Below are 57,671 nucleotides of genomic sequence, written 5' to 3'. Positions count from 1 at the left end.
GAAGTTCCCCATTAAGCCATATTGATGCAAATGCTCCGGCTTTGCTTCGGCGTTGGCCCCAACATCTAACATATTGAAGCCTAAATCTGAATTAATGGCTGGTAGGGTAGGCATTAAACCTGGACGATCAATCCCTTTAATCCGACCAATCACGAATAATCCGGCTGCTAAGAGCGCACCAGTATTCCCTAGTGAAAAGAGTGCGTCTGCTTCCCCATCTTTAACTGCCTGCGCCGCCAGAACCATTGAAGCTTGCTTTTTACGCCGAATCGCACGCACTGGTTCATCTTCGCTGGTGATTTTTTCGGTGGTATGCACAATCGTTAACCGCGTCATATCATCAATCAACGGTTTAATTTGTGCTTCATCACCATACAACGTAAATTCAACATCTGTTAATTCTGAGCGGGCTTGTAACACCCCTTCAATTACTGATTGGGGTGCAAAATCGCCGCCCATTGCGTCTACTGCAATTTTCATCATCATTCCTCTTTCCGTTTTCAATCTAACGTTAGGTAATTTTGCTTTTGTTGTTGTAAGTATGTTTTGAGTGGCGTATGGTCCGGTGCTGCCAACTCAGGATCAAGCGTGAAGATTTTTTGCACTTCTTGTTGGGCGACTTGTAAACTCGTAAAGTCGGCTACTGGATCGCCAACTTTAAAGACGGGCAATCCAGATTGACGATCACCAAAGACTTCCCCTGGTCCGCGCAATTCTAAATCCTTCTGCGCAACGACGAATCCATCAGTGGTTTCAGTCATAATCGTCATCCGGTCAACACCTTGTTGGTTCTTCGGATCAGCCACCAGAATACAGTATGCCTTTTTCTTACCTCGGCCAACCCGGCCCCGTAATTGATGTAATTGCGCCAACCCGAACCGATCCGCATCAAAAATGAGCATCACCGTCGCGTTTGGCACATCGACACCAACTTCAACGACGGTTGTTGAAACCAGTAATTGAATTTTGTTCTCAGAAAAAGCGTTCATAATCTGATTTTTTTCATCATCTTTTAACTGGCCATGCAACAATGCAACATGGTAATCAGGTTCAAATTGTTCCACCAACGTTGCGTAAATCTCCTCGGCATTCTTTAAATCCATCTGTTCAGATTCGGCAATCAACGGTGTAATCGCAAAGACTTGCGAATCGTTTGCAAGTTGTTTACGGACAAAGCTGAGGGCTTGTTCGACTTGATTACTACGCACCCAACTGGTTTCAATTGGAATCCGTCCTTTTGGCAATTCATCAATCGTTGAAACGTCCATCTCGCCATATGCGGTAATCGCCAGCGTCCGCGGAATCGGGGTCGCCGTCATTGCAAGAATATCAGGCTGTAACCCCTTTTCACGCAAAATTCGCCGTTGGTTGACCCCGAAACGATGTTGTTCATCAATTACAGCAAAGCCTAACTTATGATAGACCACTGCATCTTGAATCAAGGCATGGGTGCCAATAGTAATATTGATGCGCCCGGATTCAATGTCTGCCAACAACGTCCGCCGTTCTTTAGCCGTCGTCGAACCGGTCAATAAGCCAACAGTCACGTTCATTGGTGCCAATAAGCGTTGCAAGCTTTGATAGTGTTGTTCCGCCAGAATTTCCGTTGGCACCATCAATGCGGCTTGATAACCCGCAGTCACTGCCGCGAACAGCGCAATCGCCGCCACAATCGTTTTCCCAGAACCAACATCCCCTTGGAGAAGGCGATTCATATGCGCTGGTGATTTTAAATCAAGACAAATTTCATTCACCACTCGCTTTTGTGCATCGGTTAAATCAAACGGTAAGGTTTGAATAAAATCTTTAAGTGCTTCATTTTGGTACTGCAAAGCTAAACCGTTTGCCACATGCCGATCAGTCTGTTTAATGGCTTGTAATTGAATCTGATATAGGAAGAACTCATGAAAAATAGCGCTTCGGCGTGCTTGCTTTGCTTCAGGATACGTTTTAGGGAAATGCATGCCAGCAATTAAGTCGCGTTCGTTCATTAACTTATAGCGCGTGCGAATATCCTCTGGGATCAATTCGGGAATAACGTCTTGATACAAATCAAAGGCTTCTTGAATCATCTTGACCAGTGTCCCTTGACGCACACTTTTATTAACGGAATAGATGGCCGCAAACGATGGATTCTCAGCCGATTGAACCGCTAGGACCTTCATCCCCGTCAATGTATGACGTTTAGCATCCCACTTGCCATAAATAGCGACATCGACCCCGGCTTCAAACTTGTCCTTAAGATAGGGTTGATTAAAAAAAGTAACCATCACAACGTCATGTTCAATCAAGAGCCGTACATTCAGCCGGGTCTTCCCTGGTCCCCAACGACTGATGACCGGATCAGCGACGACCGTTCCTTTTAACGTCACCTTTTCCTGATCTGCCGCTTCGGATAAATCCTTGACCTTCAAATCTTCGTAACGAAACGGAAAATAATACAATAAATCACTAATGGTCCTTATGCCAAGCTGATCGAGGGCTGTCAGACGTTTCGGGCCGACGCCAGCTAACACAGCAACAGAATCCGTTAAACTTAACATTGACAGCCTCCTGTAACGTGCTTTCAAAAGCATCCTGTTGCGTTTAGCACCATTAGCCAAACAAGTAGCTACGCTAGTCATTCGGCTAATTAAACTAATCCTCACAGGATAAGCACTTTTGATACACTTCTTTTTCTTAACGTGCTTTTTAACCATATTCCAAGGTTAAACGTACTTCTACTAAAAAACGGGAACCAGGTATATTCAACCTCATTCCCGTTTTATTTGATTAACTATTCAACTGAAATCAAGTATGGGTAAACTGGTTGATTCCCTTCGTGTACTTCAACTTCTAATTCTGGGTCTTGGGCCATAATTGCATCACTGATTTGTTCAGCTTCTGTTGCATCGCCGTCTTCCCCGATAATAATTGTGACGATTTCACTGTCTTCATCAAGCATTGTTTGGACCATTTCAATGGCTGCTGTTAAACGTTCAGCCGTTGAGACCTTAATCTTACCATCGATAATCCCCATGTAATCGTCTTTCTTAATTTCAAGTCCATCTAAAGTCGTGTCCCGGATTGATTGCGTTACTTGACCACTAATCACGGTATCTAACGCCTCTGTCATGGCTTCTTGATTAGCAGCCAATTCAGCAGATGGGTCAAATGATAAGAGAGCGGTCATCCCTTGAGCAATCGTCCGACTTTGCACGATTGCAACTGGAATATCAGCCACTTCGGCAGCTTGTTCAGCGGCTAAGAAGATGTTCTTATTATTTGGTAATAAGATCACTTGTTTAGCATTGGCTGCTTTAATCGCATCTAAAATATCTTGCGTACTTGGATTCATGGTTTGACCACCACTTAAGATATAAGTAGCCCCTAAACTCTTGAAGAGTTCAGCAATCCCATCACCGGCCGCAATCGCGATAATCCCATTTTCAACAGGTTCTGCTTGCACAGGGGCAGCAGCTTGTTGGTCGTTTTCAACAATCGTATCATGTTGTAAACGCATGTTATCGACTTTAATCTTCACTAATGAACCAAAGTGTTGGCCGTAAGCCATGACTGTCCCTGGATGTTCTGTATGCACATGGACCTTCACCACTTCTTCATCGGCTACCACTAAGAGAGAGTCACCAACACCGTTTAAATGATTGCGGAATTCATCATAATCAAATTCGCGATCGACAGTTGTCCCATCACCAAGGGCGACCATGATTTCAGTACAATAACCATTTTCAATATCTTCTGTACCCATTTGAGCGGTTTGATGATGATTGGCATTGACCATTTCATCCATTTCCGCTTCATCAGGTGTGTAAAGATCTTTTGCAGGTGCTTGGCCTGTTAAACCTTCTAAGAAACCTTCATAGATGAAGACCAATCCTTGACCACCAGAATCGACAACGCCGACTTCTTTTAAGACAGGGAGTAATTCAGGGGTCTTCAACAAGGCCTTCTTAGAACCCTCAACAACAGCTTCGATAACTGCACCGATATCATCAGTTTGACCGGCAACCTTGGCACCAGCTTTGGCGCCTTCTCTGGCAACCGTCAAAATCGTGCCTTCAACGGGTTTCATTACTGCTTTATAAGCCGTTTGAACACCATTTGTGAATGCGTCAGCCAAATCTTGTGCATCCAATGTTTCTTTTTCAGCCATGCTCTTAGAAAAACCACGGAAAATTTGTGAACTGATAACCCCGGAGTTACCCCGAGCGCCCATCAAAAGCCCCTTGGCTAAACTCTTAGATAATTCACCGACAGATTGCGCGTTGTTTTCATTAACTGCTTTGGCCCCACTTTGAAACGTTAAACTCATATTGGTCCCAGTATCCCCATCAGGCACTGGAAAGACGTTTAATGAATTGACAAATTCTGCATTTTTAGTAAGCCGATGTGCAGCAACCCGCATCATTGCTTGGAATTCTGCTGCTGTGATTTCAGTAACTTTCACGAATGTTCCTCCTTGAACAAAAACAAATAGAACTGGACCTAGTGGCCAGCTCCGCTAATTAGTTTTAGTCTTCTAATACCCGTACACCTTGAACATAAATATTCACTGAGTTCGCACTGACACCCAACATTGTTTCAAGATTGTACTTCACTTTACTCTGGACGTTACGGCAAACTTCAGAGATCTTAATGCCGTAACCAACAATAATATAGACATCAATCGCAACGCCATTGTCTTCTTGACGGACTACGACACCCCGATTATAATTCTCACGATTCAAAATATCGTTTAAATTGTCACGGATTTGATTCTTACTTGCCATCCCAACAATTCCGTAGATATCTGTTGCAGCGCCACCAACGACGGTTGCAATCACGTTATTGGTAATATCAATGTCGCCATATTGTGTTTTAATTTTAACAGCCATTAAAATAGCCTCCTTGTGCCATACTTATTGTTATTTTAGCATAGCGGAGAAGAGTTGCAAAGCAACTGGTGATGAATTCTTCCCAAAATACGGCTTATTTTTGGACTTTAATGAGTTTAAACGACTTATTTTGGACTGTCAAGTAAATTTCCTTGAAAGAGCTCTTGCATTCCCCAAACTATTATGGTAAATTATTTAAGTGAATTGTATAAGCCGGTGTGCATGCATGCAACTATTAAGACTAACTGAATCATATTATGTTTCTCGTTAATTCTACCGGCTTTACTTAAAGGAGGAATAAGACCATGGCAAAAGACGTTATTACCGGCCGTAAAACATCATTTGGCAACAAGCGTTCACACGCTTTGAACGCATCTCGTCGTTCTTGGAAGCCAAATTTACAAAAAGTACGTATCTTAGTTGATGGCAAACCTAAACGTGTTTGGGTTTCAGCCCGTGCTTTGAAATCAGGCAAAGTAACTCGTGTATAATTTCAATTGATAGACCGCCAGTTGGCGGTCTATTTTTTTTGGCAAAGAGTACGAGATAAGTCGGCTAATCCTCAGGCGATGACTGATCGAACACGTTTATGGCAACCAAAAAGACGGCTCGGATAAAATAATTTTATCTGAGCCGTCTTTTTAATCCTTACTTTGAATCACCGCAACCACCCCAGTTTCAAAACTGAATTGGCCGGTCTCACCGATGAACTCATTACTAGCCCATGAAATCGGGACTTGCGTTTGGTAATCCACCAAGCGATATTTTTCATCAATTAAATTTAAACCAGTTGTGGGAACTAATGGCACAAAGGCCAGATACCGTTTATCGGCTTCTTTTTGTAATTGATACGTCCCTGGTGCATAGAACCGAATCGTATTTTGCCGATCGCGCATCTCTAACCGGTCTAAAAACGGCTTAAAACGTGTTTCTAAGGGCATAAAGAGATTAGCAAGAAAATGGTCCAACCGACCGCCTGTTGCGCCATAAAGCACAACTTGATCCGCATTAAATTCAGTTAGCGCAATTGATAATGCCAACTGAGTGTCGGTATCATCTTTTTCTGCTTGCACAGAGCGAATATCCTTTACTGCTGATTGAACGGTGGTCCGCTCAGCCGCCGTCAATGAATCAAAATCGCCGACTGACACGACAGGTGTTACGCCTTTTTGCAATAAGCGCCACGTACCACGGTCTGCTGCCACCCATTGACCATCAATCATTTCTGGCTGCGCCAATTCGGGGGCCCACTCACTGACTGGTCCTCCCACCAACACATTAATCCGCGTCATGAGCAGCCTGCTTTAAAGTTGCAATCCGGGTTGCTAAATCACCGGCAAACGTATATGAACCGGCAACGAAAACATCTGCGCCTGCTTTGGCACACGCACCGATGGTTTGGTCGTTAACCCCACCATCGACTTCAATCGTATAATCTGCATCAGCATGTTGATCGCGATAAGTCGCTAATTCAGTGACCTTATCCAACATCGCTGGAATAAACTTCTGCCCACCAAAACCGGGATTAACCGTCATTACTAAGACTTGATCAACCAATGATAAGACTGGTTCAATCGCACTAACTGGTGTCCCTGGATTGATCACCACGCCTGCTTTAACACCAGCATCTTTAATCATCTGAAGACCACGGTAGAGATGTTGCGTTGCTTCGGCATGAATCATGATTAAGTCTGAACCAGCTGCTGCAAATTGTTCGATGTAGCGTTCTGGTTGTTCCACCATTAAATGGACATCTAAGCCTAACGTTGTCAATGGCCGCAAGCCAGTTACTACTTGGGGGCCAAACGACATGTTGGGGACAAACATCCCATCCATGATATCCACATGTAATAGATCAGCGCCCGCCTTTTCAAGGTTTTGGACGTCTCTTTGTAAGTTCATAAAGTCTGCGCTTAAAATTGAAGGTGCGATTTGTTTCATCATCAAAACTCCGATCACATTTTTATTTTGACTTCTTGTAAACTGGCCGAATATCCTTTAATTCTGCTCTAAACTGTAAATAATTCGTATAACGACTTTGCATAATTTCGCCACTGTCGACAGCTTCTTTCACGGCACATTTCGGTTCCATCACGTGTTGACACGTTCTAAACTTGCATCCTTGCCCGATTTCTCTGAACTCTGGGAATCGGTCAACCAAGGTTTCAATCGTGACGTTTAATAAACCAAGTGATGAAAAGCCAGGCGTATCACCAACTAACCCATCATTCAACGGAATCAGTTCAATATGCCGGGTTGTATGTTTCCCACGATTTAAACTCTGCGAAATTTCGGCAGTTGCAATATTCAAGCTCGGGTCAATGTGGTTTAACAACGTTGACTTACCGGCCCCCGTTTGTCCTGTAAAGACGGTTGTTTTATGCGGGAACGTGTCTTCAATTGCCGTAATTATCTCCGGTGTAAAGGCGGTCCGCGGTGCAAAAATTTGATAGCCGATCTTCGCATAATACGCCAAGTAATCACTAATTTCTTGGTATTGTTGATCACTAATCATATCGGTCTTGGTTAAATAAACTAACCCTTGCATGTGCAGCGATTCAATATAAATCAAGAAACGATCCAACAAATTCAAGGAGAATGCTGGTTCCACCGCCGAAACAATTACGACAGCATTATCAATATTAGCGACTGGTGGTCGAATCATCTCATTTTTACGGTCTAAAATCTCAAGAATATAGCCACTTTCTGTTTCACTTTCACTCTCGAATTCGACAAAATCACCGACAAGTGGCGTAATTTTCCGTTTACGGAAATTACCACGCGCACGCGTTCGATAAATTTTGCCTTCACTTTGTACATCATAAAACCCACTGAGGGCGCGAATAATCTGTCCTGTCTGCAATAGGTCACCTCCCAATTAGTTTGTCACATGGTCATCAGATAGAATCTCTTGACCATTTCTTAAAATCCGGAAACGGCCGGCTTGGTCCGCTTTAATCGTAAATGGCAATTCAACGGTTGTATCCGCGGTAATCGTCATTTCTTTATAAACACTCATTATTGAATGCGTGCTATCTTCTAAATAAATCGTAATCTTATTCGTCGTAGCCGTTGAAGTACTACTTGAACTAGAGCTCGTACTACTACTGTCACCCGATTCGCTCGAGCTGCTTGTACTACTTTGTGAAGTTGCTAAGGAATTATCAAACGGAATCGTAATCGACTTCGTAAAACTCTTGGTAGCGGGCGCTTTTTTACCTTTAGAAAGTACCACGTTAATATTGGCGCCTTCTTGAATAGATGCACCACTACCAGGTGATTGGCTAATGACTAACCCTTCATCAATCGTATTGGAGTAATCCTCTGAAAAAGTAACCGTCAAACCAACGTCATCAACATAGTCTTGAACAGCCTGTTTCGTGTAATTACTCAAATTGCGTAAAGTAATGCTTGGCTTGCCGCTGCTGACAGTCAAGGTAATCGTCGTCTTACTTGGGACAACTTTTTCACCTGCGGCAATGCTTTGGTCTAAAATCAGTCCCGAAGCAACACTGCGTGAACTCTGATATTTGCGCACAACCGTCAATCCCTTTTGTTTCAATAACGTGCTGACATCTGTGAACGGTTTGTCCGTATAATCTTCGATCTCATACTTTTTACGACCCGTACTGATTGTTAGATCAACCGTACTGCCCGATTTAACATGCATTCCTTTACCAGGTGTCGATAAAATCACATGCCCTTTGCTGTACTTATTGCTAGTAGTTTTTTGAATCTTACCAACTTTTAATTTATCTGCGGTTAATGCTGCAGTCGCGTTTTCTTGCGTCATGTCTGTCACATCTGGAACAGTCACTTCACTGCCTTGCATTGCGTACGCAGCGAAGACACCAAGCATCACTAACAAGACTACGCCAAGCCCCACAAACCACCATTTCCGCTTCGACTTCTTATGCGGCTGTTTCTTTTTCTGATCGTCTTTTACTTCAGTCTCATCTTTGGGTTTGGCTTCTGGCACATCGTTTTGGCGCGTAATCCCTTCTGGGTCGAGAGCCGGAATCACCTTTGTTTCACCCATATCACCTTGTGAGGGCACGAATTTCGGTTCATGCGCCCGACTAGCTGATAATGAGGTACTCAAATCAGTGGTCATTTGCCCAACATCACTGTAGCGTTCGTCCGGATCTTTGGCAGTTGCTTTTAACACAACGTTTTCCAAAGCTTGTGGAATCCGCGGATCATAATCTCGAACGGGTGGTACAGCATCTTGAAAATGTTTAATCGCGATGGAAACAGCCGATTCACCTTCAAATGGCACCATACCCGTTAACATTTCATACAGAATAATCCCGAGTGAATAGATGTCTGAACGTTTCGTTGCCATTGAACCCCGTGCTTGCTCTGGTGATAAATAATGCACTGATCCGAGTAATGTATTGGTCTGGGTCATCGCGGTTTCACTGAGCGCAATCGCAATCCCAAAATCGCTAATCTTAACGTTACCTGCTTCATCGACCAAGATATTCTGTGGTTTCAAATCACGATGAATAATATCGTGCGCGTGGGCATTTTCGACCGCTGATAAAATCTGCGTCATAATATCGACGACGCGTTGATAAGGAATCGGGAAGTGTTCAACGATATACTTCTTTAAATCTGTTCCCTTCACATATTCCATCACGATGTATTGCATGCTGTTTTCTTCACCAACATCATAGATACTGACGATATTGGGGTGGTTCAATTCAGTTGTGGCAAGTGCTTCGCGTTTAAAGCGACGTACCGTGTTCGGATCGTTCCGTAAATCAAGTCGCAGCACCTTGACCGCCACTTGGCGATCCAAAATCAGATCTTGGGCCAGATAAACGTTGGCCATGCCACCTTCTCCAATTGGACGGATAATCTGATAGCGGCCATTGACCGCGTAGCCTGTCTCCATCATCGCGCACCCTCCTCACCAGTTTGATGTAAGATTAACGCCGTAATATTATCTAAGCCACCGGCATCATTTGCTTGTTGAATTAATGCCGCACATTTTTCTTCCAGCGATGTCGGTGTCATCAGCGTGGTCTTAATTTGTTCATCATCGACCATATTGGTTAGCCCATCTGTACATAATAATAGATAATCATCTGGTTCAAATTCGTAAATTGTTACATCGGCATCGACATCTTGCGAAACGCCTAATGTGCGCGTAATGATGTTTTTTTGTGGATGATGCTTTGCCGCTTCTTCGGTTAACTCCCCTTGTTTCACCAATTCATTTACCAAGGAATGGTCCTCTGTTAATTGGCGGAGTTCGTTATTCCGGAAGCGATACACTCGGCTGTCGCCAATATTGGCAACTAAGTAATTGGCACCTGAAATCAACACTGCGACGAGCGTGGTGCCCATCCCAAACAAATCATCATACTGATTAGCCTTCGCTAAAATATGTTTGTTTTCTTTTTGTAATTCGAAAATTAACCATTTAACCATGGATTCAATGTCGGTATCATCAGTTCGTTCGAACTCGTACCCAATATGGGAAACCGCCATTTCTGAAGCAACATCGCCGCCTAAATGACCGCCCATCCCATCAGCAACAATCGCAAACTGCGCACCGCTTTTATTGGTATAAAAGCCGACATAGTCCTGATTATTTTGGCGTTGTTGGCCGACATCGGTTTGAAAAGCAACTTTCATAAGAATTCACCTCAATTAATAATTTAAGCCCGTCGTGTTAAACAAGCGATGAAAAAGCCGTCTGTTTGATAATCATCGGGATAGATTTGGACAAACGGTGTCGCTTGATTGGCTGGCAATGGTTTGTCGAGTGCTACTGGTACGATTTCAAATTCTGGATGATTGGCCACAAAAGCCGCAACAACTTGTTGATTTTCTTCTGGGACAATCGTACAGGTACTGTAAGTCAATTGACCACCCACTTTTAAGGTTGGTGCAACGGCTTCTAAAATCGCCAATTGAATCTTTTGAAGGTTCAATAAGTCTGCTGCTTGGCGACCATACTTGATTTCCGGTTTACGTCGCATTAAGCCTAAGCCAGAACATGGTGCATCGACTAAAATCTTATCAAATGTTTCAGGTTCAAATTGTTCACCGACTTTGCGTGCATCGAGCGCCCGCGCATCAATGACGTCTGCAACATGCAAACGCTTAGCGTTTTGCTCAATCAAGCGGACTTTATGTTCATGAATGTCTAAGGCAGTAATTTGCCCCCCTTGACTGGCATCCAAATAAGTCGCCATATGTGTCGTTTTCCCACCTGGGGCTGCACAAGCATCCAAGATCCGATCACTTGGTTGTAGTTGCAAACTTGGTGCCACTAACATCGAGCTTTCATCTTGAATTATATACGCGCCTTGTTCGAACAATTCACCGCTGGCTAAGTGACCGCCGTGGGCAACTAATCCAGCGGCTACAATTACACTCGGTTCAATCGTTAACCCGTCAGCCTGTAAGTCTGCCAAAACGGCATCAACTGAATTAACACGGGTATTGACTCGAATGGACGCATTCGCTGGTTGGTTAATCGTTGCCAATAAGTGTTCCAATTTTGATTGCCCTAATTCTTGGTGGAACTTCGCCACTAACCACTGCGGCATACTGTAAGTCACACTTAGGCGTTCGATTGGATCGGCAATTGCTGCTAAATCAGGCAATCCAGTCCGTTGTTGGTTCCGTAGAATTGCGGTGACCAACTTAGCCGTGCCAGCATGGCCCATTTGTTTGGCAATCTCAGTTGCTTCATAAAAAATCGCATGTTCAGGAACACGATCCAAATAAACCTGTTGAAAAACTGCCGTCCGTAAGACTTGGCGGACCCAAGTTGCCAGTTTAGCTGGTTTTTGAATAAAGGGGGCTAGGTAATAATCGAGTGTCATTTCATGTTGAATCACACCATACACGAGCTGCGTTAAAAAACCAGCATCTTGGGGATTCAAGTGGTTTTGTTTAATCACTTGGTCGAGGGCCAAGTTTGAATAACTGTTTTGTTTGGCAACCGCCGTTAAAATTTCAACAGCTAAATAGCGTGGTGTCTTTTTAGGCATCTTGCACCACCACTTGTTGTCCGACTGCGAGTTGTTTGCCAACCCCGTTTAAGAAAGATTGGACCGGCATTTTAGCCTTACCAGCTGGTTGAATCTCGGTAATCTTCAAAACACTGCCATTGCCGGCTGCTAATTCGAAATCCTTTTTGTTGATAGCGACAATCACACCGGCTGGTTGATCCGTCGTTGTTTCAGCAACAGTTGCTTGCCATAATTTTGTCCGTTGACCATTAATTGGCAACCAAGCGCCTGGTTGTGGCCGTAACGCACGAATCTGGTTGACCAGTTGCGTTGCTGGTTGCTCGATATCTAATTGTTCTTGTTCCTTAGTAATATTGTAAGCAAACGTTACTTGTGCTTCATCTTGTGGTGTCCGGGGCGCGGTTTGATCGATAATGCTTGGTAATGTCTTCAATAATAGATCTCGACCGACGTAACTTAACTTATCAAATAAAGTCCCGGTGTCGTCTGAAGCTTCAATTGGAATGCTGGCTTGTTCAATCATATCACCGGCATCCATTTTTTTAGCCATATGCATGATGGTAATCCCAATTTCTGAATCGCCGTTTAACACAGCATATTGAATGGGTGCACCACCACGATATTTTGGCAAGAGTGAACCATGCACATTGATGGCTGCAATCTTAGCGGCTTCTAATAACTTCGTTGGCAAGAATTGACCATATGCTGCCGTCACAATTAAATCTGGTTGCAAGGCCATCACGTCCGCTAATTCTTGACTACCACTGAGTTTTTCAGGTTGAAAAACAGTCAGGTTTAAGCGAACAGCCGCTTCTTTAACGGGTGTTTGTTGTAGGACTTGCTTGCGGCCAACTTTCCGGTCTGGTTGGGTCACAACGGCTAGGACTTGATAATCGTGTGCCACAAGGGCTTCTAAAATCGGTACTGAAAATTGGGGAGTCCCCATAAATACGATGGATGTCATTAATCAATCACGCTCACTTTAAGTAAATTGTAGGGGTTCATTGTCCAACCCAATCTTGAAACCATGACGGGTATCAATTTGGGTCGTTTCGAGAATCTCGGCGAGTTTCGCCTGAAGTTGTGGTTCCTGTTTATATTTAATCACAATTTGATAGAAATAACGATTATTAATCCGCGCAATCGACTTCGGCGTCGGACCCAGCACAATCGCTTGGTCGGATAAGACGGGCCGTAATTGACGGGCAATCTGGAAACTCTTCTTGGCTGCCAACGCTTCTTCAGGATGGCTAATCGTTAACTGTACCGTAAAATAATACGGCGGATAGCCGCCCCGATGGCGGACTGCCATCTCATATTGATAGAAGCCTTCATAATCATGTTGCTTGGCAAATTGGATGGCGTAATTTTCCGGATTAAAAGATTGAACGATAACCGCACCGATTTTATCGGCACGACCAGCACGGCCACTGACTTGCGTCAATAATTGAAACGTGCGCTCACTTGCCCGAAAATCAGGTAACCCAAGAGCGGTATCGGCGTTAATCACGCCGACAAGCGTTACATCGGGAAAATCAAGCCCTTTGGCAATCATCTGCGTGCCTAATAAAATATCGGCATCGTGGTCGCCAAAGCGTTTGAGTAATTTAGCGTGCGCACCTTTTTTGCGGGTTGTATCAACGTCCATGCGTAGAATACGAGCATTTGGAATCAGCTCTTGGAGTTCTGCTTCGACTTTTTGTGTTCCCGTTCCAAAATAGCGAATCTGGCGACTCTGACAATTTGGACAAGTCCGCGGAATTGCTTCTTCATGACCACAGTAATGGCACTTCATCGAGTGCGTATCCATATGCAACGTGAGTGAGATATCACAGTTGGGACACTGCAAGACAAAGCCACAATCGCGACACATGATAAAGGATGAAAAACCGCGCCGGTTCAACAAGAGGACACTTTGTTCGCCTTTTTGCAACCGATCCTTCAACGCATCTAATAGTGCAGGTGAAAAGTTGCTGCTGGCTTGTTGCTTCATCGCCTCGCGCATATCAACCAACTCAACTGCCGGTAATGGCTGTTGATTAATCCGTTGCGTCAGGCGCAAGAGTTGGTAGACGCCTTTTTGGGCGCGGGCACGCGATTCAAGCGACGGTGTTGCACTCCCGAGAATCACTGGGCAATGATGGTACTGACTCCGCCAGATGGCAACATCGCGGGCATGATAGCGCGGACTTTCATCTTGTTTATAGGAAGCTTCATGTTCTTCATCCATGATAATCACACCGATATTCTCCAATGGTGCAAAAACGGCTGACCGCGCCCCAACGACAACGCTGGCTTCTTTGCGTTCAATTCGCCGCCATTCATCATACTTTTCACCTTCGGATAAGCCACTATGTAAAACGGCAACTTGATCACCAAAGCGACCCTTCACGCGTTTGACCATCTGCGGGGTCAAAGCAATTTCAGGGACTAACATTAATGCAGTTTTCCCCTGTTGCAAGACCGCATCAATCGTTTGCAAGTAAACTTCGGTCTTACCGCTGCCCGTAATCCCTTCGACTAGAAAAACCCGATCAGATTGGGCCTTAGTAGCCGCCACAACGGCTTCTACCGCATCAGCCTGTTCATCAGTCAACGCCATTTTTTGCGTCGTCGTGACGGTTTTAGGATAAGGATTTCGATAAGCTTCAACTTTAACTTGGCGTAACCAACCTTTGTCGGCGCCTGTCTTGATATTCTCCCGGGTAAAAGTCGTCTTGGTCAAAACATCCTTTAATAAGGGATTGGGTTGATCAATTAAACTTTGTAAATAACTAATGAGTTGACTCTGCTTTTGCGCTGACTTACGTAAGCCGGTCCGCGCTTCTTCTAACTGTTCAAACGATAATGCCGGTTCAATCGCCGTTAATTGCTTCACGCGGGCGCGATCATCGACATGGTAGACCACTTCGATTTTCCCTTGGCGTTGTAACTGCATCAATTGTTTTAACTTTTCGGGATCTAGCGACTGGTCAAACGTTAATTCGTCGTTACCATTGAACAGGCTTGCTTGTAAGGCTGGATCAATTTCATCAACTAGTTGCGCGGTCTTAGAGTACTTAGCACGCATCACACTTGGGAGCATCGTTTGTAAGCACGTAATCTGAAAGGCATAGGTCCGCTCTGCCAACCAACTTGATAATTGAAGTAATTCTGAATTCACAGCCGGTTGTAAATCAATGACCGCCGTAATCGGCTTTAATTGCCCCTCAAAATTGGCTTGATCTTGAATGGACAAGATAAAGCCTTGAATTAATCGATCACCTTTGCCAAAAGGAACCGCCACACGCATCCCAGGTTGAATACTGTCTAATAAAGTATCCGGTACTTGGTAATCGTATGGCCGATTAGTTTGCATCGTCGGCACATCGACAATCACTTTTGCGATTTGTGGCATCTGAATCCTCCTTTTTAGTTAAGCTAACAACTCAGCAACTCGTTCTAGAATTTGAGTCGCAATCACACTTTTATCCGCCAACGCTAATGTTTCCGGTACTGCATTCGGTTGTAAAAGCGTAACCGCATTTTGATCAACACCAAAGCCCCGATCATGCTGACTGACATCGTTCGCCACGAGTAAATCAACATTTTTAGCTGCTAGTTTGGTTTGGGCATGTTGTAGTAAATCATCTGTTTCTGCCGCAAAACCGACCAAGAATTGATGCGTCTTCTGTTGCCCAAGCGTCGCCAAAATATCTGGGGTGCGGTCTAAAGTTAACTGCATCTCAGTTGTGTTCGGTTGTTTTTTGATTTTGTGCGTGACATATTGGGCCGGTTTAAAATCGGCAACCGCCGCAGCCATCACCACAACATCGGCCCCTTCAAAGACACTGCTAACTGTGCCTTGTAATTGCGCCGCCGTTTCAACGTAAATTATTTTGTGCAAACCAGCCGGCACTGGCAATTCTGGACGCGTACTGATGAGGATCACATTCGCCCCCATCGCCACGGCTGCTTGGGCCACTGCATACCCCATTTTACCAGAAGATCGGTTGCCAATGTAGCGTACCGGATCAATTGGTTCTTGTGTCCCACCGGCAGTCACCACCACGTTCTGCCCACTTAACCGTTGCGGTCCGAATTGTTGCGCAACTTCTGCCATAATCGCGGTTTCTTCAGGGAACCGCCCGACACCAGCATAGCCTTCCGCTAAAAAGCCGGTATCCGGTTCCATGACAGTATAGCCATCTGCTTTAAGTTGGGTTAAATTCCGTTGGGTAGCTGGATTAAACCACATATGTTCATTCATCGCCGGCACAATTAATTTGGGCGCGGTAGTGGCTAACAAGGCGGTCGAGACAAAGTCGTCAGCAATCCCATTAGCGAGTTTCCCGATTAGATTAGCAGTCGCCGGAGCAATCACCGCCAGATTAGTCCAATCCGCTAAGTGAATATGGGCAACCCGATCCGGTTGGTCTTGATTAAACAAATCAGTTAACACGGGTTTACGCGTTAATGTGGCAAACGTCAGTGGCGTGACAAATTCGGTTGCCGCCTGAGTCATTGCCACTTGGACCTCAGCACCTGCTTTAATCAATCCACGCACCAAATTAGCCACTTTGTAGACGGCAATGCCACCTGTCACATAAACTGCAATTCGTTTATTCGTTAAATCCACTTTCAAAACCCCCTAAAACTAAAAAAACTGCACTTTAATTTAAACATCCATCGATGAATAAACTAAACATGCAGGTTCTTTAATTATTCTTATTCGCTGTCTTTTTGAGCGAGCTTATCCATTTTTTCAGCATCTTTTTCAAGCATCAATGAATCAGGATCAATAATGACATTGCCAGCAGCAATTTCTTCCATTGCCATCCCAACCGTTTTAGGTGATTTGTATTCAGATAACATCTTAATATCACCGGCTTCGATTTCATGGGCCCGCTTGCTAGCTAAAACAGCCAATGAGTAACGTGAGTTCACGTTTTCTAGTAACTTATCAATTGAAGGATATACAATCATATTATTATTCCCCTATCATTTTCTTGTATTGGTCGATCACACGTGGCACTCGTAAGTGTTCACTTTCGATAATCTTTTCGATTCGTTGAACCGCATTTGGAATTTCGTCGTTGACGACAGCATAATCGTAATTTTCCATCATCTTGATTTCGTCGGCTGCTTTTTGCATCCGCTTATCAATCGTTGCTTGATCGTCTGTGCCGCGTTTTTGAATTCGATTCCGCAATTCTAATAAATCGGGTGGTGTCAAGAAGATGAAGACGCCATCGGGACACTTCTCGCGCACTTGCATTGCGCCTTGGACTTCGATTTCTAATAAAACATCGCGCCCTGAGTCTAGTGTCTGATTCACATACTTCATCGGTGTGCCATAATAATTATCCACGTACTGTGCATACTCTAGCATACCATCATTTGCAATTTCTTGCTCGAATTCTTCTTTGCTCACAAAATAATAGTCAACACCATCTTGTTCGCCTGGTCTTGGCTTTCTCGTCGTCATCGAAACTGAATAGTGAAAATCACGAAATTCATCTTCTAGCATTGCTTGACGGACAGTTCCTTTACCGACCCCTGATGGGCCTGATAAAACGATCAACATTCCTCGATTGGACATCTACGTAATTCCCTCTTCTTTTATAAAATAGTTAAAGTCTATTCTGCACTATTTGGCGGGAAATTTCAAGTCTACTTTGTTTCCATCTCATTTAAAATTAACCTTAAGGACGCAATTTCGTCGTTTGACAGCGTCACACCCTTACCCATTTTGGCATGATCCGGTGCCCAATCTCGCAAATCAAATTTTGGTGCACGTTGATTCCAAGAGATTAAATTCAATTCTTTACGCCAACCAGCTGGATTTTCACTCAACACACCGATTTCTGCCATAATTTCATATTCAATTTTGCCCATCAAATCACCCTTTCTATCAGTTCATCCTATTATACACGAAAAAAATCAAAAAATGCCGCTTGCAATTCTGAACGTTTGTTCGTATAATGAAAACACAAACAAGTGTTCGGAGGATGAAATCATGGAATTTAAACAAGCAACGGTTAGCGGACTCAGTCAACAATTGGTTAAACAATATCACCGCTTTTTTGAACTTACACCAGAAGCGACTGCTTTTGTTGAACAACCCCAAATGCAACCTGCTCAGATTCAATTATTTATGACCCAAGCGTTTGAACGCCACTACCATGTTGCGGTGCAATTCAATGTTAACGATCATCTCGAACAAGTGACCGGGCGCTTGGTTAAACAACTCAGTGCGAACAAGTATCTGCTAAAAGAGAGTCGTTCGAACCTCTACAAGATTGTCCTTTGCAATCAAATTCGTTACATTCAAAAGAAAAATTAAGCAAAAAAATAAGGGTGCAGCCAAAAAAATATTTTGGCTGCACCCTTATTTTAATGTCGGCGACTTTGCTTAGCCGTTTCCGCTAATGCCACCAATTCTTCGGCATGTTCTAAAGTTAACTCTGTTACTTCAGTCCCCGCTAACATCCGTGCCAGTTCAGCAATCCGTTGTTTACCGGTTACTTTTTGAACGGACGTTTCTGTTCGATTTTGTTTCACTTGTTTTTGAATTTGATATTGATGATCACTCATTGCTGCGACTTGCGGCAAATGCGTAATGCAGAGCACTTGCGAATGTTGGCCAATTTCACTAATCTTATTGGCAATCGCTTGGGCCACACGCCCACTCACTCCGGTATCAACTTCATCAAAGATGATGCTAGTAACGCCTTGTGATTCGGAGAAAATCGTTTTAAGGGCTAACATCAAGCGCGATAATTCCCCACCAGAAGCAATTTTAGCGAGCGGCCGTAGTTTTTCACCAGGGTTGGGTTGAATGTAAAATTCAACTTTGTCCATCCCGGAAGCCATGAACTGTTCCTGTTCATTTGGCAAGAATTCAACTTTAAAGACCGTCTTTTCCATGTATAACGCTTTTAACTGTTGATGAACCGCTTTTTCAAGTTGCTTAGCTGCTTTTTGGCGTAATTGCGTCAACGTTTGTCCGTTTGTCCTAAGTTGTTGTTCAAGTTGCGTGAATTGCTGCTCCAACTCACTTGCGTTCGCTTCAGTTGCTTGCATCGCTGCTAGTTCAGCCCCGATTTTTTCACCATAAGCGAGAATTTCGGCAATTGAATCACCATACTTATGTTCCAAATTATTAATAGTTTCTAGCCGTTGTTCGATTTCATCTAACCGTGCTTCATCCCATTCTAAGTTTGAAACTTCCCGACTAATATCAATGCTACTATCTTGCAACGTGTAATAACCAGTCTGCAGACTGTCCGCAATACGCTTGAATTCTGGATCGAGTTCAGCAATTTCTTGCATCTGATTCATTGCAACTGCGATTTGGTCTAACGCATTCCCGTCTTCTCCTGCTAAAATCGTGTGACTGGCTTGCAATGCTTGGTTAATTTTTTGAAAGTTCATTAGTTTGGCTCGTTCTTCGACTAACTTGCTTTCTTCATCAGCCTGTAATTGGGCTGCATCAATTTCGTTAGTTTGAAATTTCAGCATATCCAAGCGTTGCGCCCATTCTTGTTCATTTTGCTGTTTTTGCTTCAAGGCACGCTGTGTTTTACGATAGGCAGCATAAGTTTCGGCATAGGCTGCCTTCGCGGTTGTTAACTTTTGATGCGCAAATTCATCCAACAACCCCAAGTGGCGATCTGGATACATTAATTCTTGGTGTTCATTTTGACCGTGAATATCAACTAAGGTTTCTCCAATATGCTTCAAAGTGGTTGTATTGACCAAATGACCGTTGACCCGACAAACATTGTGTCCATTAACGGCTAAATCGCGCTGTAACAAGACGGTTTGTTCGTCGTGTTCAATGCCAAACTGGTCTAATACTGCGGCGGTTGTGCCATTAGGCGTCATCGTAAATAAGCCTTCAAGGGTCGCTTTTTTAGCACCAGTCCGGATAAAGTCTTGTGAACCCCGGCCGCCAGCGAGTAACCCGACTGCATCGATAATAATTGACTTACCGGCTCCGGTTTCCCCCGAGAGCACCGTCATCCCTTCTTCAAAACTAATTGCTAACTGATCGATAATTGCAAAATCGTGAATGACCAACTCTTGTAACATCTGATCATCCCCCTTTCGTTTCTCTTGATGCTAAAAAAACTTGCCAAATTACTTTAGCAAGTCTTCAATAAACTTCGTAGACTGTTTAGCATTTTCTTCTGATTTACAAATCACCAACACGGTGTCGTCGCCGCCAATTGTACCAAATACACCACTGAGCTGCATTTGATCCAAAAGATTAGCAATTGCCGTCCCGTTACCCGGTAAGGCTTTAATCACGACAAAATAGTCTTGTTGGTTATGCGTAATATAGGCGTCGCGTAAAATCCGGCGCAACTTTTCTTTAACGTCTAATTTCTTTTCAGGCGGTAGGCTATAGTGATAGCCCTCGTCCGCATTTGGCACTTTAATGAGCTGCATTTCTTTAATATCCCGCGAAATCGTGGCTTGCGTAACATCGATGTCTTCCGCTTGTAACAGCTTCACAAAATCCTCTTGTCGTTCAATCTCATGGGTCTGGATTAAATTTTTTAACAGTCGTTGCCGATCTACCTTGCGCATTAAAACACCCTCTTCATGTGAGAAATTATTCTATTCCTCAATGATAGCGCATTTATACATAAAATACAAAGTTTTATACACTATTTTCCCGTTGGTCGTTTCAAAGCAGCATAGGCATTCTCTAAAACCGTATCAATATTCATGTTTGGGGCCATCGTTCCAGTCTCAGCCGTCGTATTCCGTAGATGAATCAAGAATTCAATATTGCCTTCACCACCTTTAATTGGTGAAAAATCTAACCCTAGCACGTCGTAGCCCGTCGCTAAACTAAAATCAACGATGTCTTTAACCACCATCTTATGCACTTTCGGATCACGCACAATCCCGTGTTTACCGACATTTTCAGGGCCGGCTTCGAATTGCGGCTTAATTAAAGCAACCGCTTCGCAGTCCGGTTTCAAGATGGGTTTCAACGGCACCAAAATCTTATGTAACGAAATAAACGAAACATCCGTCATGGCAAAATCTGGTTGACCATTGGTGAAATCTTCTGGTTGACTGTAACGAAAATTAACCCGTTCCATCACTACGACGCGTGGATCTTCGCGCAATTTCCATGCTAGTTGGTTATAGCCCACATCTAGTGCGTAACAGAGTTTGGCCCCATTTCTAAGCGCCACATCAGTAAAGCCCCCTGTTGAAGAACCGATATCAAGTGAGATTTTATCCTGTAAATCGATGTTGAAAACCTCGACCGCTTTCGCCAATTTTAAAGCCCCTCGGCCAACATACGGAATCTTACGCCCTTTGACACTTAAGACAGTTTCAGCGTCGATTTTTTCGCCCGGTTTGTCGATTCGTTCATCATTTTTACCGTACACTTCACCAGCCATCACAGACCGTTTTGCTTGTTCTCTGGAATCAAATAATCCCTGTTGGACTAATAATACGTCTACCCGTTCTTTTTTCATCTGTTCTCCTATTCATTAAAATAGTTTAAAAAACTATTTAATAGTGCTTTATCTAACCCGGATAAATCCGTTAAAGCAGTTTGCGCGGCCTGATAAGTCTCATCCAACGCGTCTTTTGCACCGGCTAAGCCCAATAAGCCTGGGAAAGTATTCTTATGTTCGTCAGCATCCTTATGGACCGCCTTGCCCATCGCTTCTGTAGTGCTTGTCACGTCTAAAATATCATCTTGGATCTGAAATGCCAACCCATAATTTTGCGCAAAAAGCTGTAAACTAGCCATTTGTTCATCGGATAAATCAGCCAAAATCGCACCTAAGCCGACCGCGCATTCAATCAAACGGCCCGTTTTGAGCTGATGGACTTGTTTCAATTGAACTAACGATAAAGTTTTAGTTTGTCCTTCGATATCTTCAATCTGACCAGCAACCATGCCACTTGGACCGGCTGCTTGCGCCAATAATCGAACAGCGCGGCTCTGCTGATCAGTCGTCAAATCGGTCGTCGTTAACCATTCAAATGCAAGTGTCAATAACCCGTCGCCGGCTAGAATAGCTTGCGCCTCGCCAAAAACCTTATGGTTCGTAGGTTGACCGCGCCGTAAGTCATCATTATCCATCGCCGGTAAATCATCATGAATCAATGAGTAGCTATGAATTAATTCCAATGCCCCCGCTACGCGATACGCCATTTGATTAATCGGTCGCCCCGCACTTGCAAGCACCGCAAATACCAAAAGTGGCCGGAGACGTTTCCCGCCAGCCATCACTGAATAGGTCATCGCTTTTTGCAAGGTTGGTTCTTCAATCTGAGCAAGTTGCTCAGTCAAATAGGTTTCAAATGCGGGCACTTGTTGGCGCGCAAACGTTTTGAAATCAACCATTATTCTTGTGCCTCAGCATCCAATGGGACTTCTTCGCCATTATCTGCCATCACTTTGGCCATCGTTTTTTCAGCCTTACTTAAGGTTTCTTCTAATGTTTGACTTAATTTAACACCCTTTTGAAAAGCAGTCATCGCTTTTTCAAGTGGCACATCGCCCGTTTCCAGTTCATTCACAATTGCTTCCAATTGTGCTAAGTTCTCTTCAAATGTTAATTTCTTTTCTGCCATCTTATTCGTCTCCTTTATGAGTGGCCGTGACACGCGCGTTCACGAGGCCATCTTGGACATGTAACTCGATTGATTGGTCGACCGTAAAATCGGTCATTTTTTTCATTACATTTTGGTTATCATCCGTTACATAAGCAAATCCGCGTCCCAAAATTTTCAACGGGCTTACGAGATCCAAGGCCGCCACCGCTTGTCCAGCCTGTTGCCGCCGATTTTGGACAAGGCTCTCGATTGCTCGTTTCAAACGATGATCGGTATCAGTCAACATTCTTTGTGCTTGTTGAATCGCACCACTTGGTGATTGCGACTGCAGGCGTTGCTGCAAGAGTTGTACATTCTGTTGACTAGTCTGTAAGCGTTGTTGTTGCGCCAACAATAAACGACGGTGCAACTGATCGACATTTTGTAAATAGCCGTCATACAAGCGTTGCGGCTGTTTTAAGACGTAACTGTTCTGTAAGTGGACCAATTGCTTTTTGTTTAATGCCAATGTTTTCGAAAATGCCTGATATAACCGCAAACGTTGTTGTTTCAACTTCAACACTTCGTCCGTCAAAACCGGTGTTGCTAATTCAGCTGCTGCTGTTGGTGTCGCTGCCCGGACATCCGCCACTAAATCAGCAATAGTCGTGTCCGTTTCATGACCAACTGATGAAATCACCGGAATCTGACTGGCAACAATCGCGCGCGCAACGCGTTCTTCATTAAACGGCCATAAATCTTCAATCGAACCACCACCACGACCAATGATAATTGTATCGAAATCCCCTTGTTGATTAACTTGATTCAGTCGATCGACTAAAATATCAGCCGCACCGTCACCTTGAACCACCGCTGGGAATAAGACGAGTTGGGCAATTGGATACCGACGTTGCGTCGTTGTTATAATATCGCGAATAACAGCCCCAGAAGGACTCGTAATCACCGCAATCCGTTTTGGAAAGCGCGGCAATAGTTGCTTTGGTGCATCAAACAAGCCTTCAGCCGATAATTTAGCTTTTAGCTGTTCATAGGCTTGATACAATGCACCAAGACCATCTGGCTCCATCCGTTCCACATAGATCTGATAGTTTCCAGTTGCTTCGTACAAGGAAATCCGGCCCACAACAAGCACTTTCATCCCCTCTTCAGGAGTGAACTTAATCTTTTCAAAAGCGGACTTGAACATAATGGCACTGATCTTAGCTTTATTATCTTTTAAACTAAAATATTGATGCGCATTCGGTCGTAAGCGGAAGTTTGAAATTTCGCCGGTTAAATAAACCCGATCCAAATACGGATCGCGTTCAAATTTAGCCTTTAAATACTGCGTTAATGCGGTGACTGTTAAATAGTCTGTTGGTTTAACCACGTTTAGCACGTTCCTTTGCAATCTCAATCGTTTGATCCATGAGCATCGTAATCGTCATTGGCCCCACGCCACGCGGAACTGGCGTCATCGCACTAACATGTGATTTAAGGGCTTCAAAATCGACATCACCGGTGACTGTTCCATCTTCAAGCCGATTAATGCCGACATCGACAACAACCGCCCCTTCTTTGACATCCTCAATGCCGAAGAAGTGTGGTTTACCGATGGCCGCCACTAAGATGTCGGCTGTTTTCGTTAGGGCTTTTAAGTCTGCCGTTCTGCTGTGCGCAATCGTGACCGTGGCATTGGCATTGAGCATTAAAGCTGCCAATGGCCGACCAACGATGTTACTCCGGCCAACAATCACGACATTTTTGCCAGCCACGTCAATATCGTGAGCTGCCAATAAGCGCATAATCCCATTTGGCGTACAGGCCACTAAGCCCGGTTGATTAAGCCATAATCGCCCAATATTGACTGGGCTAAAACCATCAACGTCTTTTTGTGGGTCAATCGCCCGGATAATATGGTCTTCATTAATTTGTTTTGGTAATGGTAATTGGACTAAAATGCCATCAACGGTTTCATCCGTATTTAGTTGGCGAACAACCGCTAATAAATCAGCTTCCGTTGTTTCAGCAGACAGGCGTTTTAACTCAGATGCCATGCCAATTTTAGTCGCTCTTTTTTGCTTGCTTTGCGTATAAATCGCACTTGCTGGATCATCACCCACCATGACGACCACTAATTTCGGGGTTACCCCTTGTTGTTTGAGTGTTGCCACCGCCATTTGTTGTGCTTGTGTTAATTCATTTGCAAGTGCTCGACCATCTAGTAATTCCAAAGTTAACAACCCCTATTTATCGATATTTGATGTTTCTATTTTAGCATAGTTAATCGGTTAATTCCGGGTTATCAGCTGATAATGACCGTTTAAATTCAAAAAAACACGCTAAAAAAATACTTTTTAACGTGTTTTAAGTGATTTCGTTCGTATTTTACTAATTAAGCTTCAACGAATTTAGATAAAACGCCGTTGATAAAACCTTTTGCTTGATCATCTGTAAATTGTTTAGCAAGTTCGAGCGCTTCATTCAACGCCACTTTATCGGGTGCTTCTGTTGAATTTTGCATTTCAAACAACCCTAAACGCAAGATAATTAAATCCGGTTTGGCTAACCGTGATAGTTGCCAGCCCTTCTTCAAGTATGGCGTTAAAGCGGCGTCTAATTCTGCTTGATGTTCTGTGACGCCCGTTACCAAGAAGGCAAGGTAGTCTGGAACAGCAACTTCTTCAACTTCTTCAGCATCGAATTGATCCATGGTTAAAACGGCTTGGTAAGCATCTGCCAATTCTAATGTGTCATTAGCATTTAACGCAAACAACACTTGAAATGCAGCTTGGCGAATTTGGTGTCGGTTAAAATTAGGCATTAAGATTGGTCTCCATTTTGATCAGGTGTTTCATCGTTAAATAAGTCATCTGGATCAATAATTTTTGGTGCTTTTTCAGTGACAACGCCCACCACGTGTACGTTGACTTCTGCTAGTTCTAAATCAGTCATGAACAATAATTGTTCTTTAAGGGCTTCTTGCATCGCAAGGGCAACCTTCGGCACAGAAACACCATAGTTCAGATAAACATAAACATCCGCATTCACTTTGCCATCAATCACCTTAAGAGTTACCCCTTTACCGTGATTCGAACGACCAAACAATTCGTTAATGGATGATGATAACGTCCCCCGCATTTGGTGGACCCCATCAATCTTGCTTGCTGCAATCCCTAAAATCACTTCCACAACTTCAGGTGCCATTTGAATCTTGCCCAATGCATTTTCTTGTGTATCAAGTACAATATTTGTTTCTTCTGCCATCGAAACCCCTCCTAACAAGTTCTTGCTAATTTAGCCTATGCCCGTGAGATGTAACTCCCATCAGATGTGTTAATCGTTAACAAATCACCTTCGTTAACGAAAAACGGTACTTGGACCACTAAGCCAGTTTCAAGTGTTGCTGGTTTAGTACCACCCGAAGATGTATCACCACGAACACCAGGTTCTGTTGCAGCCACTGCTAAATCAACCGTGTTTGGTAATTCAACCCCTAAGGTTTCACTACCATACATCATGATAGAAACTTGCATATTTTCTTTCAAGTATTTCAATTCATCATTGATTTGTGCTGCTGGTAATTCTAATTGTTCGTAAGTTTCAGTATCCATGAAGACGTGGTTGTCACCATCTGCATAAAGATATTGCATTGATTTTGTATCAATGATTGCTTTTTCAACTTTTTCAGTTGAACGGAATGTCTTTTCTTGATTGGCACCCGTTCTTAAATTCTTAAGTTTTGAGCGGACAAAAGCGCCACCCTTACCTGGTTTAACATGTTGGAATTCAACAATCCGCCATAGGTTGTTGTCAAATTCAATGGTCAAGCCATTTTTAAAATCATTTACTGATAACATTGTTTATCCTCCGAGCATTATATAAGTATGCCATTGTCCTAATCATAGCAAGAAATCAGGCTCAAAAGCAAGTATTTCTAGCCTTTTATCCCTAAAAGTAGCTATAAAAAAAGGGACCGGCACCCGCCAATCCCTTTTAGCGTATTCAATCGAGCAAAAGTCGATCTGAACACTCACTTTTAGATTGTCAATGGTTTGTTGCCTGAGTAATTAGTATACCAGTAAAACTGGATTTACACAAACAGAGTGTGACATCAGTCTGGGATATCTCGAGGATTAACCCAGAGTCGCAAAAGATTGTGGAGCAATCATTTGTGACTCTGGGTTAACCGGAGAGATATGACTGATGGAACACGTTTAGAATGTGACGACAGCCCCGCTTCTCTCGCACAAAAAAAACACCCACACAAAGTGGGTGTTTAAAAAATTATTTAGCTTCTGCAGCGTATACAGAAACCTTTTTCTTGTTTTTACCGAGGCGTTCGAAACGAACGACACCTTCGATAAGAGCAAATAATGTGTCATCGCCACCGCGACCAACATTTTCACCTGGATGAATCTTTGTACCGCGTTGACGGTAAAGAATTGAACCAGCTGTTACAGTTTGGCCATCAGCACGTTTAGAACCTAAACGACGACCTGCAGAGTTACGGCCGTTAGTTGTTGAACCGCCACCCTTATGGTGAGAGAAGAATTGTAAATTCATTTGTAACATCTAAATGCACCTCCTGTTTATTAACTGTCTATTTACGTTTTGTTTGTACTTGAATGTACTGCCCGTATTGTTGCGTAATATCTTCAAGCGTCAACTGCAAATTCTGCAAGAGAATCTGAGCTGTCGCTAAAGCTTGGCCCGAAACCGTTGCCGGAATCTGACAAGTTAACAAACCACCATTCAGGTTATCTGCTTCTACCTCTGGTTCAAAACCAGCAAGCTTTTGCAAACTGTTGATTGTCCCGATTGAGACAGCAGAAACAGCTGCACAGACGATATCACTCCCGTAAGGACCCGAGTCGGCATGACCCGTAATTTGAAAAGAAATAATTTTCGAATCGGCATTGACCGTAAAGTCAGCTTGAATCATCTTATTTCCCTCAATTAGGCGTTGATAGCGTCGATCATCACTTTAGTATATGGTTGACGATGACCCTTCTTTTGATGACTGTGTTTCTTAGGTTTGTATTTGAAAGTAACAACTTTCTTTTCGCGCCCTTGTTTTTCAACAGTACCATCAACAGTAACACCATCAATGTTTGGTGTACCAACCTTAGTTGTTTCACCACCAACTAAAATAACTTGATCAAAAGTTACTTTTTCGCCAGCTTCTGCGGCTAACTTTTCAACGTAGATTGCTTGACCAGCTTCTACCTTATATTGTTTGCCACCTGTTTTGATAATTGCGTACATGTGTGCACCTCCTATTTTTTCTTAGACTCGCCAACTAAGGTGACTAATCATAGTACTTAATGCCTTAGTATGCGCGGTTGCAGCTGTGGAGCTCACAATTACAACGTTCATATTATATCGAATATCACAGGGCGAGTCAATGCTTTATTACGCCTCGACAAAAAATTGTGCGACATCGAACGTCGTATTAGGTGTTTGTACCAATTGGTATAACATCTTAGCCATGTAGCGTGGTGAATACACAAGCCCGTCATTGACCCACTTAAAGACCAACGCTAAACTGGCCCCCGCTAAATAATCAATCGTAATACTCATCTCAATTTGATCAGCCTGTGAAGTCTGATTATAGCGCTTAGCCACGTAATCCTGCATTAATTGGCGCATTGATTCAGTCAGTTGTGCCTGAAAGTGAAGCGTCGCCTCATTTTTATAGAACACTTTAAAAGCAGCTTGTTGTTGTTCAACATATTCAAAAAGTGCCTGTAAACTGACCTGACGATATGTCTGATCGACCACTACAGTCACTTGCTGATAAAAATCGGCCACCAAATCGGCCACCGCGGTTCGGATGAAATCCACTTTATCTTCATAATGGAGATAAAAGGTCCCGCGAGTAATTGCCGCTTGCTTGGTGATTGCTTGAATCGAAATCCCCTTTGGCGTACTGTCTTTCAGCAAGATAATGAGGGCTTGACGTAATTGTTGCTTTGTTCGTTGAACACGTGGATCTTGCGCTCGTAAATCTGTCTCACGAACCATCTGATAGTTCCCCCAATCTTTTAATTAAATTCACCTGTCGATAGTATAGCCGCTCAGTGAAAAGTCTGTCCATTAATCGGCTTGATAACGGCCCTTGATCAGTTGAATATCCCCTAGTGTACACTGTAAATTTGAAGATTCTGTTAACGAACACCCAAAAAGTAAACTTTATCCCCCACAAATTTAATTGTTGTTCGTCTGCGGTTATAGTAAAATGAGCGTAGTATTTCAAATCGGATAGCGTTAGGTGGTCGTCACTTTGATTTCTGCATTCTTCATTATTTTCATTTCAATCGTTTTATTCGCCGTCATTGCTAGTCAATTGACTTTCAAAATCGGCTTAATCACAAATTGCGTGCTCTTTATCATTTTAGTTGGTGTTGATGCTTATCTATTCAGCTGGGGTAGTGGTTCTCACTGGGTGTACGTTATTGTCAGCCTACTCGGATTAGTCGCTAGCGAATTATTATTAGCTGAACTCCCCCATCTTAAATAATTAGGTTAACGTCAAAAAGCGGTCCAACTCATCATTGAGTTGAACCGCTTTTTTTAGTGCCCCTGCCAAGGACTCTCAGTATACCATATTAATCAAGTAAGGTTGTTTCTTTCACTTCATCAATTGTCTTGGTACCAGCCAACTGCATGGTAATCGATAATTCATGGTTTAAGTGTTCAAAAACAGATTGTACCCCTTGGGCGCCACCTAAATTTAAACCATAAATAATTGGCCGACCAATGGCCACTAAATCAGCCCCACTTGCGAGTGCTTTAAAGACATGTTCACCACGGCGAATACCACTATCAAAAACGATTGGGACGCGTTTTGCGACTTGTTGCGCAATTAAAGGCAACACTTCAAATGAAGCAGGCCCGCCATCTAATTGACGCCCACCGTGATTTGAAACCCAGATGCCATCTGCACCAGCTTGAATGGCAATTTCAGCATCCACTGGTGATTGAATGCCTTTAACAAAGACTGGCAAATTTGTGATTTGTTTAATCTTTTGAATATCTTCTGGTACTAATCCTTGTTTAGCGGCAGCATAAATTTCAGAGATGCCCTTCCCAGCACCGTCAGAATTACTATAAGCTGCTAAATTAGGCATTGGTAGTGGGAATTGGAATTGCGTCTCGATGTCCGCTTCACGATAACCACCCAATGTTGAATCGACGGTGAGAATAATGGCTTTTACACCTGCCTTAACGGCTTTTTTCAATAAGAACTCATTGAATTGATCATCTTTACTCATATAGAGTTGGAAAAATTGGGGGGCATCAGGAGCCGCTGCGGCTGCATCTTCCACCAATGTATTGGCATAGGTACTAATTGAGAAAATCGAACCAGCCGCTGCGACCCCTTTAGCAGTGTCGACTTCCCCTTTTTCATGTGCTAACCCTTGGGCTGCTGAGGGGGCTTGAATAATCGGCGTTTTTAAATCAATATCCTATAATTTAGTATGTAAATCAGCATGATCGATGCCTTTTAACACACGGGGCATTATTTTTTTAGTATTGAAAGCACTGGTATTTTCAGCCATCGTCCATTCGTCTTCAGCACCGCCACGGATATAGCCAAACGCGCCAGCTTCCATTCGTTCTTTCACGCGTCCTTCTAACGACGCTAAGTTTAAAATATCGATTGGATTTTCCGCTTCACTTGTATGATATCCCATGATAGATTCCTTCTTTCAATAATTGAATACCTTTATCATGGTTCTCTTATCAAAAGTAAGCAAACATTTATACTCGGTTATTTCACTTGCGTTCGAAATCCAATGTCTTGCCGGTAAAAAGTCGTCGGTAAAGCGAGTTGCGCTAAATCCCGATAGACCTGTTGACTAGCTCGGCCTAGCGTCTCAGCAGAATAACTAGCGGTATACAAACGCCCGCCAGCGCTGACCAATTGATTGGCTTGTTCTGCGACACTAGCGAAACTAAATGTGCTGTTGCGTTTTGCAAATTGTTGCAAAGTGGGTAAAACAAACGGCGTTGTCAATTGTGTCGGGTAACCATCTGAAGCCACCACAACACCTAACGTAATGCCTGATAATTGCCACTGTAACGTTGGGGTTTCCCCCTTCAATAATTGTGCAAAAACTTGGGCCCAGTCGCCCGTCATCCGTGGTAGCACCACTTGTGTTTCAGGATCACCAAAGCGCACATTAAACTCAATCACTTTCACCCCGTGTTGTGTGGCAATTAAGCCCGCATACAAGACACCGGTAAAAGGCGTTTGACGTTCAGCCATCGTTGCCACAATCGGTTCTAAAATAGTCGTTACCGCTTCTGCAACGCATTGGTCACTAATCTGGGGTACTGGACAATAAGCGCCCATCCCACCTGTATTAGGCCCACGATCCCCGTCAAAGGCGCGCTTATGATCTTGAGCAACCGGTAATGGATAGACGCGATTATTCGCCACCAACGCCATCAGCGAGAACTCTTCACCTTCGAGATAATCTTCTATCAATAACTGGGGCACGCCCTGTTCAAAGAACGCCTGAACAGTTTGCCGCGCGCTCACGTCATTTTGAGCGATGACGACGCCCTTGCCAGCCGCTAAACCATCCGCTTTAATCACAACGGGATAACGAACGTCATCGAGGGCATCCAGTGCCGCTTGGACAGTCTGATAGGCTTGATAAGCCGCCGTTGGCACATGCGCGGCCGCCATAATTTCTTTGGCGAAAGTTTTAGACCCTTCCAATGCCGCAGCTGCTTTACGCGGTCCAAAGATCGCTAATCCAGCGTCTTGAAAAGCATCCACTACGCCAGCCACTAACGGTTGTTCAGGCCCAACAATCGTATAGGCGACCTTTTTGGCCTGCGCAAAGGCAATCATCGCTGCAAAGTCAGTCATCTCAATCGCAACTGTTTGAATCCCATCCAATTGCATCCCCGGATTGCCCGGCAAACAATAGACCGTTGCAACAGTTGAACTCTGCTGTAGCGCACGCGCAATCGTGTGTTCACGCGCGCCGCTACCGATTACTAATAGATCCATGATTTGCCTCCTATTGGCTAGTGTTTGAAATGACGGCGACCAGTCGTCACCATACTGATTCCTTTTTGGTTGGCCATGTCGATTGAATCTTGATCCTTAATCGAACCACCAGGTTGAATAACAGCTGTCACACCATGTTCTGCGGCGTATTCAACGCTGTCATCCATTGGGAAAAAGGCGTCAGATGCTAAGACGAACGGTGCTTTTAATCCATTGGCTTCCGCTTGTTCGATTGCAATCTTCACAGAGCCCACCCGATTCATTTGCCCCGCACCAATGCCGAGGGTTTGGTCCTTTGTTGCGACCACGATGGCATTACTCTTAACGTGTTTAACCACACGTTGGGCAAATAACATCGCAGCTTGTTCATCAGCCGTTGGTGTTTTGTCCGTCACAACCTTCAATTCAGATGCTTGATCAGTCACCCGATCACGTTCTTGCACGAGTAAGCCGCCTAAAACAGAAACCATTTCGAAGCGATCCGCTTGCTTAGCAGCCTCAAAATCAAGCGTCATGACGCGTAAATTCTTCTTCTTTTCTAAAATGGCTAACGCTTCTGGGGTGTAGCTTGGTGCGATGATAATTTCTAAGAATAAACTGTGTAATTCTTCGGCTGTTTGAACATCCACTTCACGATTCAAGGCAATGATCCCCCCGAAAATCGATACTGGATCGGCCGCGTAGGCTTTTTGCCAAGCTTCATAGATGGTTGCACCCAAGCCGACGCCACACGGATTCATATGTTTCATCGCAACCACACAAGGTTCGCTGAATTCTGCGACCACTTTAACCGCCGCATCCGCATCTTTAATGTTGTTATACGATAATTCTTTCCCGTGTAATTGTACCGCTGAGGCAATCGAGAAAGCCGTTGGTAAACTGCTTTGATAGAACGCTGCTTTTTGATGGGCATTTTCCCCATAGCGCAACGCTTGTTTAAAGTCGTATGAACGTGTTAATTTTTCAGGGAATTCGATGCCGACTGCTTCGGTTAAATAACCGGCAATTAAGCTATCATAAGCTGCCGTGTGGCGGAATGCCTTGGCTGCTAAATAACGACGGTAATCAACTGCAGCTTGCCCCTCATCGACGACGTGTTCGAGGACTTGCGCGTAATCTTGTTGATCAACGACCACGTACACTGATTTGAAGTTTTTAGCGGCAGAACGCAACATTGAAGGCCCGCCAATATCAATTTGTTCTACAGCTTGCGCTTCAGTAATCCCTGGTTTTTGAATTGTTTCTTTAAAAGGATACAGATTGACACAAACTAAATCGATTGTCTGGATGTCATGGGCTGCTAAAGCGGCCATGTGTGTTGGTTCGTCGCGTTTGGCAAGCAAGCCACCATGAATATTGGGATGAAGTGTTTTAACCCGTCCATCCAACATTTCTGGGAAATGAGTGACTTCATCAATCGCAATTACTGGTACTTGCGCTTCTTGTAATACCTTGAATGTCCCGCCTGTTGAGATCACCTCGTAACCAGCTGCTATTAATCCTTTAGCAAATTCAATAATTCCTGTTTTATCTGAAACACTGACCAACGCTCTTTTCATTGATTGAATTACTCCTTCTATTTTGGTTTTTAATTAATTCAGCAACAACTTGCGGATAAATCGCGTGCTCTGTATCGTGCACGCGTTGTTCCAATGCGGCTAAACTATCGCCAGGCAACAATGGTACTTTTGCTTGGACAATCATCGGACCGCTATCGACACCTTCATCGATGTAGTGAATCGTAACGCCCGTTTCAGCCACTTGTGCCGCATAGGCCCGTTCAATACTTCGTAACCCAGAAAAGGCCGGTAGTAACGATGGATGAATATTGATAATCCGTTGTGGGTAGGCATGCAACAATACTGGGGTAATCACCCGCATATAACCTGCTAGCAATATATAATCCAACTGTAACGGTGCCAACAGCGCGACAATTGCTGCTTCATAGTGTTGTCGATCATCATAATCACTTAAGCGGATGACCGTCACCGGTACATTTCGTTGGCGCGCTTTTTCAATCACCGGTGCGCCCGGCTGGTCACACACTAAATTCATAATCTCCATGCCCGCTTTTTTTAAGGCGTCATCATCTGCAAGTACTTCAAAGTTAGAACCCGTTCCAGAAGCAAAAATCGCCACTTTCATCTCATCAACCCACCAATTCTATTGCATTTTCTTGTCGCGGTTTAACCGACCCAATTCGGTAAGCTTGTTCTTGTTCAGCGTTCAATTGGGCGAGGACTTGTGCCGCTTTTTCTGGTGCGACGGCTAAGACCATCCCGATCCCCATGTTAAAAATGTTATACATCTCGAGTGCATCCAATTGCCCATATTGTTTAAGTGCCGCAAAAATCGGTAAGCTTGGCCATGTTCCCAATTGAATTTCGGCCATCACGTTGTCAGGCAACATCCGCGGTATATTTTCAATAAAGCCTCCACCAGTAATGTGGGCCGCGCCCTTAATAAAGCCTTGTTCGATAAACGGCTGACATGCTTGTGTATAAATCCGCGTTGGTGTTAATAGCCATTCACCGAGTGTCTGACCAGGCAATTCGGGTAAGTGACTGTCGACGGACAACCCATGTTGTTCGAAGAAAATTTGGCGCACAAGTGAGTAGCCATTCGAATGAATCCCACTGGACGCGATTCCGATTAATACATCCCCTGTTTGAATCGTTTCACCAGTAATTAATTGAGCTTGATCAGCAATTCCGACTGCAAAACCCGCTAAATCATAATGTTTTTCAGCATACATACCCGGCATCTCGGCCGTTTCACCACCGATTAACAGCATGTCAGCAGCTTGGCAGCCTGCAACAACGCCGCTGACAATTTGTTCGATCTTATCCGGCTGCGTTTGACCAGCCGCTAAGTAATCTAAGAAATAAAGTGGCTTAGCGCCTTGGGCAACAATGTCATTGACACACATCGCGACACAATCAATCCCGATGGTCGCGTGTGCATCAGCTGCAAAAGCAACCATCAACTTGGTCCCGACCCCATCGGTACTTGAAACGAGCACCGGATTTTCATACTGCCCCATCGCTAAGGCAAACTGACCACCGAAGCGACCAATATTTTGATTGGTTGCGCCGACCTGCTTTTGAATCCGACGAACCACTTCGTAACCGGCTGTCACATCCACCCCGGCTTTTTGGTAAGCATTTGTCATGATTGTTGCTCCTTATCTGCTTTTAAACTTGCCTGATAGGCAGCTTCATAGTCATAAAGTGGCGTTGGATAGTCGCCGTTGAAATACGCCATACATAATCCGGAATACGGCGCATCTTGCTGTAACCCAATCGCGTCGATTAATCCCTGTTCACTCAAAAAGCCAAGTGAATCCGCGCCAATCGTGGCACACATCTCAGCAATACTTTGATGCGCGGCAATCAGTTCATCACGTGTTTGAATATCAATCCCATAAAAACAAGGGTACTTCAATGGTGGGGACGCAATCCGCAAATGCACGGATAATGCGCCCGCTTCTTTCAAACGTTTCACGATGTGCTTGCTGGTCGTCCCACGCACAATCGAGTCATCCACTAAAACGATTCGTTTACCAGCCACAACACTTTTAACCACGGCGAGTTTGCGGTTTACCCCTTGTTCACGAAGGGCTTGCGTTGGTTCAATGAACGTCCGCCCCACGTATTGATTTTTAACGAGGCCCATTTCATACGGCAAACCACTTTCCTCGGCATAGCCACTAGCGGCCGATAACGATGAATTCGGCACCCCAATTACCATATCCGCATCAACTGCGGTTTCGCGTGCTAACTGTTTCCCCATTCGTTTGCGGGCCGCATGGACGTTAATCCCACAGATATCAGAATCCGGGCGAGCAAAGTAGATATATTCCATTGAACAGATTGAATGCGTGGTTTCGGTTGTGAAGAAGTCAGAATGTAACCCGTCCGCATCAATCGTCACAATTTCGCCTGGCTGCACATCTCGGATAAAAGTTGCTTGAACGGTATTGAGCGCACAGGTTTCACTGGCCACAACGTAGCCCCCGTTTGCTAAACGTCCAATCGAGAGTGGTCGAAAGCCGTTGGGATCAAGCATCGCAATCAATGAATCTTGCGTTAATAATAGGTAGGCAAAGCCCCCACGAATTTGTTGAAGGGCCGTCTTAATTTGCGCGTGCAAATCAGGCCCTTCTGCACGTCGAATCAGATGCATCAGAATTTCAGAATCAGAGCTCGATTTTAAGATGGCCCCCGATTGTTCAAGCATGCGGCGCAGTGTGACCGCGTTGGTTAAATTACCATTGTGTGCAAGTGCGAATTGATCGGTTGCAAAATCGAATAGGAACGGCTGAATATTTTCTAAACCGTGACTACCAGCGGTCGCATAACGGACATGACCGATTGCCGCGTCCCCGGTTAGTTGGGTTAAGTGCTCCGGTTTGCGGAAAACATCCGCCAACAAACCACGATTGCGATAACCCATTAAGTGCCCGTGATCATTAGTGACAATGCCGGCACCTTCTTGCCCACGATGTTGCAAACTATGCAAGCCAAAATAAGTCATTTGGTTTGCTTCTGGACTACCCCAAATCCCAAAAACACCACATTCTTCATTTAAACTTTTTATTTCATTTGACATGGTATCGCCGTCTCCCAACTTAACTTCGCTTCAGTCACCGATAACTCAACAGTTGATTCAGTCGTTTGCACTTGCATAATTGGCGTGGCCGAGACCGTCCCAATTAATTGCGCCTGATCTTGACAGAACGCTTCAAACGCCGTCTGATTTTCTGGCCGAACCGTGATGATAAAGCGGGATTGCGTTTCAACAAATAACTGTTGTTGATTAAGGGGGACTTGCACGCGGCAGCCGAGTTGTTCTTTAAAAGTCATTTCGGCTAACGCAACCGCAAAACCACCCTCTGATAAATCATGTGCGCTAGTCACCCAGCCCTTTTGAATCGCTGCTAAGACGCAATCTTGACTCGCTTTTTCAGTGGCTAACGAAAAGCCGCTTAATCGTCCTGCAACTTTGCCCGTCAACATATTTTGGAGTTCCGAACCCGCTAAATTCGTATCCGTCTGGCCAACGAGGTAGATTAAATCCCCCGCTGACTTAAAATCTTGCGTCGTGATGTCGGCTGTATCTCGAATCAAACCGACCATCCCAATCATCGGTGTTGGATAAATCGCTTCGCCATTGAATTCGTTATAAAAAGAAACATTACCAGAGATGACCGGCGTATCGAAAACCTCGCAGGCCGCCGCAATCCCTTGGGCACTTTGATCAAATTCCCAGAATACCTCTGGCTTTTCCGGATTGCCATAGTTCAAACAATCCGTAATTCCCAGTGGTTGGCCCCCTGCCGCAACGATATTCCGTGCTGCTTCGGCAACTGCCACTTGCCCACCGACTTTTGGATCGAGGTATAAGTAACGCCCGTTACAATCCGTCGTCATCGCGAGCGCTTTTTTAGTCCCACGAATTCGGACGACCGCCGCATCGCTTCCTGGTAAAACGACGGTATTGGTCTTCACTTGTGCATCATAGTGGCTGTATAGCGAGCGTTTGTCAGCAATCGTGGATTGGCCCAATAAATCGAGCCATGTTCGTTTAACATCATTAATCACCGACTGATAAGGCGCCATCGCTTTAAATTCAGCGATGCGTGCTGGTTCAGTTTGTGCTTTATGATAAATCGGCGCATCACTCGTTAAAGCCGCCACTGGCAAATCGGCCACTAATTGCCCACCATGCCACAATTGATATTGTTGACTCTCAGTCACTTCACCAATCCGGACCGCATCCAGATCATATCGTTCAAACAAGGCAACCACATCTGTTTCATGACCAGCTTTAACACAAAGCGCCATCCGTTCTTGCGATTCAGAAAGCATGATTTCATAAGCGGACATCTCTGTTTCTCGTTGTGGCACAAGATCAAGATTGAGAATCATCCCAGTACCTGCCTTTTCAGCCATTTCCGCTGTTGAAGAAACTAAGCCCGCCGCACCCATATCCTGGATGCCGACTAGCCAATCTGGATGCTTCAAAATTAATTCCAAACAAGCATCCATTAATAGTTTTTCCATAAACGGATCACCCACTTGGACTGCTGAGCGTTGGGTCGCCTTGCCATCTGCAAATTCATCCGATGCAAAAGTGGCCCCGTGAATCCCATCGCGGCCGGTTTTAGCCCCGACGTAGAACACACTATTGCCAGCACCACGCGCTTTACCTTGCTGAATATCCTTTTGGTCGATGACACCAACGCACATCGCGTTGACGAGTGGATTAGTCTGATAACATGGATCAAATCCGATTTCACCACCGACCGTTGGAATCCCGATACAATTACCGTACCCGCCGATTCCAGCCACAACTTCTTGAACAAGGTATTTCGTGTGGTCATCCGTCAATTCACCAAAGCGCAGACTGTTCAAAAGCGCAATCGGCGTCGCGCCCATCGAAAAAATATCCCGAATAATACCGCCGACACCGGTGGCCGCCCCTTCATAGGGTTCGACTGCTGAGGGATGGTTATGGCTTTCAGCTTTAAAGACCACTGCTTGACCATCGCCAATATCCAAAATCCCAGCGCCTTCACCTGGGCCTTGCAACACGTGCTGACCACTTGTTGGAAATTTTTTCAAAACCGGCTTCGAATTTTTATATGAGCAATGTTCACTCCACATCACTGAAAATAACCCGGTCTCCGTATAATTCGGCAACCGTTTTAGAATTTTAGTACGAATCAATTCATATTCATCATCTGATAACCCCCATTGCTGATAAAGCTTGGTGGCTTGGATTTCTGCCGCTGTTGGTTGCTTTAACACGGTTATTGCCCTCCTTTTCGAATCGATGTGATTAATGCTGCAAATAAACGTTGCCCATCATCGCTACCTAATAAGGTTTCGACTGCGCGTTCTGGATGGGGCATCATCCCTAAGACATTGCCGGCTTCATTCGTAACGCCCGCAATATTCGCTAAACTACCATTCACATCATTTTGATAAGTAAATGCAATTTGGTGGTTCACTTTTAACCGTTCCAGGGTCTCTGCATCGCAATAATAATTCCCTTCACCATGAGCAATCGGCAACCGAATTTGTTCGTTCGGCATATAGTGTTGGGTGAACATCGTACCGGCATTGGTCACGTTCAACGCGACTGTGTCACAGATAAAATGGGTTTGTCGATTCGGCAAAAGAACGCCTGGTAATAACCCGAGTTCCGTTAAAATTTGGAACCCGTTGCAAATACCGATAACCGGTTTGCCAGCAGCCGCAAACGCCTTAACTGCCGTCATAATCGGTGCCAACTTGGCAATCGCACCACTGCGTAAATAATCGCCGTATGAAAAGCCCCCGGGCACTAATACGGCATCAAAACCTGCCAGGCTAGTTGCTGTGTACGGGATATACTCAGCGTTTTCATGACAAACATCTTCAATTGCATGATATAAATCAGCGTCACAATTGGAACCTGGGAAAACTAATACGGCAAATTTCATTGATTCGTCGCCACCTTTTGTATGTCGTAGTGGTATTGTTCCATATTAGGATTGGCTAAGAGTTGATCACAGATTTGTGCGACCTTTTTTTCAACTGCGGCTTGGTCATCGCCAGCCACTTGCATTTCAAAGGACTTGCCAATGCGCATGCCGCTCACACCATCAAAGCCAAGTCGTTCGATAGCTTTTTGGACAGCCTGGCCTTGTGGATCTAGCACCGAATCTTTATAAGTCACTTGCACACGCACATTAAACATCTGTAGAACCCCCTAAAATTTTTTCTAATCGTCGTAATACGACATCGTACACCGATACTAAATCCCCTTTGTTCAAGCGGAAAACATCCTTATCTAGCGATTCATGCGTCGTTTGATCCCACAGACGGCAGTTATCTGGGGAAAATTCATCCGCCAAAATCAAGCGACCGTCATACCGGCCAAATTCCAACTTAAAGTCGATTAAATCGATATCCGCACGGTCGAATAAATCGATTAGCAGCTGGTTGATCTGCTTAGTTTGTTTTTCAATCACTTCAATTTCCGCCGGTGTCACAATTCCAAGCGCGGTGGCTTGCGAAATATTGATGGCTGGATCATCTAGTGCATCATTTTTGTAATAGTATTCGATAATCGGCGTGGCCAATCGTTTGCCCGGTGCTTGACCAAACTTGCGGGCAAAACTCCCTGCCACCACGTTGCGCAATACTACTTCTAGGGGCACAATCGTCACTTTCTTGACGAGCTGTTCAGTTGCTGAAATATTCTCGATTAAATGCGTTTCAATACCATTTGCCATCAAGTATTTGAAAATTAATTTCGAAATCTGATAATTCAATAATCCTTTTCCCGTAATCTGTTCCTTGCGTTTGCCATTTAACGCCGTTGCTTGGTCCTTATAGACCATTCTCAACACATTTTGATCGTCAGTTGTAAAAACATCTTTCGCTTTTCCAGAATAAAACAACGTCTCACTCATGCTTGAATCCCTCCAAATAACATACATTTTATTTAAAATTAAAATAATCGTTCGTGTTACATTAGGGTGTAAAAAAACTTTGAAATAACCTCATTTCAAAGTTTTCATCATTATTCGCCCAAACCAACGCGGTCAAAGATTTCTGCGACGCGGCGAATATGGTAATGGTAATCAAACGCGTCGTCTAAATCAGCGGGCGTCAACACATTCATAATCCGGTCATCCGCTTCTAACAACGGTCTGAAATCAGTTTGTTGATCCCAAGCTTGGGCCGTTTTAGGTTGAATCAAGTCATAAGCCGCTTCTCTCGAAAGCCCATGATCGATTAACTTCAAAAGAACCCGTTGGCTGTAAATCAACCCGAAAGTCCGCCCCATATTACGCTTCATATTTTCTGGGAAGACTGTCAAGTCCGTCATAATTTTGGTGAACCGTCGAAGCATATAATCCAACAAAATCGTAGTATCCGGTAAGATGATGCGTTCGGCAGAACTATGCGAAATATCACGTTCATGCCAGAGTGCAACGTCTTCATACGCCGTTACCATGTGTCCGCGAATCACGCGTGCCAAGCCCGTAATATTTTCAGAACCAATCGGATTCCGTTTATGGGGCATCGCTGATGAGCCTTTTTGGCCTTTCGCGAAAAATTCTTCGACCTCGCGGGTTTCAGATTTTTGGAGACCCCGAATTTCAGTCGCAAACTTCTCGATTGAAGTTGCTAGTAACGCCATTTCAGCCACGTAGGCAGCATGCAAGTCCCGTGGTAAGACTTGTGTTGAGATTTCTTGGGCGCGAATTCCTAAATGTTCGCACACATAGGCTTCGACAAACGGTGGAATATTGGCAAACGTGCCCACCGCCCCACTAATTTTACCGGCTTCAACGCCTTTTGCAGCTTCTTCAAAATGTGCCTTATGTCGTTTTAATTCCGAATACCATAGTGCTAGCTTCAACCCAAACGTCGTTGGTTCAGCGTGAACACCATGCGTCCGGCCCATCATGACCGTATCTTGGTAACGTTTGGCTTGTTTGGCAATCACCGCCAATAGCGCATCGATATCGGCCCGCAAAATGGTGTTGGCTTGTTTCAACAAATAACCATACGCCGTATCCACCACATCGGTCGATGTTAAACCATAGTGGACCCACTTGCGTTCATCTCCAAGTGATTCAGAAACTGCTCTGGTGAAGGCGACAACATCGTGCCGCGTTTCCTGTTCGATTTCTAAGATCCGTGGAATTGAGAACATCGCATTGGCACGAATTTTCGCAACATCTTCAGCCGGAATGTGTCCGAGTTCTGACCAAGCCTCATCCGCTAAAATTTCAACTGCCAGCCATGCCTCATATTTATTCTGGTCCGTCCAAATCGCACCCATTTCAGGATTTGTATACCGTTCAATCATTTATTAGCGTCCCCTCTAGTCCCAAATTTTAGTCTTTTTAATTGCCGTTAACGTTTCATCAACAGCCGGCGTTAATAACGTGACGTGGCCCATCTTGCGGTTGACCTTTTGAACCACTTTGCCATAGTCGTGATAATGCCAATCTGCTGACTGCCGACTGGCTGTTAGCGCTGCTTGCCAGTGCTGCCCAAGAATATTGACCATTACCGCTGATTGCCACAATTGTGGTATTTGGAGTGGCCAGTTGCAGACGCCCCGAATGTGGGTTGCAAATTGAGAAAAGTCACACGCTTCAATCGTTAGATGACCTGAATTATGCGGCCGCGGTGCAATCTCATTAACGTAGAGTTGCCCGTCATGGCCGACAAAAAACTCGACACCTAACGTGCCGACTAATTCAATCTGCGTGGCAATTTTTGCCGCAACCGATTCCGCTTGTGCCGCTAACGCCGCTGAAATGCGCGCCGGGCAGATGCTGATATGTAAAATGTTATCTCGGTGTTGATTCTCGATTGCGGGAAAAACGGCTTGTTGCCCGGCTGAATTCTGACTAATTATGACCGAAATTTCTTGATCAAAATGGACCATCGCTTCTAATACACAAACACTAGCGGTTAACAACTGTTGAGCCACCTCCATATCCATTGCGGACCGTAGAATGACTTGTCCTTTACCATCATATCCACCGCGCGTGGTCTTCAAGATACAAGGAAAACCAACTTTTTTAACAGCTGGTATTAATTCTGCAGGGGTCGTTACAATCTCAAAGGTGGCATGTGGTAGCTGTTGGTCAACAAGAAATTGTTTCTCCAACAATCGGTCTTGAGCAATCCGTAGCGCCTTCGTCCCTTGAGGAATCCATGTATATTCTCGGGCAGCTTCAATCGTCTTAGCATCGACGTTTTCAAATTCATATGTCAACACATCGACACGTTGCGCTAACATCATAATTTGTGCCTGATCATCATAAGCTGCCACAATTTGATCATCCGCGACTTGTCCGGCTGGACAGTCTGCCTGCGGATCTAAGATAATCACTGCAAACCCCATCTCTTTAGCCGCTAATGTCATCATCTGACCTAACTGACCGCCCCCAACAATCCCAATCGTTTGCCCTGGTAAAATTTGGTTAGTCAAAGTCTGCATTACTTGCCACCGCCTTTGCATGCATCCGTGCTTGATACTGTTGCAGTGCCACTTGATAAGCTGGGACCTGCAAGCCACAAATCTGTGTCGCTAAAATACCAGCGTTAACGGCCCCCGCTTTACCAATCGCAACCGTCGCCACTGGTACGCCACCTGGCATTTGCACAATTGATAATAAAGAATCCAGCCCACTAAGTGCCTTACTTTGAATTGGCACGCCAATGACTGGTAAGACTGTATTGGCAGCAATCATCCCCGGCAAATGTGCGGCACCACCCGCACCAGCAATAATCGCACGATACCCGTTCGCCTGTGCTTCTTTTGAAAAGGCGAACATTTCATCCGGCATCCGATGAGCAGAAATAATCTGTTTCGTATAACTCACGCCCAACTCCGATAATACAGAAGCGGTCTGTTCCATTGTTCCCCAATCTGATATAGAGCCCATAACAAGTGCCACATCACTCATATTCTTTGCCCACTTTCTCGTTGTTGATTATGCTTTGATTCTAACAATCTTCATCTGATATGTCAAAATATTTTACGAACTATTTTATATAAATACATTTAATAATTCGTATTTAAATCATAAATACACAAAAAAAACGATTAACCTGTTGGTTAATCGTTTTTTTATCGTTATGGCAATACAACGAAGAGTAATGCACCTAAAATCCCACCGATGATTGGACCGACAACTGGGATCCAGCTGTATGACCAGTCTGAATCACCCTTGTTGGCAATCGGCAAGACTGCATGGGCAATCCGTGGGCCTAAATCTCGAGCCGGGTTAATCGCGTAACCAGTCGTCCCACCAAGTGATAGACCGATTGCTGTGATAACCACCCCAACCACTAATGGGTTCAAACCGGCTGTTAATTCACCACGTGTTAATGCTAGTAAAGCGAAGATTAAGACGAATGTCCCAATCAATTCACTCATTAAATTGGCAAATGGGCTGCGAATCGCAGGGCCAGTTGCAAAAGTGCCTAAGATTGCTGCTTGATCTTTAGTAGCTTGCCAATGTGGATAGTATTGAATCCAAACGACAACTGCGCCTAAGAACGCCCCAATCATTTGGGCGATAATGAATGGTACCACCGCTGCCCAAGGGGTCTTGCCAATCATTGCAAAAGCAATCGTCACCGCTGGGTTCAAGTGTGCAGGTCCCATAAATGCAGAGGTATATACCCCTAAAGTAACCGCAAAGCCCCAACCAAGCGTGATAGCAACCCAGCCAGCACCGTTGGCTTTTGTTTTTGCTAAGCTAACGCCCGCTACAACGCCATCCCCTAAAAGAACAAGGATAAACGTCCCAACAAGTTCACCAAGCGCCTGAACCATTATTGAATGTTCCATGAGATTTCCTCCAAGTTAAGTCCTATTTTAAATAGTCTAATTGTGCTTCAGCAATTGCTGAATCCAATAATTCTGTTTGACGTGCTTTTTCAGCGTCATCCCAGTTCAATAAACGCGCCATTTCATCAACAACTGGTTGTTTGATGGCTGCTAATTGATCATTGTGGAATAAGATGAAGTTTGTCCGTCTTAAAAGATAATCAACTGGTGTTAATGTCATTTCTTCGTTAACTGAGTATCTTAAGCTGATTGTTTCTTTCAAGTTCAAGCCTTCAGCAGCACCTTGGTCCGCGTATGAAACAACCCGGCTGACGTTTGAACCGAAGCGGTTTGCTAAATCAATCGCATCTTCTTCATCAATCCCTTTGTTCATCGCAACTTTTGCATAGAATTTAAGGGTATCATCCACGTTATTTGGATCGAAGTGCCCACCTGAAACTTGTAATTTCTTAGAATCGATTTCACGAACTGTTTCATTGAAATCTTTCTTCAAGATATCCCGGATTAATTCAAGCGCACCGGCTGCCATCTTACGATAATCAGTAATCTTACCACCTGATAAAGTGATTAAGCCGTTTTCAGCCACTTTCAAATCACTACCACGAGAAACTTGTGATGGGTTGACTGATTCTTCAGCATGCGCCGTTCTTAATTGACTGATTGCTTTTTCAACATCTGCACGAGCAGCTGTTTTGTTTTCGTAATCATCAACTGTCTTGATTAAGTTGTTGAATGATTCTTCTGAAACCTTACCGCTATTAGCGCCACCACCGTTATAATCGGAGCTACCGTTATTAGAAATTAATGGTCGTAAACCTGCCCAGCTAGCTTCAATATCGTTTAAAGCGATATTAACGCTAGGATAGCGATTGTTGATTGCTTTTAAGAGGTAATCAACGTCTGCTTGTTCAACACGTGGGTGTTTGAAATCGCCTGTGTAATCAGTATCAGTTGTCCCGAAGTACGTCTTACCTTCGCGTGGCACAACGAAAATCATCCGACCATCATGTAAGCCTGAATCGAAGTAAGTTGGTTGTGGCACTGATAAACGACTACTATCAACAACTAAATGAATCCCTTTAGTAGGACGAAGTGTTTCTTGTGCTTTGACTTCCGTGTTTAAAGCATTTACTTTATCCACCCAAGGGCCAGCAGTATTAATGACTAATTTGGCATGAATATCGAATGTTTCATCCGTTAATTCATCGTGTGCTTTCAAACCGTTTACGCGACCGTTTGCATCATAAGTCATTCCGACTGCTTTAACGTGACTTGCGATTGATGCACCTAATTCGTCAGCTTCTTTAATATTTTCGATGACTAAGCGCGCATCATTATTGACGAAATCTAAATAAACACCAGCACCCATCAAACGGTCTGACTTCAAGCCAGGTTCGCGTTGGAGTACTTCTTTACGATCAATTGTATAGTTGGCATATTGTGTACCAGTTACCCCTGCCAATTTATCGTATAAATCCATGGCAATCTTGACACTGAACATGTCGTAAGTTGCTTCAGGTTCATCATAGATTGGTAAAAGCATTGGTGTAGGCCGTGGGATGTGAGGTGCAATCCCTTGAACAACGGCCCGTTCACTAACAGTATCTGCAACAACCCCAACGTCGAAAGTCTTTAAATAACGGATACCACCGTGAACTAACTTCGTTGAACGTGATGAAGTCCCCTCAGCAAAATCTTGCATTTCAATCAAACCGGTTTTGATGCCTGATGCAGCCGCTTGAATAGCAACCCCAGCACCAGTGATCCCGCCACCGATTACTAATAAATCAAGTTGTTCGTTCTTTAAGTTATTAATTACTTGTTGACGTCCTTCTAATGAAAATGTCATTATAATCCTCCTCATTCACGCATTTTATATGGTCGATGTTTGAAAACCTTTGTTGCTTCAACTGCTTGTTGCCAACCAGCATAGAGATCTTCCCGTTCTTCTTCAGGCATTTCTGGTTCGAAACGTTGCCCAACTGAGAAAATATGCGCCAATTCGTCTGTATCTTGCCAGAAACCAACTGCTAAACCAGCCAAAAATGCAGCCCCCATTGCAGTTGTTTCTAAATTAGCTGCCTTTTCAATCGAGCTATTCAAAATATCTGCTTGGAATTGCATTAAATAGTTGTTGTTTGCAGCACCACCATCAACGCGGAGCACTTTGATATCAATGCCAGTATCTTTTTGCATGGTTTGAACGACATCCCGAGTTTGATAAGCTAATGATTGCAGTGTTGCCTTAATAACGTCTTGTCGGTTCGTCCCACGCGTAATCCCTAGAATTGAACCACGTGCTTCTGAGTCCCAGTATGGTGCACCCAAACCTGTAAAGGCAGGCACAACATAAACTTCATTTAAACTGGTTGAAGCCTTAGCGGCTGCTTCTGAATCTGATGATTTTTCAACCAGTTGCATACTATCACGCAACCATTGAATGGCTGAACCAGCAACGAAGACTGAGCCTTCAAGTGCATAGTTGACTTTACCATTGATTGAATAACCAATTGTCGTTAGCAAGTTGTTTTCTGACATTGTTGGTTTTTCGCCAGTATTCATCACAATAAATGAACCTGTCCCATAGGTGTTCTTAACCATCCCTGGTTGGAGAGCTAATTGACCAAATAATGCGGCTTGTTGATCCCCTGCCATCCCTGAAATTGGTACCGTGCTACCATAGAAATGATAAGGTGCTGTTTCACCATAAATTTCAGAGTTTGACCGAACATCAGGTAACATGGCCCGTGGAATGTTTAAAATCTTGAGGATTTCGTCGTCCCAATCCAAATCGTGAATGTTAAACAACATTGTCCGACTTGCATTTGTATAGTCGGTAACGTGTGAAGCGCCACCTGTTAACTTCCATGTAATCCAAGTATCGATGGTTCCAAAGAGGAGTTCGCCCTTTTCGGCTCGTTCTTGTGCACCTGGCACTTGATCCAAAATCCAACGAATCTTAGTCGCTGAGAAGTAAGCATCAATTAATAGCCCCGTCTTTTGATGGAATAATTCTTCATGCCCATCTTTCTTCAATTGTTCGGCAATGTCATTTGTTTGTCTTGATTGCCAAACAACCGCATTATAAATTGGTAAACCAGTTTCCTTATCCCAAATAATAGTTGTTTCACGTTGATTAGTAATCCCAATCCCCGCGATTTGATGGGGTTGAATCCCCGATGATATAAAAGCGTTTGCAATCGTCGATAAAACAGCGTTCCAAATTTCGTTTGCATTATGTTCTACCCAGCCCGGTTCGGGGAAGTACTGGGGGAATTCACGCTGTGCATCGGCGACTTTTTGACCATTGTGATCAAAAATGATTGAACGAGTACTGGTTGTTCCCTCATCAATCGCCAAAATGTATTTTTCAGTCATCTTAATCCTCCTTTAACAACAATGTTAGGAAAACGTTTCCTCGAAAACTATTATAGATTACCGATGTCCAAAAAGAAAGCGTTTTACCCAAATTAAATTTTACACAATTTAACATCCTTACCAATTCGGCATTTGTAGCACATCCAAAATTAAAAAACGGGTCAATAATCTCAGATCAACACTAATTAAAGTCCTTCATCTGAATCATTAAACCCGTTTTTTTACTTAAATCGGTTCTGTTGCAAAGTTTTAAATCTACTATCAAATAAGGTAGAATAATAGAAAAAGATAGCAGGAGGAATGACGATGAATCATTTTAAAGGAAAGCAATTTCAGCAGGATGTGATTATTGTAGCCGTGGGCTACTATCTTCGTTATAACCTTAGCTATCGTGAAGTTCAAGAAATCTTATATGATCGTGGCATTAACGTTTCTCATACGACGATTTATCGTTGGGTGCAAGAATATGGCAAACTACTCTATCAAATTTGGAAAAAGAAAAATAAAAAATCCTTTTATTCATGGAAAATGGATGAAACGTACATCAAAATTAAAGGAAAATGGCATTATTTGTATCGAGCCATCGATGCAGATGGTTTAACCTTGGATATTTGGTTACGTAAAAAACGGGACACACAAGCAGCCTATGCTTTTCTTAAGCGGTTAGTGAAGCAGTTTGATGAACCGAAGGTTGTAGTCACAGATAAAGCCCCCCTCTATTACAAGTGCCTTTAAGAAACTAAAAGAATACGGCTTTTATCAAGGGACAGAACATCGTACCATTAAATACCTGAATAATTTGATTGAACAAGACCATCGTCCAGTAAAGAGAGGCTCCTATGTCAAGAATCCGGACATAAAAGTACGAACAAATTTGACTTTCAATTTAAATTACTTAATTTAATTTTCGGAGGCCGAAGTTTTAGTCCCGTTCAGATTTTAAAAACGCTTTAGAGTATATTAAATAAGCCCCAACATTATTGAATTTAATAGCCTGTAGCTACGCTACAAGTGAAATACGATCACTGTTATACCAACGAATATAGTTATCAATTCCGGCGATTGCTTCATGAATTGTCTTAAAATCTTGGAAATTAACGTATTCACGTTTCAAAATTGAATGAAAACTTTCAATTCGCGCGTTATCGCCGGGCTGACCCTTTCGGGAGTAAGAATGCTTGATACCATACTTCGATAAAGTGTTTTCAAATAAGTCACTTGTGTATTGGCTTCCCATATCACTATGAATAATTTGTGGTTTAACTGCTTGCGCCATGACTTGGGTAATAACGTTAGTCGCTAGTTCTTTAGTCATCTGCGTATTAAGTTGGTAAGCAATAACCCGTCGGGTTACTGGATTATAGACACTAGCTAGGTAACACCAAGTATGGTTAAGGGGAATGTACGTAATATCAGTCAATAAAATACCAGATTGATCAGTTAACTGCTTAATCAAGTTTGGTCGCTGATCATAATCAGTCTGAGTGGTTGGCTTATTGATTCGTTTAACCATTCTAGATCTAATCCCTAATTCACACATTTGTTGATAGACCAGACGCTGACTAACGTGAATATCAGACTGTTGATTTAGTAAGATCGTTAATCGTGGGTAGCCATACATTGGATATCTTAACCAAGCCGTTAACACTTCTTGTTTAATTAAATGCCGGCGGCGTTCAGTTCTACTTGGCTGCCAATGTAGATAATCATAGTAGGTTGAGCGCGGAATTTTGAGTACTGATAAGATACGCGTAATGCGGTGCCCAGCAAGTAAATTAGCGTTGACGACTTCTAACACGAGGGCACGCCCTTTAATAATTAGCTTTTTGCCATGAGCGCCGCCGCTCGTTTTAAAATATCAAGTTCTTCTTTTAACCGTTTATTTTCTTTAATCAGAGCACGTTCATTTGATGATAGCACTTTAGTGTTGTTAGGATCAGCTTGTTTAATCCACTTAGTGACCGTTGAAACACTGACGTTGTATTCTTTAGCCAGTGAGTTGGCCGAACGGCCAGTCTGACTTAAGCTAACAATCGATTCTTTAAATTCATTTGAATATTTAATTGCCATAATAAAAAGCTCCTTTATGATGTATTATATCGAACAGTTTGTCCGTAATTCCATCATAGGAGCCATATTTCGGAAAACCAAATTATCCTCTTTATGTTCTTTGTACAGTTCTTCCAGGTTTGATTTTATCGTTGCGCTGTCCGTATCAACTAAATAAGGAACAAAACCCTTAAATCGTTGCAGTTATTTTAGTATATAATTCACCGTTCATCTTGCTGAGCGAAACCTTTTCGTTCTTTTCGTTTGAAAATAACACGATATAGATTCGGCCACCGTGGCTAAATCCGTTCGACACATTCCAGCCTGACAAATAACCACGGTTAATAATGAGTGCTGGATCATTGTAAAAGCCCATTCCATAGTGGGACGTACTCCCTGGTTGGAACATTTGAGCCTTACTCTGTTCATTAATTAATTTTCCAGTCCACAACGCGCGGTCAAAACGGTACATATCAGTCGCCGTCATATACATATCTCCGACCCTTGGTAGTTGCGTGAAATTGGGGAGTTGTCCCGCAGCGCCATTTGCCAGATAGCCAATGGAAGCCGCTGGTAATCGCGAATATTGATCCGTCATGAAACCAGTGTGCGCCATTTTACTTGGTTTTAGAATTTTTTCTTTTAGATACGTTTTGTAATCTTGATGACTCACTTTTTCCAAAACCTTCGTCAGCACAATATAGTTCGCATCCATATAGTGCCACTTGCCCGGTTGTTCCTTAATCCCATTTTTAATAATTTCTTCGATTAATTGGTCGAGAGTCTTCGTCTGATTATCTTGGTCCCGACCGACAATGCCTGATGTATGATGTAAAAAATCAGTCAGTTTAATCTGCTGCCCATTCGGAAAGTCCGGGAGGTACCGACTGATTGGATCGTTGACGTTTAGCTTTCCTTGTTCTTGTAACTGCAATAAACTCGTTGCAATCAACGCTTTTTCAGTTGAACCAATCGCATATAGCGTATCTGGCGTATTCACCAACTGCTTGGCCCGATTAGCACTGCCGTACCCCTTATCCAACAAAACTTGCTTATCGCGGACAATTAACGCGGTACCTGAAAAGCCAATTTGCTTTAAGTAGTCATCTAACGCTTGTTCTGCAACAATTGTCGGTTGGCTTTCTGCTTTAAGTCGTTCTTCCTTTGCTTTAGCAGCAGCGACTTTTTGTGATTCGCGCTGTTTCTTTGCTTCTTGCGCTTGTCGTTGGCGCTTAATCTTGGCTTGTTGTTGCGCGATTTTTACTTCTCGTTGGTGATGTTGTCGCTGAACCACAATTCCGCCCGCTACCAGACCGAATATGACCAGAATACCAATGACACCACCAATTTGACGCCCTTTTTTTGACATCAACTGTCCCTCCGAAATTTCTAATCTATCCATTAATTTATTACAATATTAATGTACAATACGCTTTTGGATTTGAACAGTGACATTATTGTCATCTAACCACACGCAAAAAAGCGGTCGCGACAAAAAATGTCGTGACCGCTTTTTTGGAACCAGACGTTCTTATTTAACTAATAAAACATTCGTTGCAGCATGGGCACTAACATATTGGGCAACCGATCCCATCATCATTCGTTCAATGACCCCTTTCCCCGTAATCCCCAACATGATTAAATCAATCCCATATTCTTCAGGAATGCGAATCGCAATTTCTTTTTTCGGTGAGCCGACTTCCAGAATCGGGGTGACCTTCGTTAGCCCATGATTATTCGCGTAACGAATATTAGCCGCTAGTTGCTCCTTCACACGATCTTTTTCCATCGCCGTCATCTTCGCATAGACACTAGCATCCGGTGAAACATAGACTGTACTTGGAATAATATGAGCCACATAAAGCTCAGCATCATTTCTTTTCGCAACTTCAACAGCTTCCATAAATGCCTTGTTCGCTAAGTCAGATCCATCGACCCCGACTAAAATTTTCTTATACGTTGTAATCATTTAGCAACACCCTCCTATTAATGAAATGAATGCGAATCCTAACTATATGTTCATTATACTGAACCCAATAGGGCCTTGACAATTTAACTGCCTAAACAAAAGACATATCGTTAATAGCTATAGTACCGTCGATGGTGCACGAATTCGAGTTAAAGAATTGGTATCTCTAAAAAGCCTAATATATACTGACCCTAAGTTAATTAACGAAAGCACCTAATAGCTATCTCATGCACTCATTTCTAAATCAATCAACTTAAATAATAATTTGAAAAAGAAAGGACTGTCACATATGGATATTGTCATAACCGGTGGAACATCTGGGATTGGCTATCGCATTGCCAAAGATCTCATTGCAGAAGGCCATCAAGTCATTATCATCGGACAGGATGCGGCAAAAGGCCGGGCTTCTGTGGCCCAACTTGGAAAAGCGGCCTTTTTTATCCAAGCCGATTTAGCGACCAAATCAGGACGCAACCAAGCACTGGCAAGCATCAAATATAAAGTGGATAAAATACACGTTCTAGTGCACACTGCCGGTGTTTTCCCCAGCTCAGCAGAAGAAAATATTAAGGCTAATTTAGTCCCCCATTATCAGCTAACAATGGGCTTAGCAGACCGATTAACTGGCGGTCGCGTCCTTATCATAACCGGTGATCCGCAAATCATTCAACAACTCAGCATTTGCGAAGAACAGGAGACTACTTTACAACGTGCAAGGTGGTTATTAACCCATAAAGCTTTATTAACCCTCTTTCTCAGTTATCTTCTGGCTGAAAAAGAGATTACGGTCAATTCATTTCTCCCAGGGAATGTCACCGATGAGCTACCGCATTATTCCCAAACATTGCTGCATACTGAAGTGCCAGTTGGAAAATACTTAGCACTCCATCCCGATCTAACGCAGAGCACCGGTAATTTTTTTGATAATGATCGCAACTTGGTGTTACTCAATGCTCGGCAATACAACTATGATAATGCAGAAAAGCATTTGTTACAGTATTTAACAGAGTAATTGAGACTATAAAATCGCTTATCATTAGTGGCAACATGAGAATATTATTTTCCACTAAACTAAAAAAGGACCTGAGACAGTTTTTGTCTCAGGTCCTTACTTATTTGATTGAATTGATTGTATAAAAAAACCCCGCAGATGCGGGGCACAAATATTAAAGTTTAACGATGTTTGTTGCTTGAGGACCGCGGTCGCTGTCTTCAACATCAAATGATACTGCTTGGCCTTCGTCTAATGACTTGTAACCGTCACCTTGGATAGCTGAGAAGTGAGCAAATACGTCTTTGCCGTCTTCACCAGTGATAAAACCAAAACCTTTGTCTGCGTTAAACCATTTTACTGTGCCGTTGTTCATAATAATTTCCTCCTGATACATATCAATGTACGTTTTTTGTTGCAATAAATTATTGATAGGTAAAAGAGGAAGGTATTGTGCATCCAAAACTCAAATTACGTTTCAAAATTTGATTACTTGAACAGTATAGCATGGCATTTTCTAATTAGCAACCCGCATCCCAAAACTATCGACTAAATCGCTCGCAATTCATTCGCAAAAGGCTATTAAAATAGGCTTTAAAGCGCATAAACTTTTTATTTAAATATTTAATTTCTAATCATTTTCGAACCGTTTTGTAAACTTTGCCTCGCTAAGTGCCATCAATTCCTCAGGCTCAATTTCATATTTCGAACAGATAATGAGCAGTTGGTCGAAGCAATCGGCTAACTCCTCTTTTAAGTTAGCTTGCTTTTCAACGTCGTTTTTAACTTTTTTCCCTGGGTGATCACGCCCAAGTTCAATCGTTCTAACGGCCCGTGACAATTCCCCAAGTTCTTCACTCAAGAAGTTCAAACGAATTAATGGTGAAAATCGATACCAATTCCGTTGTTGATAAAAATCAACTAACCATGTTTGATGCGCTTTTAAATAATCTTGCATTTTACATTCACTCCATCATTAAAAAAACACCTAACCTCGCAAGCAATGTGCGAAATTAGATGTCTCCAAGAATTATTGAATGTCACAGGCGAGATTCGAACTCGCGACCTACGGTTTAGAAGACCGTTGCTCTATCCAGCTGAGCTACTATGACCTCATTGATTGACGGTTTTTGCTGTCAGAATACCACACAACATGCTATATTATAAGCAATTGAAGTAGTCACTGTCAATTAAAATTCGCAGAAATGAGGGAAAAACATGCAATTAAATCAGTTTTCACGCTTAACTAAATCTCAATCTGAACAAATCACGGAATTACAGCGTATTCATTTACTCCCAAAGGATTTCACCCAGCTCCCCTTCCAAGTCCTTGCCCAAGATATTTTTCAACGGCTGTTCCCAGAAGCACATAGTCAATCAACCCAGAGCGGGCAACTTAGTTTATTACAAGCCACAACCGAATTAAATCTAACCGCCTACCTTGAAACCATTGATACTTCATTCGATCAAGTTGTCTTCTATAATGTCGCCCTCCAACTCTTGGGTTTTGAAATGACAACCGATTTTGAACTTGATCAACCCACTGCTTTTATGGCCGCCACAAAACTCCCATTTATCGATCAAGCGGCATTTGATCAGACCACTTTCATCGAAGCCCTTTATCTCCTATTAACGACGCGTAGCCAAACTGGGTTACTTTATCTGGATCAATTGGCTAACCGTGGTTTTTTTGCAGACTGGCAAAGTGATCAGCCCCAATTTCTCATCTTCAATGGTAAGGTCCAGCCCGTTTTCGATACCAGCCATTTAATTCGAGAAGTCGTTTATGTTGAATCGAGCCTAGATACTGATCAAGACGGCCAACGCGACTTATTAGAAACGACTATCTTCAGACCACGCGAAACTGAAGCAGGCTTAAAAATTCCAGCACTCTACACTGCCAGTCCTTACTATAAGGGGATTAACGACGTCGATGCTGATTTGCACAATGTTGATACTACAATTGCGACTAAACCCGTTCAACAACCAAGCTTAGCTGATTTAACCCAAACGCCAACCACTGCACCGCTTCCTCAACCTCGCGCCGTTAATGGCACAAGTATGACAACTGAATTAAACGCAACAGATGACAGCAATTACAGTTTAAATGATTACTTTCTGGCGCGCGGATTTGCGAACGTTTACGCTGGCGGCATTGGCACACGCGGTTCCGACGGCGTCCGGACTTGTGGCTCACCTGAAGAAACAGCTTCAACCACGGCTATCATCGAGTGGTTAGCCGGTAATCGACGAGCTTTCACCAACCGCACCGATGGCATTGAAATTAAAGCTTGGTGGTGTAATCACCAAGTTGCAATGACTGGTAAATCCTACCTTGGTACTTTAGCCACTGCTGCTGCAACAACTGGCGTTGAAGGTCTGAGAACCATTGTAGCTGAAGCCGCCATTTCCAGTTGGTACGATTACTACCGCGAAAATGGCTTAGTGGTCGCCCCAATTGATTGTCAGGGTGAAGATGCCGATGTCTTAGCGAAGTTGTGCCAAACCCGCCAAAAAGATGCCGCTGATCATGCGCTCTCTGGCACTTTCTTCGCCGACCAACTCAAAGCCCTGCAAGAAGGTCAAGATCGCATCACAGGCAATTACAACGCCTTCTGGGCAGCCCGTAACTATCGTGACAATCTCGCCAACCTGAATTGCGATGTCATCTTAGTCCACGGATTAAATGATTGGAACGTTAAACTACAAAATGCCGGCGCCTTGTGGGATTTATTGCGCGATCAACCGGTTAATAAGAAGCTTTTCTTACACCAAGGTGAACATATCTATATGAATAACATTCAGTCGATCGATTTCACCGATATGATGAACTTATGGTTCACGCATCAATTACTCGGCGTTGAGAATCAGGCTGTCACAAAATTACCGGCTGTTACAATTCAAGACAACGCACAAGAAGCCACTTGGACGACCCAGGCGGATTGGCTAGCCCTCGACAATCCAACTACGACTTTCTGGCTAAACGAACAAACATTAAGCACTAATGCTACCGAAAATGCCCCACTGACGACTTTTAAAGATGACGGTGTTGCGGCCTTTAGAGCCCAAAAAATCAGTACAGCCGCTTGGCAAGATGCCTTAATCGCAGATCAATCAAGTTTCACTGGCAACCGGTTGCGTTTCTTAGGCTCCCCGCTTACCGAACCGCTCATTATTGATGGTCGAATTCAGTTTAGAACAAGGGTCGCTGTCAATGCCGAACGTGGGCTATTGAGCGTGCTGGTTATTGACTATGGTCAATTCAACCGTTTAGGCACCACACCTGCTGTATTAGCTGCTAAAGGCCAACAACTCGGCTATCAGTGGCGCTATGATGATTTAAAGGAATTTAAGCTCAATCGACCAAGCAATTATCAAGTCATCACTAAAGGACACATCAATCTCCAAAATCGCCACAATAGTTATCAAACCGACGCCGTCACCCCAAACGAATTCTATGATATCACGCTCGACCTACAACCCACCCATTATGATTTAACAGCGGGACATCAACTCGGTCTATTAGTCTACGCGACTGATATGGGAATGACGATTCGTGAAGAGCAAGCATTCGTTTACCAAGTCGACTTGGCTGCTAGCCAACTGATTGTCCCCCATCTAAATGATTAATAAGGAGTCTTTTTATAATGTCAAATCTCATCACCTGTCGTCAAACCCTCTCCATCAGTAACCATCGCGTCTTCGTCAATGATTTGAACGAACATGAAACGGTCTATGGCGGACGCTTGCTTGAACTCTTGGATGGTTCGGCGTCCATTTCAGCTAGCCGCTTAGCGCGCGTCGAAACCGTCACCGCCAGCATCGACCAACTGAACTTCATTGAACCATTCAAAATGCAAGATTCCTTGTGCATCGAAAGTTACGTTGCCGGTGTCGGCACCCGTTCCATTGAAATCTTTACTAAGATTATCGGTGAACATCTCAAGACCGGCGAACGATTCCTCGGGCTAACTGCCTTCTTAACCTTTGTCACAATGGAAAAAGGTCCGGCCCTTCCTAACATTCAACCCGAATCACCGGAAGAACGGTTCATCTGTGCCGGTTATGAGGAACGAAAAGCCCACCGCCTCGCAAATTTTCAAAGTCAAAAACATTTCAATCAAAATATCAGTACCGATTATCCATGGAACGGTCAATAACAAACAAAAGAGGTGTCGATTATCATCATCGGCACCTCTTTTTATTTATCTTAAAAGTTAAACGTCCGGCTCCATTCATGTGTGCCACGATATTGGAATGGTTGGCTTTTAAAATCCGCCATCCCAAAACTAACGGTCATTAAAATAATTCCCACAAGAATCATACATAAACTAATCTTCAACCAATTTTTCAACATCTACGCCACCACCTTTAATCGACTACGGAACATCCCAACCAGCCAGCGTGTGATTCCAACCGAGAAACGAATTAAGTATTTCGTCATGTACCAGGTCGCCCCTGCACAAATCAGCCCCACACCAACCATCACAAAACTAATTCCAAGCTGCATCACCGCAATTATCCAGCCTTCTTGTAAGCCAACAAAGAACGATAAAACTAAGCTGACACTCCCACCAAGAATGCCGGCAGCAGCAAAGATTGCCCCCAGAAACGGGCCTAACCAAATCAAGAAATAACCAAGTGCCACTAATATGATGGCGGTCAATAACAACGTGCCCCATAACGGTGACCCTAAGACTAACAAGATACTGATTAAAATAATCAACATCGGTGCCATCTTCTTTTGGCGAACCGGTTTATCTGGTGTAGCTAATTGCGCTACAATCTGAGCTGGCGTTGCTAAACTCGCGATAATCTCCGCTTCCGTTTCACCCGCTTCCAGTCGATCATCGATTAATTCATCGTAATAATCAATCGTGTTGGCTGCATCACTAATCCCATACCGCGTTAATTCTGCCGCAAGCTGTTTAATAAATTGATTCTTAGTCATTGTTACACTCCCTTATGTAAGTATAAATGCCCATCACTGCCGGCCAATCGGCCAAAAAACTATCAATCGATGCTTGTCCCGCCAATGTTAAATGGAAATATTTACGCAAGCGTCCATTATGTTCGACCCGATAACTTTCAATTTCACCCTGCGCCTCGAGCCGTTTCAAGATTGGGTATAATGTTGAGTCCGAAATTTCAACGACACTCGATGTATCTTTGATAATTTGGTAGCCATATGAATCCTCTTTCTTAAGCGTTGCTAACACACAAAATTCCAAGAGGCCTTTCTTTAATTGTGGATTCAAACCGATCACCCTTTCGAAAGTTAATACTATATTATGCATAGTATTGTGTCAAGCATAAAAAAAGAACGCCCATCAGTTTTACCTGATGACCGTTCTTTTGAAACGTTTGATAACAGTCATATCCCGACTGTTATCAAACCCTTAATCTCTGCCGCCGCCAAAAATTTGGAGCATTGTGAGGAATAAGT

The 57,671-nt window shown here is 43.7% G+C and carries 60 protein-coding genes, 1 tRNA gene, 3 pseudogenes and 1 other annotated feature (2 of these 65 running past the window's edge); of the genes and pseudogenes, 7 read left to right on the top strand and 57 right to left on the bottom strand.

What is annotated here, in order from left to right:
• From plsX to LCU_RS01275, 4 genes are all read right to left on the bottom strand, one after another.
• Window positions 1-480, bottom strand: partial view of a phosphate acyltransferase PlsX gene (gene plsX, locus LCU_RS01290; RefSeq protein WP_035186079.1) — the beginning only. It extends 534 nt beyond the left edge of the window; the window shows 480 of its 1,014 coding nt (coding positions 1-480); the start codon lies at window positions 478-480; its stop codon lies beyond the left edge, outside the window.
• A 20-nt stretch (window positions 481-500) separates the two neighbouring features.
• A complete protein-coding gene (recG, locus tag LCU_RS01285) occupies window positions 501-2,576 on the bottom strand; it encodes an ATP-dependent DNA helicase RecG (protein ID WP_081038331.1) in 2,076 nt (691 codons plus the stop codon).
• A gap of 200 nt (window positions 2,577-2,776) precedes the next feature.
• A complete protein-coding gene (locus LCU_RS01280; protein WP_054644075.1) occupies window positions 2,777-4,447 on the bottom strand; it encodes a DAK2 domain-containing protein in 1,671 nt (556 codons plus the stop codon).
• Window positions 4,448-4,511: 64 nt separating this feature from the next.
• Window positions 4,512-4,874 (bottom strand): Asp23/Gls24 family envelope stress response protein, encoded by a 363-nt coding sequence (locus LCU_RS01275; RefSeq protein ID WP_004265575.1) that lies wholly within the window; start codon window positions 4,872-4,874, stop codon window positions 4,512-4,514.
• Window positions 4,875-5,179: 305 nt separating this feature from the next.
• Here LCU_RS01275 and rpmB point away from each other — a divergent pair, with 305 nt between their 5' ends.
• Window positions 5,180-5,365 carry a 50S ribosomal protein L28 gene (gene rpmB, locus LCU_RS01270; protein WP_004265581.1) on the top strand — a complete coding sequence of 62 codons (186 nt, stop codon included), beginning with the start codon at window positions 5,180-5,182 and terminating at the stop codon, window positions 5,363-5,365.
• Between the two features lie 150 nt (window positions 5,366-5,515).
• On the opposite strand, the gene LCU_RS01265 is transcribed toward rpmB, so the two are convergent.
• The 12 genes from LCU_RS01265 to LCU_RS01210 form a co-directional block, all read right to left on the bottom strand.
• Window positions 5,516-6,166, bottom strand: coding sequence for a thiamine diphosphokinase (locus LCU_RS01265; protein ID WP_054644074.1), 651 nt, complete (start codon window positions 6,164-6,166; stop codon window positions 5,516-5,518).
• On the bottom strand, window positions 6,153-6,815 hold the full coding sequence (gene rpe / locus LCU_RS01260; protein ID WP_035186087.1) for a ribulose-phosphate 3-epimerase: 663 nt from the start codon (window positions 6,813-6,815) through the stop codon (window positions 6,153-6,155). Before rpe ends, LCU_RS01265 begins: the two co-directional genes overlap by 14 nt.
• A gap of 22 nt (window positions 6,816-6,837) precedes the next feature.
• Window positions 6,838-7,737, bottom strand: coding sequence for a ribosome small subunit-dependent GTPase A (gene rsgA, locus LCU_RS01255; RefSeq protein ID WP_004265533.1), 900 nt, complete (start codon window positions 7,735-7,737; stop codon window positions 6,838-6,840).
• A 15-nt stretch (window positions 7,738-7,752) separates the two neighbouring features.
• The gene (gene pknB, locus LCU_RS01250) at window positions 7,753-9,777 is read right to left on the bottom strand and encodes a Stk1 family PASTA domain-containing Ser/Thr kinase (RefSeq protein WP_056965829.1); all 2,025 of its coding nucleotides are present in this window, start codon (window positions 9,775-9,777) and stop codon (window positions 7,753-7,755) included.
• Entirely contained in the window at window positions 9,774-10,520 is a 747-nt protein-coding gene (locus LCU_RS01245; protein ID WP_004265595.1) for a Stp1/IreP family PP2C-type Ser/Thr phosphatase, read from the bottom strand. The genes pknB and LCU_RS01245 overlap by 4 nt, the downstream gene beginning before the upstream one ends.
• Before the next feature lie 23 nt (window positions 10,521-10,543).
• Window positions 10,544-11,887 carry a 16S rRNA (cytosine(967)-C(5))-methyltransferase RsmB gene (gene rsmB, locus LCU_RS01240; protein ID WP_004265600.1) on the bottom strand — a complete coding sequence of 448 codons (1,344 nt, stop codon included), beginning with the start codon at window positions 11,885-11,887 and terminating at the stop codon, window positions 10,544-10,546.
• Window positions 11,880-12,833, bottom strand: coding sequence for a methionyl-tRNA formyltransferase (fmt, locus tag LCU_RS01235; RefSeq protein ID WP_004265521.1), 954 nt, complete (start codon window positions 12,831-12,833; stop codon window positions 11,880-11,882). Before fmt ends, rsmB begins: the two co-directional genes overlap by 8 nt.
• A gap of 18 nt (window positions 12,834-12,851) precedes the next feature.
• Window positions 12,852-15,266: a primosomal protein N' gene (gene priA, locus LCU_RS01230; RefSeq protein WP_056965827.1), complete on the bottom strand. Its 2,415-nt coding sequence runs from the start codon at window positions 15,264-15,266 to the stop codon at window positions 12,852-12,854.
• A gap of 18 nt (window positions 15,267-15,284) precedes the next feature.
• Window positions 15,285-16,487, bottom strand: coding sequence for a bifunctional phosphopantothenoylcysteine decarboxylase/phosphopantothenate--cysteine ligase CoaBC (gene coaBC, locus LCU_RS01225; RefSeq protein WP_056965826.1), 1,203 nt, complete (start codon window positions 16,485-16,487; stop codon window positions 15,285-15,287).
• Window positions 16,488-16,576: 89 nt separating this feature from the next.
• Window positions 16,577-16,834: a DNA-directed RNA polymerase subunit omega gene (gene rpoZ / locus LCU_RS01220; RefSeq protein WP_039098128.1), complete on the bottom strand. Its 258-nt coding sequence runs from the start codon at window positions 16,832-16,834 to the stop codon at window positions 16,577-16,579.
• A gap of 4 nt (window positions 16,835-16,838) precedes the next feature.
• A complete protein-coding gene (gmk, locus tag LCU_RS01215) occupies window positions 16,839-17,450 on the bottom strand; it encodes a guanylate kinase (protein ID WP_004265611.1) in 612 nt (203 codons plus the stop codon).
• A 71-nt stretch (window positions 17,451-17,521) separates the two neighbouring features.
• Complete coding sequence (locus LCU_RS01210; protein WP_004265515.1) at window positions 17,522-17,746, bottom strand: YdbC family protein; 225 nt, start codon at window positions 17,744-17,746, stop codon at window positions 17,522-17,524.
• A 121-nt stretch (window positions 17,747-17,867) separates the two neighbouring features.
• Here LCU_RS01210 and LCU_RS01205 point away from each other — a divergent pair, with 121 nt between their 5' ends.
• Window positions 17,868-18,194, top strand: coding sequence for a hypothetical protein (locus LCU_RS01205; protein ID WP_004265483.1), 327 nt, complete (start codon window positions 17,868-17,870; stop codon window positions 18,192-18,194).
• Between the two features lie 50 nt (window positions 18,195-18,244).
• Here LCU_RS01205 and recN read toward each other — a convergent pair whose 3' ends face one another.
• From recN to LCU_RS01135, 14 genes are all read right to left on the bottom strand, one after another.
• Window positions 18,245-19,945, bottom strand: coding sequence for a DNA repair protein RecN (recN, locus tag LCU_RS01200; RefSeq protein ID WP_056965824.1), 1,701 nt, complete (start codon window positions 19,943-19,945; stop codon window positions 18,245-18,247).
• Window positions 19,946-19,993: 48 nt separating this feature from the next.
• Complete coding sequence (argR, locus tag LCU_RS01195) at window positions 19,994-20,446, bottom strand: arginine repressor (protein WP_056965822.1); 453 nt, start codon at window positions 20,444-20,446, stop codon at window positions 19,994-19,996.
• An 80-nt stretch (window positions 20,447-20,526) separates the two neighbouring features.
• On the bottom strand, window positions 20,527-21,357 hold the full coding sequence (locus LCU_RS01190; RefSeq protein ID WP_056965819.1) for a TlyA family RNA methyltransferase: 831 nt from the start codon (window positions 21,355-21,357) through the stop codon (window positions 20,527-20,529).
• Between the two features lie 8 nt (window positions 21,358-21,365).
• Window positions 21,366-22,238: a polyprenyl synthetase family protein gene (locus LCU_RS01185; protein WP_039098130.1), complete on the bottom strand. Its 873-nt coding sequence runs from the start codon at window positions 22,236-22,238 to the stop codon at window positions 21,366-21,368.
• A complete protein-coding gene (locus tag LCU_RS01180) occupies window positions 22,238-22,468 on the bottom strand; it encodes an exodeoxyribonuclease VII small subunit (RefSeq protein ID WP_004265512.1) in 231 nt (76 codons plus the stop codon). Before LCU_RS01180 ends, LCU_RS01185 begins: the two co-directional genes overlap by 1 nt.
• A gap of 1 nt (window position 22,469) precedes the next feature.
• Window positions 22,470-23,819 carry an exodeoxyribonuclease VII large subunit gene (xseA, locus tag LCU_RS01175; protein ID WP_056965817.1) on the bottom strand — a complete coding sequence of 450 codons (1,350 nt, stop codon included), beginning with the start codon at window positions 23,817-23,819 and terminating at the stop codon, window positions 22,470-22,472.
• Window positions 23,812-24,663 (bottom strand): bifunctional methylenetetrahydrofolate dehydrogenase/methenyltetrahydrofolate cyclohydrolase FolD, encoded by an 852-nt coding sequence (folD, locus tag LCU_RS01170; RefSeq protein WP_081038303.1) that lies wholly within the window; start codon window positions 24,661-24,663, stop codon window positions 23,812-23,814. Before folD ends, xseA begins: the two co-directional genes overlap by 8 nt.
• Before the next feature lie 161 nt (window positions 24,664-24,824).
• Window positions 24,825-25,253: a transcription antitermination factor NusB gene (gene nusB / locus LCU_RS01165; RefSeq protein ID WP_004265598.1), complete on the bottom strand. Its 429-nt coding sequence runs from the start codon at window positions 25,251-25,253 to the stop codon at window positions 24,825-24,827.
• The gene (locus LCU_RS01160; protein WP_004265607.1) at window positions 25,253-25,696 is read right to left on the bottom strand and encodes an Asp23/Gls24 family envelope stress response protein; all 444 of its coding nucleotides are present in this window, start codon (window positions 25,694-25,696) and stop codon (window positions 25,253-25,255) included. Before LCU_RS01160 ends, nusB begins: the two co-directional genes overlap by 1 nt.
• 35 nt (window positions 25,697-25,731) lie before the next feature.
• Window positions 25,732-26,289: an elongation factor P gene (efp, locus tag LCU_RS01155; RefSeq protein WP_004265504.1), complete on the bottom strand. Its 558-nt coding sequence runs from the start codon at window positions 26,287-26,289 to the stop codon at window positions 25,732-25,734.
• A 427-nt stretch (window positions 26,290-26,716) separates the two neighbouring features.
• On the bottom strand, window positions 26,717-27,004 hold the full coding sequence (gene rpmA, locus LCU_RS01150; RefSeq protein WP_004265556.1) for a 50S ribosomal protein L27: 288 nt from the start codon (window positions 27,002-27,004) through the stop codon (window positions 26,717-26,719).
• A 28-nt stretch (window positions 27,005-27,032) separates the two neighbouring features.
• Window positions 27,033-27,374 carry a ribosomal-processing cysteine protease Prp gene (locus tag LCU_RS01145; protein WP_039098134.1) on the bottom strand — a complete coding sequence of 114 codons (342 nt, stop codon included), beginning with the start codon at window positions 27,372-27,374 and terminating at the stop codon, window positions 27,033-27,035.
• Window positions 27,375-27,388: 14 nt separating this feature from the next.
• Window positions 27,389-27,697, bottom strand: coding sequence for a 50S ribosomal protein L21 (gene rplU, locus LCU_RS01140; protein ID WP_004265609.1), 309 nt, complete (start codon window positions 27,695-27,697; stop codon window positions 27,389-27,391).
• Window positions 27,698-27,710: 13 nt separating this feature from the next.
• Window positions 27,711-27,786, bottom strand: a sequence feature (ribosomal protein L21 leader region).
• Window positions 27,787-27,844: 58 nt separating this feature from the next.
• A complete protein-coding gene (locus LCU_RS01135) occupies window positions 27,845-28,456 on the bottom strand; it encodes a TetR/AcrR family transcriptional regulator (protein WP_004265536.1) in 612 nt (203 codons plus the stop codon).
• A gap of 259 nt (window positions 28,457-28,715) precedes the next feature.
• Between LCU_RS01135 and LCU_RS01130 the strand changes: the two genes are divergently transcribed.
• Window positions 28,716-28,952, top strand: coding sequence for a hypothetical protein (locus tag LCU_RS01130; RefSeq protein ID WP_100069759.1), 237 nt, complete (start codon window positions 28,716-28,718; stop codon window positions 28,950-28,952).
• An 88-nt stretch (window positions 28,953-29,040) separates the two neighbouring features.
• On the opposite strand, the pseudogene LCU_RS01125 reads toward LCU_RS01130, so the two are convergent.
• The 16 genes and pseudogenes from LCU_RS01125 to glpK form a co-directional block, all read right to left on the bottom strand.
• A pseudogene (locus LCU_RS01125) lies at window positions 29,041-30,129 on the bottom strand (lactate oxidase).
• A gap of 77 nt (window positions 30,130-30,206) precedes the next feature.
• Complete coding sequence (purD, locus tag LCU_RS01120; RefSeq protein ID WP_054644068.1) at window positions 30,207-31,460, bottom strand: phosphoribosylamine--glycine ligase; 1,254 nt, start codon at window positions 31,458-31,460, stop codon at window positions 30,207-30,209.
• 17 nt (window positions 31,461-31,477) lie between these two features.
• Window positions 31,478-33,019: a bifunctional phosphoribosylaminoimidazolecarboxamide formyltransferase/IMP cyclohydrolase gene (gene purH / locus LCU_RS01115; RefSeq protein WP_056965815.1), complete on the bottom strand. Its 1,542-nt coding sequence runs from the start codon at window positions 33,017-33,019 to the stop codon at window positions 31,478-31,480.
• Window positions 32,988-33,605 carry a phosphoribosylglycinamide formyltransferase gene (gene purN / locus LCU_RS01110; protein ID WP_039098139.1) on the bottom strand — a complete coding sequence of 206 codons (618 nt, stop codon included), beginning with the start codon at window positions 33,603-33,605 and terminating at the stop codon, window positions 32,988-32,990. Before purN ends, purH begins: the two co-directional genes overlap by 32 nt.
• A 4-nt stretch (window positions 33,606-33,609) precedes the next feature.
• Window positions 33,610-34,632, bottom strand: a complete 1,023-nt coding sequence (purM, locus tag LCU_RS01105; protein WP_056965813.1) for a phosphoribosylformylglycinamidine cyclo-ligase — start codon at window positions 34,630-34,632, stop codon at window positions 33,610-33,612.
• Window positions 34,629-36,071, bottom strand: coding sequence for an amidophosphoribosyltransferase (gene purF / locus LCU_RS01100; protein ID WP_004265537.1), 1,443 nt, complete (start codon window positions 36,069-36,071; stop codon window positions 34,629-34,631). Before purF ends, purM begins: the two co-directional genes overlap by 4 nt.
• Complete coding sequence (gene purL, locus LCU_RS01095) at window positions 36,056-38,272, bottom strand: phosphoribosylformylglycinamidine synthase subunit PurL (RefSeq protein ID WP_056965812.1); 2,217 nt, start codon at window positions 38,270-38,272, stop codon at window positions 36,056-36,058. The genes purF and purL overlap by 16 nt, the downstream gene beginning before the upstream one ends.
• A gap of 2 nt (window positions 38,273-38,274) precedes the next feature.
• Window positions 38,275-38,949 carry a phosphoribosylformylglycinamidine synthase subunit PurQ gene (gene purQ / locus LCU_RS01090; RefSeq protein ID WP_056965811.1) on the bottom strand — a complete coding sequence of 225 codons (675 nt, stop codon included), beginning with the start codon at window positions 38,947-38,949 and terminating at the stop codon, window positions 38,275-38,277.
• A complete protein-coding gene (purS, locus tag LCU_RS01085) occupies window positions 38,946-39,206 on the bottom strand; it encodes a phosphoribosylformylglycinamidine synthase subunit PurS (protein ID WP_004265547.1) in 261 nt (86 codons plus the stop codon). Before purS ends, purQ begins: the two co-directional genes overlap by 4 nt.
• On the bottom strand, window positions 39,199-39,924 hold the full coding sequence (purC, locus tag LCU_RS01080) for a phosphoribosylaminoimidazolesuccinocarboxamide synthase (protein ID WP_035186097.1): 726 nt from the start codon (window positions 39,922-39,924) through the stop codon (window positions 39,199-39,201). Before purC ends, purS begins: the two co-directional genes overlap by 8 nt.
• A 110-nt stretch (window positions 39,925-40,034) precedes the next feature.
• Window positions 40,035-41,333, bottom strand: a complete 1,299-nt coding sequence (gene purB, locus LCU_RS01075; protein ID WP_004265497.1) for an adenylosuccinate lyase — start codon at window positions 41,331-41,333, stop codon at window positions 40,035-40,037.
• 15 nt (window positions 41,334-41,348) lie between these two features.
• Window positions 41,349-42,479 carry a 5-(carboxyamino)imidazole ribonucleotide synthase gene (purK, locus tag LCU_RS01070; RefSeq protein WP_004265530.1) on the bottom strand — a complete coding sequence of 377 codons (1,131 nt, stop codon included), beginning with the start codon at window positions 42,477-42,479 and terminating at the stop codon, window positions 41,349-41,351.
• Entirely contained in the window at window positions 42,463-42,948 is a 486-nt protein-coding gene (purE, locus tag LCU_RS01065; protein WP_004265509.1) for a 5-(carboxyamino)imidazole ribonucleotide mutase, read from the bottom strand. Before purE ends, purK begins: the two co-directional genes overlap by 17 nt.
• A gap of 170 nt (window positions 42,949-43,118) precedes the next feature.
• Window positions 43,119-43,838: an MIP/aquaporin family protein gene (locus LCU_RS01060; RefSeq protein ID WP_004270345.1), complete on the bottom strand. Its 720-nt coding sequence runs from the start codon at window positions 43,836-43,838 to the stop codon at window positions 43,119-43,121.
• Between the two features lie 22 nt (window positions 43,839-43,860).
• The gene (glpO, locus tag LCU_RS01055; RefSeq protein WP_004270326.1) at window positions 43,861-45,687 is read right to left on the bottom strand and encodes a type 1 glycerol-3-phosphate oxidase; all 1,827 of its coding nucleotides are present in this window, start codon (window positions 45,685-45,687) and stop codon (window positions 43,861-43,863) included.
• Window positions 45,688-45,698: 11 nt separating this feature from the next.
• Window positions 45,699-47,216, bottom strand: coding sequence for a glycerol kinase GlpK (gene glpK, locus LCU_RS01050; protein WP_004270348.1), 1,518 nt, complete (start codon window positions 47,214-47,216; stop codon window positions 45,699-45,701).
• Between the two features lie 306 nt (window positions 47,217-47,522).
• On the opposite strand from glpK, the pseudogene LCU_RS01045 reads away from it, so the two are divergent.
• Window positions 47,523-48,048, top strand: a pseudogene (locus tag LCU_RS01045) (IS6-like element IS1216 family transposase); the annotation flags it as partial.
• A gap of 168 nt (window positions 48,049-48,216) precedes the next feature.
• Here LCU_RS01045 and LCU_RS01040 read toward each other — a convergent pair.
• From LCU_RS01040 to LCU_RS01030, 4 genes and pseudogenes are all read right to left on the bottom strand, one after another.
• Window positions 48,217-49,286, bottom strand: a protein-coding gene (locus tag LCU_RS01040; RefSeq protein ID WP_099769415.1) for an IS3-like element IS1520 family transposase whose coding sequence is annotated in 2 segments (ribosomal slippage) — window positions 48,217-49,070 and window positions 49,070-49,286 — 1,071 coding nt in all. Because the reading frame shifts where the segments join, the coding sequence is not laid out codon by codon here.
• 63 nt (window positions 49,287-49,349) lie between these two features.
• Window positions 49,350-49,454, bottom strand: a pseudogene (locus LCU_RS10035) (ParA family protein); the annotation flags it as partial.
• Window position 49,455: 1 nt separating this feature from the next.
• Window positions 49,456-50,634, bottom strand: coding sequence for a serine hydrolase (locus LCU_RS01035; RefSeq protein ID WP_056967159.1), 1,179 nt, complete (start codon window positions 50,632-50,634; stop codon window positions 49,456-49,458).
• A gap of 162 nt (window positions 50,635-50,796) precedes the next feature.
• Window positions 50,797-51,234 carry a universal stress protein gene (locus LCU_RS01030; protein ID WP_004270330.1) on the bottom strand — a complete coding sequence of 146 codons (438 nt, stop codon included), beginning with the start codon at window positions 51,232-51,234 and terminating at the stop codon, window positions 50,797-50,799.
• Window positions 51,235-51,523: 289 nt separating this feature from the next.
• Between LCU_RS01030 and LCU_RS01025 the strand changes: the two genes are divergently transcribed.
• Entirely contained in the window at window positions 51,524-52,246 is a 723-nt protein-coding gene (locus LCU_RS01025; protein ID WP_056967169.1) for an SDR family oxidoreductase, read from the top strand.
• 154 nt (window positions 52,247-52,400) lie between these two features.
• On the opposite strand, the gene LCU_RS01020 is transcribed toward LCU_RS01025, so the two are convergent.
• The 3 genes from LCU_RS01020 to LCU_RS01010 form a co-directional block, all read right to left on the bottom strand.
• A complete protein-coding gene (locus LCU_RS01020) occupies window positions 52,401-52,601 on the bottom strand; it encodes a cold-shock protein (RefSeq protein WP_004270328.1) in 201 nt (66 codons plus the stop codon).
• A gap of 255 nt (window positions 52,602-52,856) precedes the next feature.
• On the bottom strand, window positions 52,857-53,183 hold the full coding sequence (locus tag LCU_RS01015) for a MazG nucleotide pyrophosphohydrolase domain-containing protein (protein WP_004270346.1): 327 nt from the start codon (window positions 53,181-53,183) through the stop codon (window positions 52,857-52,859).
• 80 nt (window positions 53,184-53,263) lie between these two features.
• Window positions 53,264-53,337 (bottom strand) — tRNA-Arg (locus LCU_RS01010).
• A 106-nt stretch (window positions 53,338-53,443) separates the two neighbouring features.
• On the opposite strand from LCU_RS01010, the gene LCU_RS01005 reads away from it, so the two are divergent.
• Window positions 53,444-55,855 (top strand): Xaa-Pro dipeptidyl-peptidase, encoded by a 2,412-nt coding sequence (locus tag LCU_RS01005; protein ID WP_056966324.1) that lies wholly within the window; start codon window positions 53,444-53,446, stop codon window positions 55,853-55,855.
• A 17-nt stretch (window positions 55,856-55,872) separates the two neighbouring features.
• Window positions 55,873-56,385, top strand: coding sequence for an acyl-CoA thioesterase (locus LCU_RS01000; protein ID WP_004270333.1), 513 nt, complete (start codon window positions 55,873-55,875; stop codon window positions 56,383-56,385).
• A 50-nt stretch (window positions 56,386-56,435) separates the two neighbouring features.
• Here LCU_RS01000 and LCU_RS09860 read toward each other — a convergent pair whose 3' ends face one another.
• The 4 genes from LCU_RS09860 to LCU_RS00985 all read right to left on the bottom strand — a co-directional run.
• On the bottom strand, window positions 56,436-56,582 hold the full coding sequence (locus LCU_RS09860; RefSeq protein ID WP_164905611.1) for a hypothetical protein: 147 nt from the start codon (window positions 56,580-56,582) through the stop codon (window positions 56,436-56,438).
• On the bottom strand, window positions 56,583-57,176 hold the full coding sequence (locus LCU_RS00995) for a DUF1700 domain-containing protein (RefSeq protein WP_004270334.1): 594 nt from the start codon (window positions 57,174-57,176) through the stop codon (window positions 56,583-56,585).
• Window positions 57,169-57,483 (bottom strand): PadR family transcriptional regulator, encoded by a 315-nt coding sequence (locus LCU_RS00990; RefSeq protein ID WP_035186378.1) that lies wholly within the window; start codon window positions 57,481-57,483, stop codon window positions 57,169-57,171. Before LCU_RS00990 ends, LCU_RS00995 begins: the two co-directional genes overlap by 8 nt.
• Before the next feature lie 141 nt (window positions 57,484-57,624).
• Window positions 57,625-57,671: the 3' portion of a Bax inhibitor-1/YccA family protein gene (locus LCU_RS00985; RefSeq protein WP_004270349.1), read on the bottom strand. It continues 652 nt past the right edge of the window; 47 of the gene's 699 nt are visible here — the last part of the coding sequence; its start codon lies beyond the right edge, outside the window; its stop codon occupies window positions 57,625-57,627.

Origin of the sequence: Latilactobacillus curvatus JCM 1096 = DSM 20019, from assembly GCF_004101845.1 — a bacterium.
GTDB lineage: Bacteria > Bacillota > Bacilli > Lactobacillales > Lactobacillaceae > Latilactobacillus > Latilactobacillus curvatus.
The sequence above is the reverse complement of the archived record's forward strand: the minus strand, read 5'-3'. Positions and strand labels throughout refer to the sequence as shown.

Excerpts from the sequence above, each read along its gene's own strand:
- recG (WP_081038331.1), bottom strand. The coding sequence starts at position 2,576 with ATGCTTTTGAAAGCACGTTACAGGAGGCTGTCAATGTTAAGTTTAACG.
- LCU_RS01275 (WP_004265575.1), bottom strand. The coding sequence starts at position 4,874 with ATGGCTGTTAAAATTAAAACACAATATGGCGACATTGATATTACCAAT.
- rpmB (WP_004265581.1), top strand. The coding sequence starts at position 5,180 with ATGGCAAAAGACGTTATTACCGGCCGTAAAACATCATTTGGCAACAAG.
- LCU_RS01265 (WP_054644074.1), bottom strand. The coding sequence starts at position 6,166 with ATGACGCGGATTAATGTGTTGGTGGGAGGACCAGTCAGTGAGTGGGCC.
- rpe (WP_035186087.1), bottom strand. The coding sequence starts at position 6,815 with ATGAAACAAATCGCACCTTCAATTTTAAGCGCAGACTTTATGAACTTA.
- pknB (WP_056965829.1), bottom strand. The coding sequence starts at position 9,777 with ATGATGGAGACAGGCTACGCGGTCAATGGCCGCTATCAGATTATCCGT.
- LCU_RS01245 (WP_004265595.1), bottom strand. The coding sequence starts at position 10,520 with ATGAAAGTTGCTTTTCAAACCGATGTCGGCCAACAACGCCAAAATAAT.
- rsmB (WP_004265600.1), bottom strand. The coding sequence starts at position 11,887 with ATGCCTAAAAAGACACCACGCTATTTAGCTGTTGAAATTTTAACGGCG.
- fmt (WP_004265521.1), bottom strand. The coding sequence starts at position 12,833 with ATGACATCCATCGTATTTATGGGGACTCCCCAATTTTCAGTACCGATT.
- priA (WP_056965827.1), bottom strand. The coding sequence starts at position 15,266 with ATGCCACAAATCGCAAAAGTGATTGTCGATGTGCCGACGATGCAAACT.
- rpoZ (WP_039098128.1), bottom strand. The coding sequence starts at position 16,834 with ATGATTGTATATCCTTCAATTGATAAGTTACTAGAAAACGTGAACTCA.
- gmk (WP_004265611.1), bottom strand. The coding sequence starts at position 17,450 with ATGTCCAATCGAGGAATGTTGATCGTTTTATCAGGCCCATCAGGGGTC.
- LCU_RS01210 (WP_004265515.1), bottom strand. The coding sequence starts at position 17,746 with ATGGGCAAAATTGAATATGAAATTATGGCAGAAATCGGTGTGTTGAGT.
- LCU_RS01205 (WP_004265483.1), top strand. The coding sequence starts at position 17,868 with ATGGAATTTAAACAAGCAACGGTTAGCGGACTCAGTCAACAATTGGTT.
- recN (WP_056965824.1), bottom strand. The coding sequence starts at position 19,945 with ATGTTACAAGAGTTGGTCATTCACGATTTTGCAATTATCGATCAGTTA.
- argR (WP_056965822.1), bottom strand. The coding sequence starts at position 20,446 with ATGCGCAAGGTAGATCGGCAACGACTGTTAAAAAATTTAATCCAGACC.
- LCU_RS01190 (WP_056965819.1), bottom strand. The coding sequence starts at position 21,357 with ATGAAAAAAGAACGGGTAGACGTATTATTAGTCCAACAGGGATTATTT.
- LCU_RS01185 (WP_039098130.1), bottom strand. The coding sequence starts at position 22,238 with ATGGTTGATTTCAAAACGTTTGCGCGCCAACAAGTGCCCGCATTTGAA.
- LCU_RS01180 (WP_004265512.1), bottom strand. The coding sequence starts at position 22,468 with ATGGCAGAAAAGAAATTAACATTTGAAGAGAACTTAGCACAATTGGAA.
- nusB (WP_004265598.1), bottom strand. The coding sequence starts at position 25,253 with ATGCCTAATTTTAACCGACACCAAATTCGCCAAGCTGCATTTCAAGTG.
- LCU_RS01160 (WP_004265607.1), bottom strand. The coding sequence starts at position 25,696 with ATGGCAGAAGAAACAAATATTGTACTTGATACACAAGAAAATGCATTG.
- efp (WP_004265504.1), bottom strand. The coding sequence starts at position 26,289 with ATGTTATCAGTAAATGATTTTAAAAATGGCTTGACCATTGAATTTGAC.
- rpmA (WP_004265556.1), bottom strand. The coding sequence starts at position 27,004 with ATGTTACAAATGAATTTACAATTCTTCTCTCACCATAAGGGTGGCGGT.
- LCU_RS01145 (WP_039098134.1), bottom strand. The coding sequence starts at position 27,374 with ATGATTCAAGCTGACTTTACGGTCAATGCCGATTCGAAAATTATTTCT.
- rplU (WP_004265609.1), bottom strand. The coding sequence starts at position 27,697 with ATGTACGCAATTATCAAAACAGGTGGCAAACAATATAAGGTAGAAGCT.
- LCU_RS01135 (WP_004265536.1), bottom strand. The coding sequence starts at position 28,456 with ATGGTTCGTGAGACAGATTTACGAGCGCAAGATCCACGTGTTCAACGA.
- purD (WP_054644068.1), bottom strand. The coding sequence starts at position 31,460 with ATGGATCTATTAGTAATCGGTAGCGGCGCGCGTGAACACACGATTGCG.
- purH (WP_056965815.1), bottom strand. The coding sequence starts at position 33,019 with ATGAAAAGAGCGTTGGTCAGTGTTTCAGATAAAACAGGAATTATTGAA.
- purN (WP_039098139.1), bottom strand. The coding sequence starts at position 33,605 with ATGAAAGTGGCGATTTTTGCTTCTGGAACGGGTTCTAACTTTGAAGTA.
- purM (WP_056965813.1), bottom strand. The coding sequence starts at position 34,632 with ATGACAAATGCTTACCAAAAAGCCGGGGTGGATGTGACAGCCGGTTAC.
- purF (WP_004265537.1), bottom strand. The coding sequence starts at position 36,071 with ATGTCAAATGAAATAAAAAGTTTAAATGAAGAATGTGGTGTTTTTGGG.
- purQ (WP_056965811.1), bottom strand. The coding sequence starts at position 38,949 with ATGAAATTTGCCGTATTAGTTTTCCCAGGTTCCAATTGTGACGCTGAT.
- purS (WP_004265547.1), bottom strand. The coding sequence starts at position 39,206 with ATGTTTAATGTGCGTGTGCAAGTGACTTATAAAGATTCGGTGCTAGAT.
- purC (WP_035186097.1), bottom strand. The coding sequence starts at position 39,924 with ATGAGTGAGACGTTGTTTTATTCTGGAAAAGCGAAAGATGTTTTTACA.
- purB (WP_004265497.1), bottom strand. The coding sequence starts at position 41,333 with ATGATTGAACGGTATACAAATCCTGAAATGGGTGCGATTTGGACGGAC.
- purK (WP_004265530.1), bottom strand. The coding sequence starts at position 42,479 with ATGCAGACTTTGACTAACCAAATTTTACCAGGGCAAACGATTGGGATT.
- purE (WP_004265509.1), bottom strand. The coding sequence starts at position 42,948 with ATGAGTGATGTGGCACTTGTTATGGGCTCTATATCAGATTGGGGAACA.
- LCU_RS01060 (WP_004270345.1), bottom strand. The coding sequence starts at position 43,838 with ATGGAACATTCAATAATGGTTCAGGCGCTTGGTGAACTTGTTGGGACG.
- glpO (WP_004270326.1), bottom strand. The coding sequence starts at position 45,687 with ATGACATTTTCATTAGAAGGACGTCAACAAGTAATTAATAACTTAAAG.
- glpK (WP_004270348.1), bottom strand. The coding sequence starts at position 47,216 with ATGACTGAAAAATACATTTTGGCGATTGATGAGGGAACAACCAGTACT.
- LCU_RS01035 (WP_056967159.1), bottom strand. The coding sequence starts at position 50,634 with ATGTCAAAAAAAGGGCGTCAAATTGGTGGTGTCATTGGTATTCTGGTC.
- LCU_RS01030 (WP_004270330.1), bottom strand. The coding sequence starts at position 51,234 with ATGATTACAACGTATAAGAAAATTTTAGTCGGGGTCGATGGATCTGAC.
- LCU_RS01025 (WP_056967169.1), top strand. The coding sequence starts at position 51,524 with ATGGATATTGTCATAACCGGTGGAACATCTGGGATTGGCTATCGCATT.
- LCU_RS01020 (WP_004270328.1), bottom strand. The coding sequence starts at position 52,601 with ATGAACAACGGCACAGTAAAATGGTTTAACGCAGACAAAGGTTTTGGT.
- LCU_RS01015 (WP_004270346.1), bottom strand. The coding sequence starts at position 53,183 with ATGCAAGATTATTTAAAAGCGCATCAAACATGGTTAGTTGATTTTTAT.
- LCU_RS01005 (WP_056966324.1), top strand. The coding sequence starts at position 53,444 with ATGCAATTAAATCAGTTTTCACGCTTAACTAAATCTCAATCTGAACAA.
- LCU_RS01000 (WP_004270333.1), top strand. The coding sequence starts at position 55,873 with ATGTCAAATCTCATCACCTGTCGTCAAACCCTCTCCATCAGTAACCAT.
- LCU_RS09860 (WP_164905611.1), bottom strand. The coding sequence starts at position 56,582 with ATGTTGAAAAATTGGTTGAAGATTAGTTTATGTATGATTCTTGTGGGA.
- LCU_RS00995 (WP_004270334.1), bottom strand. The coding sequence starts at position 57,176 with ATGACTAAGAATCAATTTATTAAACAGCTTGCGGCAGAATTAACGCGG.